The organism is Arthrobacter sp. 10T425, from assembly GCF_056393985.1.
Map to the genome: position 1 here is coordinate 1 of NZ_JBFTGZ010000015.1, position 57,671 is coordinate 57,671.

A 57,671-nucleotide genomic window follows, 5' to 3' on the forward strand; every position below is an offset into this window, starting at 1 on the left:
ACCAACCACCACCCAAAGGCGGCAGCACAATCACGGATCAGATCCAGGTTCATATTCTTGGAAATTGCTTCTTATAAAAGATGCTCGCGTCCACTATGTAGTTCTCAAACAACAACCCCGTACCACACACCCCACACACACCCCACCCCCAAGGGAGCAGAACAACCGTGTGATCGGTGCAGCCAGGAAACCAGAAACACAAGTCCCACACCACCACCACGCACCCTCCCCCAAAGGGAAGGACAACGCGGCCGCGCCATGGTCCTGTTGCCTCAGGACCCAACAGTGTGCCAAACACTACCCAACAGCTCATTCCGGCGTGCGTTCCAGGACCCCCTCAAGAGAGCATCCGTACTAACTGCCGGCCTGTGCCGCCAGGCACCTATTTGTTGATATTCCACCCGTGAGCACCCGCCGCAGAACTAGCGTCTGCGCAACGGGCGTACTCCTGACAACCCCACCACACGGACATAACGCCCGGCAGGGAAAGTTGTAGGTGCTCCTTAGAAAGGAGGTGATCCAGCCGCACCTTCCGGTACGGCTACCTTGTTACGACTTAGTCCCAATCGCCAGTCCCACCTTCGACAGCTCCCTCCCACAAGGGGGTTAGGCCACCGGCTTCGGGTGTTACCAACTTTCGTGACTTGACGGGCGGTGTGTACAAGGCCCGGGAACGTATTCACCGCAGCGTTGCTGATCTGCGATTACTAGCGACTCCGACTTCATGGGGTCGAGTTGCAGACCCCAATCCTCGTCCCCACCTTCCTCCGAGTTGACCCCGGCAGTCTCCCATGAGTCCCCGCCATTACGCGCTGGCAACATGGAACGAGGGTTGCGCTCGTTGCGGGACTTAACCCAACATCTCACGACACGAGCTGACGACAACCATGCACCACCTGTGAACCGGCCCCAAAGGGGAAGGACTGTTTCCAGCCCGGTCCGGCCCATGTCAAGCCTTGGTAAGGTTCTTCGCGTTGCATCGAATTAATCCGCATGCTCCGCCGCTTGTGCGGGCCCCCGTCAATTCCTTTGAGTTTTAGCCTTGCGGCCGTACTCCCCAGGCGGGGCACTTAATGCGTTAGCTACGGCGCGGAAAACGTGGAATGTCCCCCACACCTAGTGCCCAACGTTTACGGCATGGACTACCAGGGTATCTAATCCTGTTCGCTCCCCATGCTTTCGCTCCTCAGCGTCAGTTAATGCCCAGAGACCTGCCTTCGCCATCGGTGTTCCTCCTGATATCTGCGCATTTCACCGCTACACCAGGAATTCCAGTCTCCCCTACATCACTCTAGTCTGCCCGTACCCACCGCAGATCCGGAGTTGAGCCCCGGACTTTCACGGCAGACGCGACAAACCGCCTACGAGCTCTTTACGCCCAATAATTCCGGATAACGCTTGCGCCCTACGTATTACCGCGGCTGCTGGCACGTAGTTAGCCGGCGCTTCTTCTGCAGGTACCGTCACTTTCGCTTCTTCCCTACTGAAAGAGGTTTACAACCCGAAGGCCGTCATCCCTCACGCGGCGTCGCTGCATCAGGCTTGCGCCCATTGTGCAATATTCCCCACTGCTGCCTCCCGTAGGAGTCTGGGCCGTGTCTCAGTCCCAGTGTGGCCGGTCACCCTCTCAGGCCGGCTACCCGTCGTCGCCTTGGTGAGCCATTACCTCACCAACAAGCTGATAGGCCGCGAGTCCATCCAAAACCACAATAAAGCTTTCCACCCCCCACCATGCGATGAGGAGTCATATCCGGTATTAGACCCAGTTTCCCAGGCTTATCCCAGAGTTAAGGGCAGGTTACTCACGTGTTACTCACCCGTTCGCCACTAATCCCCGGTGCAAGCACCGGATCATCGTTCGACTTGCATGTGTTAAGCACGCCGCCAGCGTTCATCCTGAGCCAGGATCAAACTCTCCGTTGAAGTAAAACAGACACAACATGCGCCCCCGGGAAAACGGGATSCACACCACGGGGTGGCGGGCCCGGCAAATTCAACCAATTCAATACAATAAATTGGTATCAACAAACTTGGCACACTATTGAGTTCTCAAACAACAGACACACCCGGCACCACCACAACCAACAATCAGTCAAGGATCGCTCCGGAGCAACTTTTCAAACTTACCCGATCTCGGAGGTCTTTGCAAATTCGCATTTCTGCGATTTACATTCATCCAAGAAGGTCCCCGCCGTTGTTTAGCACGCAAATTCGCGAACCATTTTCAGGCTGTTTAGAAGGGGGTCGGTCGCTTTCTTTCCGCATCAGCGGCGGCGACTCGAATTACTTTACACGCCGGGAGGACCCTGCACAAATCGGCCCCCTGAAGGGGTTCCATGGCGTCACATTCCCGGAACCGCGCGGATTTCGGCACCCCTGGCCGCCCCCAAAGGCCGGCCGGCCGGCGTCGGGCTTCTATGGAGTGGGTCACACGCGCACAGCACGAGGCTCCGCTCCCGGTGCCATACTCAGAGCGTGACGACGTCGTACACGTTCCGAGCCGAGCTGTGGCACTACCCCGAGCAGGCAGGCTGGCACTTCATCACCTTGCCGCCGGACCTGGCGGAGCAGCTCAAGGACCAGGCCGCCCCATTCCGGAAGGGCTTCGGTTCGGTGAAGGTGAGGGCCTGCATCGCCGGGCAGCGGTGGTCGACGTCGCTCTTCCCGGACAGCAGGACCAACTCGTACCTCCTCCCCGTCAAGAAGGCCATCAGAACCGCAGCCGGCATCCACGCCGGCGATGAGGTGGACGTGGAAGTCGAACTGATTCTTGAGGGCTGACAACAGGGACTGGATTGCAGGGGTAGCTGCAGGGCGACCCGAGCGCTTGTGCTCTCTGTTGAGCCGCTGCTTGAAGGAACAGTTCACCCCGCCGGAGAGGCCTCCACGAACGCCACCTGCGTGGCGTATTGCTGGTACAGCTTGACGGCCTCGTCGATCTCGATGTGGCCGAAGTTCAGCGCGACCTGCAGCCCCTCCAGCTGGGCACTGGCGGTCTCGGCTGCGCTCACACGGTCCGCCACGGAACGGGACGTGGCAAAGTTCGTGGCCAGCGCCGCGGCAACGGAGCAGATCACCGCCAGCAGACACAGTCCCCGCCACACAATCGAGTCGTCCGCCAGGTTGAAGATGTTCGCCACCGCTTCGGTGAACCCCGTGCCACCGGCGGCGGGGCCGACCGTGAACGCGGCGGCCAGCGCACTGCCCACGATGCTGATGCCGGCCAGCCGGGAGCGCCGGGGTCGTTCCCTGCCGAGGTAGGACTGAAGGTCCCGTTGCTTCTGATCGATGCGGTTGGACAGCCTTTGCCGCGTATCGGATGTTTCGTCCATGATCTGGTCCCCGGTTCCCTCGCCGATCGTGTCCGCACGCCTGGAAAGTGGGACTGCCAGCGGTCCACCGGCTCCCCAGGATTCCCCGGCCGGGACGGGATCTCCCCGCCCCGTGGCCGCTCTCCTCCCGAAACGCGCACACGTTTAGGATGCTCCCGCGCCACTGCGGGTGTCTAGACACTTGACCGACGACGTCGGCGTTCCCCGCCGGTCCGGGCGGGGAACGGTGCCCCGAGGTTCTCCCGCCGCCGCTATTCGTTCGTCGGCGCCTTCACGTCAGCTCCCGCGTGCACGGCGGTCTCGGTGGGAGGCCGCCAGATGGGCGTGCCGTCGAGTGAGAGGTCAGCCGGTGGAGCAGTCACATGGGCCGTGATCCCCTGGGACCGGAGTTCGGCCTCCAGTATGAGCAGCATCCTCTCCGCCATGCCTATCGAGAGTTCGCCTTTAGTGTCAGTCCAAATCATGGGGCCAAGTTCGGTCAGATAGACATCGGAGACGTAGTTTGGCGTGTACTGGGGGTAGTCGCCAGTCATTTCGGCGGGGCTCAGTTCCTTGCCGTTCTGGTCCACCGACATAAAGCGCCCTCCCGCGGCATACAACGCCGCGGCGGCCTTGTCCTGGTCGTCGGTCTCGACAAGGAACCCGGGTGACGTTTCCCACCCGTCACCCAGTCCTTCCTCGTACCTCTCGCCCTGCTGGTCGAAGATGTCAGGTGCCACGGTTACGCTCACCGCGCTGTTTCCCTTCACGTTGCCGTCGTGGGCGATGGACGGCCTCGGCTGAGGACTCGGGGTTGAGGGTGCCGCACGCACGGTGGGCGAAGTGAAGGTTAGACCGGGCTGGGTGGATCCAGAGCATCCGGCCAAGGCCAGCCCGAAAGCCACCACTACCGCCCCACAAAGATGTCGTCTTGACACGTGCCCTCCCCCGGCGCCCACCAGAGGTCAGTGTAAGCCTCCTCCGCCGCGCAGTGCACCTAGCTGGCGGGGTCGTACTGGAAAGCGCGCACCTCCTGCGCGCAACGGCAGGCGGCCGCGATCTTCGCGGCCCACTCCAAGGCCGCATCGTAGGAGGGCAGCTCCAGCACCGAGTAGCCGCCTTCGAGCTGCGTCGTCTGCGGGTAAGTGCCCTCGCTCACGGTCCCGTCGCCATCGACCATGACGGGCGGGATGCCCTCATCAATGCCGCCGCCAAACACCCAGACGCCGGCGTCCTTCGCCTCCTGAACGACCGCGTGCGACGCATCCGAAACAGCCTGCAGCTCTTCGTCAGGAAAGACCATGGCGGCACTCGGAAACGAGATCAAATACTTGGTCATTCGCGTCGACTCCTTGTTTGCAGCACGGTTTGCCGCACGGTGAATCGCGTTCATCCTCGCCGATGCCATCGTGCCGCGCAAGGATCTCGGCGGTCCCGGTGGCCGTGACGGCGAACCTGGGACGTCATGCAGCACCCGATCCGTACGGGCGCGTGATTGCCTCAAGGAAATGCCCGTCAGGATCCGCGAAGTAGACGCCGCGTCCGCCGTCGTTGTGGTTGATCTGCTGTGGGCGGGACCGTCCCGGGTCCGCCCAATAGGGGATGCCCTCGGCCTGGATCCTTGCGAAGATACCGTCGAAGTCCTCCTCGCTGACCAGGAAGGCGTAGTGCTGCGGGGCGATGGGCCGGTCCGCCGTGGCGAAATCGAGGGCCACCCCGTGGTCAAGGGGAACGGTCATGAAGGACCACATGGCTTGGGGTTCCGGCAGTCCGAGCACGTTGGCCAGGAACTTCGCCGACCGCCGCTTATCCGTTGCGTAGACGATGGTGTGGTTGAAAGCGACCGTCATGGCGACCTCCTCCGGGGTGGTTGTCTGAGACCATCTGACATCCGGCACTCTTCAGATTCAAGAGCGCCAACTACGTCCTTGGAACCCCTGCGATGCAAGCCAACCTCAAGCCCACTAGAGCGACACCCGGCGATCACAGGACGCCACGAAGCGCTGAACTCCGCAAAGACACCGCACGACGTCGGGCCTGGCCCCCGCCTCCCATGCTTGAGGTGGGGGTCAGGCCCGTGCGGTTACTGGCGTGCGGCCGTTGAGATTCGGTCAGCCCTGGAGAGACCGCAGGGATGCGTACGGTTCGCTGGGCAGGTTGCCTGCCATCCAGGGGCGGGTGGACCGGATGGGAGGGGTGTGGCCCCGGCCGTCGCGGACGACCGCGACGATGGTGGCGACGGCTGCGAAGACCAGGAGTCCGGCGAGCAGGAAAGCGGCAAATTCCATGTGAAGAGCACCTCGGGCGAGTGATGGAGCTGGTTGTTGGGGCTGATGATGGATCAGGTTTGTTGGGCCGGAATCCCGGGCGGTCGGTGCGGGTTTAGTTTGCGGCTGGGGTTCAGGTTTCCGGTCCTTTTGTGGGGACATGTCCAGTTTCCGCACCCACCGTGTGAGCCACCGTGTGAGCATTTTCTGCTTTGGTTTCCGCCCGCTTCCGGCTCCCTTCGGCTCCGATCATGCGCCGGCCAGGCGCCGTCGCTCTCCCGCCGCACGCTCACCGTCTGCCCCTCCCGCTCCCCCACCAGCGGCGTAGCATGACTCATATGGCCGAGACTTGGATTCGGCTCCTCGGTCCGCCCAGGATCGAGTCCGTTGGCACCGCACCCCGGCAGCCCCGGGGCCGCAAGGCGTGGGCTGTGCTGGCCTACCTCGCGCTGCAACCGGGCGGCACCGGCCGGGCCCGGACGGCGGCCCTCCTGTTCCCCGACGCCGAGGACCCCCTCGGCGCCCTGCGCTGGAATCTCTCCGAGCTGCGCCGGACCCTCGGCGCGGATTCGGTCGGCGGCGACCCGCTGCGGCTCGTGTTGCCGGCCGGCTGGAACTGCGATGTGCTTGCCGCCCTGCAGCCAGCCGGCGGCGCCGACCCCCGCACCTTCGATGGCGACCTCCTGGAGGGACTCGCCTTCGAAGAATGCCCGGCGTTCGAGTCCTGGCTGGAGGACCAGCGGCACCGGCTCGAGAACGCCGTCCTGACGCTGCTCTACGAGGCATCGCTCGCCGCGCTGGCGGCCGGAAGGGCGGACGACGCCGTCGACCTCGCCACCCGCGCGCTGCACCTTGACCCCTTCAACGCCGACTGCCACGCCGTGCTGATCAAGGCCATGCTCGCCCTGGGCGACTACCGGCGGGCGCGGGAGCAGGCCGACAAGTGCCGCGAGCTCTACCGCCGGGAGCTCGGGCTCGGCGTGCCCGCGGAGGTGCGCCGGGCACTGTCCGACGCGGCGCCCCCAGCCGAGCCCGGGCTGCCGGCCAGTTCGGCCGCCGTGCGGTCCTACCTCGACGCCGCCGAGGCCTCGCTCTCGGCAGGCTCCGTGGACCGCGGGCTGGAGCAGTTACGCCTCGCAGCCGAGATCGCGCAACGGACCGGCGACCATCATCTGCTCGCCGAATCCCTGGTCACCTTGTCCGGGGCCCTGATCCATCAGGCTGGCGGCCGCGGCGCCGAGGTGGCCGACCTCCTGCACAGGGCTTTGAAGTCGGAAGGGTTGGATCCCGAGTCGCTGGCGTCGGCGGGACGGAGTTCAGGGCGGCCGGCGTCGCGGGTGGCGGCGGCCGCGTACCGGGAGCTGGGGTACCTGTCGGTGCAGCGGGGCATTCCGGACCGGGCGGCCAGCTGGCTGGAGCAGGCGGCCCGGGCTGCGGACGGGTTCGACGACGAACGCTCCAGGATCCTGGCCATCCAGGGCATGGCGGCCTCGGACACCGCGCACTACGGTGAGGCGCTGGCGGCACTGGCCGAATCGAGCCGGCTTGCAACCGCCGCGGGCGGCCGCCGCCTACTAGCGTTCAGTACGGCTCTGGCCGGCCGGGTGCATCTGCTGCGCGGGAATTTGGAGCCGGCGGCCGAATGTCTGGACCGGGCGCAGGAACTTATCGCGGCCGAGCACTGGACGGCGTTTGAGCCGTTCGTCGCCGGGCTCCGCGGCGAGACGTACCTCGCCGCAGGCCGGCTGCAGGACGCCGCTCCCCTGATCGACCGCTCGTGGGTGATGGCCGACGTCGCCGGCGACCACTGCTACCTGACCCTCGCCGCCGGGGCCAAGGCCCGGCTCAGTATGGCGCTGGACGATCAGGCCGCGGCCGAATCCTGGCTGAAGCGGGGGCTCGACACCACCCCCTGGTATCTCTGGTACCGGGCGCGGCTGCTGGACACGGCCGCCGAGGTCGCGATCGACGCCGGCTCCCCCGCCGCCCGGGACTACGCCGACCGGCTGGGCACCATGGCCAGCCGCGGCGCCTTGCGCGAACTGGTGGTCCGGGCGCACTCGCACCGGGCGGTCCTGGGCGACGCCGCCGCGGCGGAGACCATCCCGTGGCTGGCCAAGGATATCGACAACCCGGCGCTGAACACGTACCTGGCGCGCCGCGGCCAGCTCTGACGCCGGGCCGCGGCGCGTGCTGTGGCGCGTGCTGCGGCACTGGGCGGCAGGGGCGAAAGACACTGCTGACTAGGCGGGCGCCTGGTGCTACGGTAGCGAAATGTCAGCAACCTTGGTTCGCCCCAGACGCGGCAAAATCTTCGCAGGTGTGTGCGCTGCCTTGGCCGACCGCTTCGAAGTCCCCCGGGCTTTTGTCCGGCTCGGGTTCATGTTCTTCGGCTTGTTCGGTGTGGGTGAGTTCGTCTATGTCGCGTTGTGGATCCTCATCCCCCGGGACGACTAGCCGCAGACGTGGCGCGGGACCGTGCACGGGGTGCCCTGGCCCGCATGAGGACCGCGACGGCGCGGCGGGCGGACGACGGCGGTGCCGCGCCGCCGTCGTCGTCCTCGTCTTGGAGGCACAGGTGGGTTAAACAAAAGCAGGGCCCGTCCGAAGACGGGCCCTGCTCGAAACCTAACGGTCCCGGGTATCTAAAAGGAAATTAGATAGCCTGGATGTTGGTGGCCTGGGGACCCTTGGGGCCCTGCTCGGTTTCGAAGGAGACCTTCTGGTTCTCTTCGAGGGAGCGGAAGCCGGAGGAGTTGATCGCAGAGTAGTGTGCGAAAACGTCCTGTGAGGAGTCATCGGGGGAAATGAAGCCGAAGCCCTTTTCAGCGTTAAACCATTTGACGGTACCAGTAGCCATTATTTTTGTCCTTCGTGAAGGTGGAGGAACTGTCCCGACTTTCGGGTCCTCCTGTTTGGGGTGCTCAAAACCGCTGCTTCAGAAGAACATGGGCTTTCGACCATGCGTACTGCCTGAACTACGAACTGCATAAACACAACAACAGGATCAACCATACAGGAGATTCCGGACACCAATTACCACGGCCCCGGCGAGCCGACATGCGCGGGGCCCGTAGCGGCACCGCGCCAGCCCTCTGCGCGCCCGCCTGTCCCGCGCCCGGCCGCGGGCATATCCTGCAGGAAGACCAGTCCGTGACCGTCAGTTACCGGAGGTAGACCCATGGAAATGCCCAAAGCGTCCGACGCCGACAAGGAACACTTCCGCTCGGTGCTGCCTGATCATCCCGAGGTGGTCATCAAGCCGATGTTCGGAAACCTGGGGGCGTTCGTGCACGGCAACATGTTCGCCGGCCTGTTCGGCCCCACCATCGGCGTGAAGCTGGCCGATGCGGACAAGGAGATGCTGGAAGGCACCGAGCGGACCGTTCCGTTCGGGCCGCCGGAGCGCCCTATGGGCGGCTATACCGGATTACCGGAGGTCTGGAACGCCGAGGGCGACGGCGACGAAGCGCGGGCCAAAGCCTGGGTGGAGAAAGCATTCGAGCACGTGGCCGGGCTGCCGCCGAAGGAGCCGAAGGCTTCTAAGTCCCGGCCCAAAAAGTAGGACGACTAGGGCAGGACAACATTCACGAGTTCTGATCGGCTGCCGGTTTCCAGGTCCTCGGTAAGGGCCAGCGCACCGATCTGGGGGCAGTGAAACTTATACTCCCGGGAGCTCTTTTCAAGCGGTGTCCAGTCGTAGACCTTGACGCAGTCGGTGTACGTGCCTGACTTGGTGGAGACGGTCTCGCCGGTAGCTACGGTGTCCCGCATGTCTTCCGCGTGACCAACGTAAGATTCCTGCCTGTAGGAATCGCCGACGCGTTGCTCGGCCTTCATCCAGATGCCGGCTTTTGCGCCGTCTTTTCCATGGAGAAAGCTGCCGGAGTGGTTCAACAAGATGGCATTCGAGTAGTTGTCCACGTCCTCGCCGAAGTACCAGACGTCGCCGTTTTTGTGTTGCGCCAGATAATCCCGGGTTTCCTCTACGAGCTGCCCGTCCTTGTACTCCTTGTCGAGATAGACCACCGTCTCCACACCCTCTATGTTCCTCGTATCCGGCAGGATTTCGATCTCGATCCTCTCGGTGACTCTTCCTTGCTCAGTGGTCTCGTACGTCAGTTTCTTGCCGACAGGGAGGGCGAAGTATTTGTTGGTGATTTCGGTGGTGAAGTCTGCTGGGTTGATCTGCGGGTTGTACTCCGCGGCCCCGTTCCTTTTTGTGTTGTCGACGGCAAATAATGTCACCGCGCCAACAACGAGCAACAGGACGATCACACCAAAGAAGATTTTGGTTCGTCGATTCATGACCGTTCCCCCTCCTTCTGAGTAGAAATTCCTGTAGGGGGTCAGAGCACCGTTGCTGGCCCATGGCCATAGAAAAAAGCTAGCGCAGTCCGCACTGAACCAGAACACCCTCTGCGAAACGCCCCGCTTGGAGAGGCACCGCCTCCCCGTAGCGCCAGCGAAGGTACGATCTGTCACAGCGAGCGGGACGCCGCCCGTCTTCACGTTGCCGGAGTCCTTATGGGGGAGACCAAATGCTTGAATTGAAACGCATCTACTGGACGCGCCAATTACTCCGGTTGGCCATGGCCGCGTTGACGGTGTGGATCTTCGCCGAAGCCATCCTGTCGATCGTGGCGCGTTCCGGGAACGCAACTGAGGTACGACCACCCACGACCGTCACAGCCATCTTTACAGGGATGTTCGACGGCGTGCTGGCGGCCGTCGCTCTTCCTGGCGTACTCGCCGTCGTCCTGACCATTAGCGCGTCGGTCATCCGGGCGAGGGACGTGAAGCGCCGCGACCCGGTCCGGCGCTTCACCCGCCAGCAGCGCCGCGAAGGCATGTCGCGGGCAGAAGGCCAGTGCGAGATGGAGGCCGGCTTCCGCCGCCGTTGTTCCCGCCCTGCGGAACACGGTGACCATTTCTACCCGTGGTCCAAGGGCGGATCCACCAGCCTGCGGAACTTCGTCGCCGCGTGCAGCAGGTGCAACCGCGCGAAAGGCGCCCACATCCCGTCGCCAGGCCAGCGGGAAAGACTGGAACGACGACGGCGGACGTACGTAACCCTTGAGGATGCGGTCGCCGTCGGCGAACGGCAGCCGTTTGCCTAAGTTGTAGGCGATACGTCGAGCATCGGTATGTGTTGTCGCCCTGCCTGTCCCAGATGTCCCGGATCCGCTGACAACGGGGACCTCACCGAAAATTTCGCGAACCCTTCCTGAATATGAAGGGCGCCATCGCGACACGCCGATTGCAGGTCACGACGGCCCGGCATGCCTTTGTAACACTGAACTCCGAGGCTTGACCACACGAAAAGGAGCCACCCCCTTGGAAGCAGCAGCAGTGACCACGTGGATGTTCGTCGACGAATGTCCGATTCCCAACGACGTCGCGGAACTAATGGTGCCGGGCGAGCAGCCGGTGGCCGCGTACAAGACGTTCCGGGATAGCGCCATCTTTACAACCAAGCGCATGATCGTCCGCGACGCCCAGGGTCTGACTGGCAAGAAGGTGGAGGTGTACTCGCTGCCCTATTCCCACATCAACATGTGGTCATCAGAGAACGCCGGGAGATTTGATCTCGATGCAGAGCTGGAGCTTTGGACCCGCGCCGGGCATATCAAAATTAAGACGGGTAAGAAGGTTGATGTGCGCCGCCTAGACATGCTGATCGCGCATTCAGTCCTCGGCATCCAGCACTAACGCGGATCTTCTTCCACTAGAAATTCGGCACCCCCGACGCAGTCCAACCCCTGCGACCCGGCAACGGTAAGAGGACGCGCAATTCGTGTCCTCTGACCGTTTCCGCGTTCAGGCCGTACTTCTCTAGGGATTCCGGCTGCAGGTGCAGGAAAGGACTGCCCAGAATCTGCTGTAGGCGGTGGCCCTGCGGATATATCCTGCCAACAAAGCCAGCCCTGCACCTTGGCTACGGGAGAAGAACCATGGAGACCCCGACGGCGACCGACGTGCCGTTCCCCGAAGCAGCCGCCCGACCTGCGGCTCCGCAAAGCGTCAACACCCTTATCATCGAGGCCGGGCAGGCTGGCGTGGCCACGAGCTACTGGCTAAGCCGGGCCGGCGTCGAACATCAGTTGCTGGAACGGCGCGAAACGCTGGGCGGGGCGTGCAGGACCGGTGGGACGCGTTTTGCCTGAACACGCCGAACTTCTCGCTCGCGCTACCCTGCATGCCGTATGACGGCCCCCGCCCCGGAGGCATTCATGCTGCGAGATGAGCTCATCGGCCATTTCCTGCACTATGCGGCGAGCATCGGCGCTCCGGTCAGGACGGGTGCGGAGGTCACGCGGATCGCGCCCGCGGAGGGCGGCGGCTTCAACGTGGCCACAACCCAGGGAAGCTGGCGGGCCCGGAACGTCGTGCTCGCTATCGGCGGTTACCAGGAACCGAAAATCCCCGCAGTGTCGGCGCAACTGCCGAGCCACATCCTGCAACTTCACACCGACAGCTACCGCAACCCGGGCCAACTGCCCGACGGCGCCGTGCTGATCGTTGGCACCGGCCAGTCCGGCGGCCAGATCGCCGAGGAACTCCTCGCCGCCGACCGCGAAATCCACCTAGCGGTATCCACGTGCCCGGAAGCACCGCGCCGGTACCGCGGCCAGGACCTCCTCTTTTGGATGATGCAGCTTGCACAATTCGGCCCCGACTACGGACTGAACGGCCTCACCGTGGGGCATCTGTCCTCCCCCGCGGCGAGGTTCGCCTGTAACCCGCTGGTGTCCGGCGCCGACGGCGGCCACGACATCCACCTGCGGGACCTCGGCCGGCGCGGCGTCCGGCTGCACGGCCATTTGGAAGCAGCCCACGACGGCCACCTCGTCTTCAGTGATGACCTTCCGGAACGCCTGGGCCCGGTGGAGGCGGCGTTCTACCAGCGGATGAAGCCGATGTTCGACAGCTTTATTGCCGCCGCCGGCATGTCGGCACCGGAGCCGGAACCGCCGCGCAAGGACGACTGGCTTCCTTCGGAGCCGGCGCGGCTGAACCTCGAAGCCGCCCACGTCACGTCGGTCCTCTGGGCCACGGGCTACCGGCTGGACTTCAGCATCTTGGACATCCCGGTGCTGGACGAATGGAACTACCCCCGGCACCGCCGCGGCGTCACCGAACACCCGGGCTTGTACGCCGTCGGGCTGCCATGGCTGACCGGGCACGGCTCGTCCATCGTGGCGGGCGTGGGCCGCGATGCCGAATACATTGCGCAGCACATCGCCGGGAACTTCGCCGCCCGGTGAGGGCGGAGTTCCAGAGGGGTAGCTACCCTGTGCAAAGCCCGTCGAAGTCCACCGGTGCGGCGAGGCCGGCCGAGCTGAACCAGTCCCTGGCCCATGCCTGGACCGAGGGCACCGCGAGTTGCTCGGCCACAAGCTCCGGCGGCCCGTCGAACACGGACTTCCCCTCCTCCAGGAGGTCCCCGGTGCCGCTGCCGGCGAGGAGCCCGAACAGGGCAGGCTGGTCGAGGAAGGGAAGCTTCCCGCCGTCGCCGTCGGTCAGCACGCCCCAGCGCGAGGTGAACAGCGAAAACTCCTCCGGACGTTCCCCGTGGTCCGCCACGAGCGCGCAGGCTTCGGCGTCGAGCTGGATCCGCCGGTAGTTGGGCTCCGTTTCGTCGAGGGCCATCAGTTGGGCATCGTCCAGCCACGAAAGCCAGACCGCTGTGCACTCTCCCAGCATTGGATACGGGGCGGCGGCGATGTAGCCGGCCTTGCTCACATGGGCGGAGTGGCCAACGGCGATGTTGTAGAGCTGCCCCCGGACCAGCGGGAGGACCCCGCTGACAGGCTGGTGGTAGTTGGCGAATTTCCGCCGCATCACGTCGGCGCTTGAATTCGAGCCGATGGCGACCACCAGGGAACGGGCTTCCAGCGGTGCCGCGCTAGCTTGCGCGAGGGCTTCATCCAGTCCAGCTGAAGGCTCAAGGGGCCGGAATTCATTGCCGTCCATGACACCCGAGGCCACGGGCGGGTCCCACGGATACAGCAGCGGATCGAGATGGCCAGCGCCGCTCAGTTCCATGGAGTTAGCCGGCTGAAGCCGTCGGCATCCTGCTGGGGACTAATCAAGGTGGCCCGCTTTCATGGTCGGGACTTCCATTGTCCCCCACTTTGGGGGAACCGGACCTTGGGGCTTAAAGAGCCGGCCAGCCCGCGCCGCTTTCGGTGCGGGGCCATACCCGCAATCTCCGACCCAAACGCCGGAAGTCAGACTCCGCAAGGTATCAACACTCTGGTCATCGGGGCCGGCCAGGCGGGGCTGGCGACCAGTTACTGGCTCACCCGGCACGGCGTGGAGCACCCGGTGCTGGAGCGGCGGGATGCCCTGGGTGGGGCCGGCAGGACCGATGGGACTCGTTCTACCTGAACACGCCCAACTTCTCGTTCATGCTGCCCGGGTTGACCCACGACGATCCCTAGCCGGATGCCTTCCTCCCCCGCGACGCCGTCATTGACCTGTTCCGCGATTATGCGCAGCGGATCGCCGCGCCGGCGCAGCTGGACACGGAAGCCACCCGGATCGCCAGGGCGGGCGGCCATTTCAGCGTGGAGACCGCCGGCGGGCGTTTCACGGCAGAGAACTTGGTCCTGGCGAACGGTGCCTTCCAGCGCCCGAGGATCCCTGCGGCGTCCGCCGGTCTCCCGGGGCATGTGCCCCAGCTCCACAGCCACGAAATCCCGCAACCCGCAGCAGCTGCCTGACGGTGCCGTGCTGGTGGTGGGCACCGGGCAGTCCGGCGGCCAGATCACGGAGGACCTGCTGGCCGCCGGCCGCGTGGTGCATTTGTCTGTCTCCTTGGGACCCTCCCAATGGGTTCTAGACGATGACAGCATTGCCCGGACTTTCTAGCCAGTTTGCGCACCCTGGCTGCGAGGCTCACCCTAACCCTTCCCTGCTGGCTGACTACGAGAACGCAGCCTGTATTCCCCACCACAATGGCATGCGCACGCGGCTGTCAGTCCGCCGTTGTCATACCCGTATGAAAAACTGAAGCCATGAACGAAACGAGTCTGATGGGCCGCACCGAACTGAGGCGCACGGTCGCACTGTCCCCCCTTCAAGGTACAGAGCAACAAAGCCGGCTCGGCCAATTCTTTACTCCAAAGCTGGCCGCTGAACTGATTGCATCGTTTCCTCGCCTGCCCTCCCAGGGGCACGTTCGTGTTCTTGACCCAGGCGCTGGCGTCGGATCTCTTGCGGCAGCTCTAGTGCAGCGCGTTATTGACGAAGGCTCGGCAGTTAGCCTCGACATAACCTGCATAGAGCTGGATGAGACGATGGCGCCGGGGCTCCAAGAGACTCTGCGCGACTGCGTAGAAACGGCGAAAGTGGCGGGGATACACGTCGATTACACGATCGTCATCGACGACTACTTAGAGCACCCTGGAAGAGCCCTATACGACATTGTTGTGATGAATCCTCCATACCTGAAGCTGGAAGCCCGGTCGCGGTACCGAAAACTCCTCTCCGCTCAGGGTGTAGAAGCTCCAAACCTCTATGCAGCCTTTCTGGGAATGGGGGCCTTGTCCCTGGCCGCGGACGGTCAGCTAGTCGCGATCACCCCTCGGAGCTTCACCAATGGCACTTACTTTGGTCGGTTCCGGAATTTCTTCCTACAACGACTGGCGCTAGACCGAATCCACGTCTTCGACTCCCGTTCGACTGTCTTTAGCGATACCGGTGTCCTACAGGAAAACATCATCTTCGCAGCAACCCGCGGGGGCCATAACGAGACAACTGTCCTTTCCGCGTCCACTGGTCACAAGCATGAAATTCGCCAACGGATCGTGCCAACGTCCGACATCGTTCATCCCGAGGATGCCAACCAATTCATCCGCATACCAATCGAGGAAAATGATGCCGGGACAGTTGGCTCGATGCTGGGATTGCCGGCGACACTTGCCGATCTACACGTAGCGGTGAGCACAGGTAAGGTGGTGGATTTTCGCTCCCGTGACCAGCTCACGACGGGCAGAAAAGAAGCCAGCTACCCAATGGTCTACCCCGCCAATTTCCAACGCGGAGTAATCGAGCACCCGAAGGCGGCGGCGAAGGCCCAGTGGTTCACGTGTGTTGATGACAAGGACTCAAAGCTACTCCTCCCCAGCGGCACGTACGTAATTATCAAGCGATTCTCTGCCAAGGAAGAGAGACGCAGAATAGTGGCCGCCGTGTGGACACCAGGCCAGAACGGTACAAGTCCTGTCGCGATAGACAACAAAACTAACTACATCCACTCAGCGGGTGAGGGGTTGGATCCAGCTCTTGCCGTCGGCTTGTCGCTTTGGCTCAACTCGTCAGTCGTGGACAACTACTTCCGGACATTCTCGGGACACACTCAGGTCAACGCAACGGACCTACGGTCGATGCGATTCCCCTCTCGAGAGTCACTTATCATGCTCGGAGAAGGACGCTGCGCCGCACTTCCGGAGCAGGACGAAATAGACAAAATGGTCAACGACATGATGGGAATGGTGGCAGCAGCATGAACAATGGGGCGCGGATCGAAGAGGCACAAGCTATATTGGGTGCGTTGGGCTTCGATAAGCAACGAACGAACAAGAGGTCGGCCCTGACTTTGCTCGCTCTTCTCCAGCTGAAGCCGACAACGCCGTGGGCCGAGGCGCAGAATCCGATGCTGGGTACGCACGCCATCATGGGATGGATTCGAGAAAACTATGATGTCGATTACGCCCCGAATTCTCGTGAAACGTTTCGACGGTTCACCCTCCACCAGTTTATCGAGGGCGGGATGGTCGAGTACAACGCCGACGATCCAGGGCGTCCCGTCAACTCCTCTCTGAACAACTACCGTGTGGGTGCCGAGGCGTTGAAGCTTGTGCAGGCGTTCGGCTCCGAAAATTTCGATGCGCATGTTGTTGACTACGTCACAGAGTCACCTGGCCTCGTTGTTAAGTACGCCGCTGCCCGGACCATGGCCCGAATCCCCATTACCCTGCCAAGTGGGGAAGAGTTCACACTGAGCGCCGGGGGACAGAACATCCTGATCAAACAGATGATCGAGGAGTTCTGCCCGATGTTCACGCCCGGCGGCCATGTGATCTATGTGGGTGACGCAGACGCCAAAATGGCAATCTTCGACGAAGCTGCCCTTGCCCAGCTTGGCGTGACTGTGGATTATCACGGCAAGCTCCCCGATCTGGTCGTGTACATGCCGGAGAGGAACTGGCTGTTCCTCATGGAAGCAGCAAGTTCTCACGGCCCGGTTGATGCCAAACGTTATGCCGAGTTGAAATCGCTGTTCGGCGGCAGCAGCGCCGGACTCGTTTATGTCTCGTGTTTCCCCGACCGAGCCACCATGCGGAAGTTCCTCAGCGACCTGGCCTGGGAGACAGAGGCTTGGAACGCTGACGAACCCACGCATATGATCCACCTGAACGGCAGTCGTTTCCTTGGCCCCTATGACTGGTCAAATGTAGGCGGCAACACGCGCTTCTAGGGCAATCGGGCGCGTCTCTTCGCACGGCACGTGCACGGGGATGAGAACCAGGTGCTACACAGGTCGGGATTCTGGCCAAGTCGCGCACCGCCAAGTCGCTCACCGTGAATGCTGGTGAAACAGCGCTTTGCTGGTGGCATAGTTCTGCGCATGTCAGTGCGGCGAACAGAGGGTCCATGGACCCCGCAGTGCAAGTCTCCCAAAAAGCAGGAGAAACTGGACCCACTCTTCGAATGGAGACTGGGGACATTCCGAGCCAAGGGCGCCGCCTCTTGTTGCTCCCCGGCGAGGCGGGGATGCCGCGTCAGGGTCTGCGGCCGGAGGCAGCACGCCCTGGAAATGTCGAGACGCGTCCTCGGTGCGGACCCAAGCGCACGCCGGTTTGTGGGTCCCGCGGGTGTCAAGAATCGGGTCAGCGTGCTGCGAACTAGTGTTGTGACGTGCTTGCTTTCCGTGCGTTTGTTTCCGTGCGGCGATGAATCGTTACCGCAAACAGGAACATCGGTTCGTGTGATGCGCTGCAAGTCGGGTCTGTGGCTGTAAGTTCGTACGAGATCGGTTCCTTGCCCCTCCGGAATGCCAAAGTCTGGACTTCCTGGCAAGGCTTCGCTGGTCATTAGCAAAAGAAAGCCGTCACGGCGCCATAACCCCGGAGAAAATGTTGTCCCCCTACTTGCCTGTTGTTGGTCGTGAGCTTTGCCGGGAAAGACTTAAAATAATCTTTCCACCGGAGGCATTCGGCATATCTATGTCGAACGACGTCGCTGGATCCGTTGTGGCTGGACTCATCTGGGCGGGATGCGTCCTGCCTGACGACGAAGCGGCACTGGATGGCACGTTGTCCTACGCACGGCCATCCACGATTCTTTGGATGAATGAGGAACTAATCACAGTTGGCGATCCGACTCAGCGTGCCGAATGGTTCCGCGTCTCGCGAACGACGAAAGTGGCAACTCAGAAGCTGATGGCCCAATGGGGCATTTCCATCGAACAGTGGTATGGCGACCGGGAAGGCATTAGAAAGCACGGCTATCAGCAACTCCTAGATAATGGTGCCATAGCCGCACTATCGGAAATCGACACGAACTCCAGCGGAGCACGGTGGGTGCTCGTCCGTAGTTTTGCGGAGCTCTTTAATCCTCATATTGAAGGGGATGATCTCGTCGAAGCTATCGTCAGGTGGTCGGAGCGGCATCTAAGCAGGTCAGCCCGAGTGCGGGCTGCTCTGGCCCGGAAGCAGGAGAAGGCTGCTCTGAGCATCAGCGTTTCCTTGCCCGATGGAACGACGCGACACCTCGCTCCGGGCAAGTCCTCCGTGCTACTGCAGGGCGCCATAGAGGGATGGGCGGCGCTCCGCCTCCGCGAACCCGCAGTACTGACCATCAGCGAGCCGGGCGACAAGGTCTTCGTGGCTGACGGAGCTCTCTTAGAATCGGCCGGCATTAGCATCGACGTCTCGAAGCTTCTACCCGACGCGCTCTTGGTCGAGATGGCAACCGAGCCACTTCAGTTCTGGGTGGTCGAGGCAGTTGCCACTAGCGGACCAGTTAACGAACGAAGGAAGCTCAAGTTCTTGGAATGGGCAGAGACTCAAGATATCGACCGGGCGCAGCTCAATTTCCTCTCCGTCTTTTTCTCGCGCCACAATGCCATCGCCAAGAAATACCTTCCTGAGCTGGCCTCCGGTACCTATGCATGGTTCCTAAATGAACCTGACCAGGAGCTATTCTGGGGCGAAATCCCACCCGATGCCTCCTGAGAGCGGCTCCAGGAGGGACTGTAATCGGCGAATGACCAGCTGGTATTCAGCCACTTGGCCTTTCACATCCCGGATTGTTCAAGGGGTCGTGCGTCATATCTCAAGGCAGCTAACGGGCCCACAGCCGTCTCGGAGACCGCATGACCAGACCGGATGGACTGCCTCAACGACTTGGTCCCGGGCCGGCCTGGGGCCGGGCACGGCGCGTGTCTTGCATGGTCGATTCTGGTTCGAGTGCGTCAGCGCGGAAGTGAATAACTGACTGCGGCAGCCGTCCAAGAATCGCGAAGCGGCCGCGCCCATTCCGGCTCAATGGCAATAGCGTGTGAGAAAAGGCCATTGACGTGGAGCATATAGTCGGCCCCTGATTCGAAGCCTTTCGACGCTGAATACTGTTCCAAGCCAAATCGCGAGACCCCATAGTGATGCCATCGGAGGGCCTTCTTGAAGTCCCCCTGCAATCGCACTTTGTCAGAATCAACGAGAAGTCCGAGCACTACCAGCCTTGAGCCGGGCGGGCTAACTTTGATCTTCCCTTCGTTCATAAGAAAACCTGCGGCGGTAATTTTACTCCTCGCACGTCTAATGATGTCCAAGACCTCCGAGCGTGAGAATTCCCCTCGAGAGGAAAACGTCAAGTCGTCGGAGTATCTTGTGTATCTAAGCCCGTAGCGCCATGCCAAGCGAGACATTGCGCAGTCCAAGTCACCGGCGGCCAGATTGGCAAGCATCCCGCTGGTAGGCGCCCCTTGGGGCAAGTAACCCCTGGAAGTTGCGATCTGCGGCCCGCGTCCGCCAAAACTCGGCGGTCGGCGGGTACAGAGTCTTGCGAGTTGTCCGGCTACGGTCTCTTCAAGGCCGTGCCGCAGGAAGATGCGTGCCACTCGGGCTTCGTCGACTGAATGAAAGAAATCTCGAAGGTCGAGCTTGACGAGCCAGCGAGCCCCGGCGTGGACGCTTGCGCAATTCCGGACAGAAACGCCTTTTGTATAAGCAAAACTCGAGTTCTGCGCTCGAGGACCTGACAATACGTTGTCCAAGATCCATTTCTGCGCCCTCGCGAGTTCGGGGAGAGGAGCCGCAATGGTTCGATAGGATCCCCCGCGGTTTTTTGGCAATCGGAACTCGTAGTAAGGATCTTGACGGCGCTCCTCAACGACCTGCAGAAAGTCAGGATGGACACCGGCTGACCAAGCGAGGTGCTCAAGTCCTTTGAATACTGGCCTACTATTCACCGTGGCTCTCCCAGGGGCGCGATACGAAGCGCTTGGGCGCCGGCATTAATTTGAGGACCGCCAACATCTACCCAGTTTCTATTCATTCCGACAATCAACATTGAACAAAGTCGACTCAATTGAGTGACCCAGCGATTCGCGAGACGCTAATAGGGTTCACCAACCAGTAGAGACTGACCAGCTCACCCGCACTAGATGTTGACGGCCCTCAATGCGGAATATAGCCAAGAACCTGTGGTCCGGTCAAATCGACGGCCCGCTTCGAGGAAATCTCTCGCTGCGCCGGTCTCGTGTCCAGAGTTAATGCGAGGCCGACTTCAGCTAAACCGTGATCAGTACGCCCTGCGTTTCGAATGCATGAACATCCCTGAGTATCTTCCGCGCCAGAATTGCCGATTGGACCTGCAGACCCAGTTCAACATTCTTGGATGACGCTGCGTCGCTGAAGTTGGCACTTCCGACGAAGGCCCACTTGGAGTCGACTACGACGAACTTTGAATGAAGCACCTGGTAGGAACCGTCAGCGGCGTCCGCAAGGGTTAGCAGCTTGCAGCCAGGAATCTCGTGGCTGAGCTGAATACCGAGATGCATCATGCCATTGGCCGGGCCGTGCTGGCCTCCTGGGGTCGCCATCAGAGTCACTGCCACTCCGCGCACGGCAGCAGCGCGTAGCGCTCGAACCATTGCACTCGTCAGCTGAATATTGAAAGTAGACGCGACAATGGACTCCTTGGCCTTGCCGATCTCGTGGAACATCGCAGAAGTGCTGAGCCCGGCGACTTGGGCCCCGGCCGGCATCGTCCAAACGGTTTCGATCTCGGCCTGGGAGTGTTCCCGTGCAGCAAGAACGGCACTGCACATCCCGGACCGAAGCTTTGACCCGACCTCGCTCATTCCCGCTTGGCTAAGCAACGCGCTAACGGCCTGAACTTTGCTTCCCGACAGTTGCTTTGCAGCCATAGTGCAGCTTTGCCCCATGTCGAAGGCAGCAATCAGCTTCTTCAGTTCGGCTGTCGTCAGAATCTTGCCAAGCTCGGCAAATGCGCCCCCACCCGCAGCGGCCAAGTCATTCCTCCAAGAGTGCCTGGAACAGGCTCGGGATCTTTTCGCCACCGGCTTCGCTCGACGCCGGAAGGTCCACCATAAATCGTCGGTCAAGGAACCTGTTGGAGTTCTGGCAAGACGTCTCGGAGTTGAACAGGCAGCAGTGGCACGCAGCGCCATGCAGGAAGTCCTCTGGATCATGAGGCACACGCTGGGCGCAGACGGGGTCGGAAGAGCACCGTGAAGCCCGGAGGAGTGCATCCCGAATCAACCTACCCAGCTTTGTGGGATCACTAAGAGCTACCAAGCCGCCAAGGGTTCCCTCAGAGTCCGGCGCGGTAGTAGAAATCAGGACACCGGCAGCAGGCTGCAGCACCCCATCACCCTTCCATGCGTACAGCCGTTCTCCGATGCTTGCGGAGCTGTAGCCGCTCCGAAGCGTCATCTGGCGAATCAAAACATGCGAAAAGGTGTGGACCGCCCAGAAACGCGGTGGCGGAAATCTCTCATCCGCTGTCCCGGCCCCCGCCGTGTCAGAGAGCCTATTGGCCCAGTTTCGGGTGTGCGCCTGGCGGTGACGCTCCCACACGACGGACCCCTCCACCTGCTTCTCCCAGGCAGCAACAGTGTCCTCGTCGAACCGTATGAAGATACCTTCTCCGCGGTCTTCAGTCGCCGGCACCCATTCTGGTTTGGTTCGGCGCAGTGGCACGACGCGGCCCTTGTGATCCGAGATCCGATCCAAGGCATCAATCCGTGTGAAGCCGACTATGGCGTTGACCTTCTTGAGCTTGTTGACTGCTCCTACACCGGCAACCAGTCCCCCAACGCCTGCGGGTGGCAGAACATCGGAGATTTGAAAATCCGATGTAGCCGCGATCTGGGGGAATTGACTGGGATCACTGAGGACACGCCACTCCGGGTCCAAGAGTTTGACCTGATCGAATGCTGCCGAGTCCACGTCGGGGACATTGGTCAAGTCCTCTCCGCCGGCGGCTAGCCCTACGGCTTCGAGCAGAAGCTCGTCGGCCAGATCTTCAACAGGGACCTGACACTTGGCTTTAATCAGGTCCCTGAGCACCCCCATAAGGCCTGTCGGCACAATTGACTGAACCTGAGCGAGGTCACCCGCATATAGCGCTCCCTTCAACTCTCTCGCCACTTCAGTTGCGGAGCGGTCGATTTTCCGGGGCAACACTAGGGTCGATACCAGCGATGAAAACCACAGGTTTGCGGCACCGATCATGAGGGTCTTGACTTCCTCTGTACATCCCTTCGGGTCGAACCAGTCGAGGTGAGGGTGCCTGGCCCTACACCGTGGCAGCTTGTCGTGAGCGGCGGGTCCGTAGGCCTCGTTCATGAACCGGGATTCGCGGCAAGACAAGCATGTGATCTTCGTCAGGGTTGAGCTTCCCAGGTCCTGGAGCCTGAGTGAGGGGGCACCTGAGGCTTTGATGCACTTCCCGCCCCGGTGTACCCATTCTTGGTAGGGGAATTCGTCCACGTGGCCGTTGGTGCACACCAGCAGAAAGCGGGCCGGCACGGCAGGGCGCGCAGCTCCCTTCTTGTCCGGCTTCGGAGCCCCGTCAACAGCGGCAACAGCCTTCGACCGCCCCGGGCAGCCTTCATGCGTGAACCCGGCCTGATCGGGCCTAAAAGGGTTTGTGTTCTTGTAAGTAAAAACCGAGCTGGACACCCGGGCCAACCGGTCACATCCGGTGCAGCGCAACCACTGCGGGAACACCCGCGCAGGTACACCCAGGTCCTTGCCTTCATCTCTGTGGCTGTTTGCGGTGGGCTGCCAAGGGAACGGGCGAAGCTGTTCGACCTGGGGTCCCAAGTGCCCACGCACCACGTCAAGAAGCCTCGGCTCGCTGATGGTCGTCTGGTGCTCCCGACGGGCGTAGATCGTATCCCAGGCATCGAGTCCGGCCGGCATCACCGTCATGTTGGGCAGATCGACGACGGCCCCCACACCGGAGGAGTACAGCAGCGCGTTCGGTCTCTGCCCGCTGACCTTCGCGCGGTTCTTGCTGCTCGAAACCTCGGCATCGCCCAGCGGATCAAGGTTCACACCGGGATTAATGTTTACAGACGTGTCGGACACTAGTTGTTCAGTCATTTGGCACCATCCTCAACAGGGAAAACCCATTCAACCGCCCCAAGCCTGGCTTCATTCGCCACAAGGTTCTCTTTTACGGGGCTGACGAGAAGATTGATCTCGGGTTGGACTTCACGCATGGAGTTTGCCACGCGGAACAAGTCGTCCATGTTCTTGGAGTCAAGTTCCTCGGGGCTCTTCAGCAGGAACGCACTGGCGTTGGCGTTGGCGCTCGTCGGCTTAGTGAATCCCAAGTCATGGGCAGTCTGCTTCGCCCTGGAGTCCCAATGGTTGAGCCTCATTTGAATCAGATCCTTGAAGCGTTCGGATTGGTGTTCATCGGAGGCCGACTCCACACGGGAGACAAGCCTCGCGATGATGTTTTCAACCGCAGAGTATCGGCCAGCAACAAGTCCAGCTTTTTGTTCCGGGTTGAGTGAATCACCGCCCGAAGCTCCCTCGATCACCCGCACTGCCGCGACCAGTAGGCCCGCCACCCCACGATCCATCGATGTTTCGGAATAAGGGGTCACGGATAGCGGCTCCACCTGTGAGTAAAAGGTGTCGTGATAGTGCTGGAACTGTTCAAAGTGGGCCAGGTCGCGGGGCCGTGTCCAGTTTCCAAGCGACACCACGATTCCCGGTTTGCTCGCGACACGTCCCACGCGGGACGACGCCTGAATGTACTCGGCCGTGTTTTTGGGTTGTCCGACGACCAGCATCAGTCCCAGCCGGCCGACGTCGACGCCCACCTGAAGCATGGACGTCGCCAGTACCACGTCGTATGGATACGGTCCCTTCCGTGCATCAGGGCTCTTGCCCGCGTCCCTGGCCTCACGCCAAGCCTTGCGGGCTGATGTCGACTGGACAGCCGGATCGAACTCAACGGCCAGCTTGTCCAGGGTCGACTTAATATCGTCGGACGAAATGCGCGACGTCAGCTCGCCATACTGCAGCTGATAGCCCAGGATCCGCTGTGAAAAGCCTGAGTCTTCACGCGGCCGGCCGACGGCCGTTGCTACGTCGTCGGCCACGTAGCGGCTCATGCCGGCCAATTCCCGGGTTGCGCTGAAGTAGCCAACCAGCGTCATGTAGGGATCAGCGGCTTCGCCGAAATCATCCAGGACTTTCTGACCGGACAGGAGCAGCAATGATGCCAGCGTTATTTCCGCGGTGGTGAGACGCACGCCTTGTGCACAGACGCCGATGTAGCGACGGCCCGGGTTCTGTTCCGAGACGGCGAGTTCCTTCGAGAAGAAGGTGTCCTCGACATCCAGCACCTGCGGCGGAAACACGCTCGGCGTCCGCCCGTAGAGCGCCCGAACCTGCTCGTGCGCGTTTCGCACGGTCGCGGTCGACGCGATGATGAGCGGGCGCACTTCGCGCCCCTCGGCATCCGTCCAGGAACTGACAACGTCGATCACGGATTCGAAGAGTCCGACGGCGGTTCCCAATGCTCCGGCGATGAGGTGGAGTTCGTCCTGGATGATGAGGTCCGGGGGCCGCAGGCGGTCGCAGTCAACAACGTTGGCGACGGGCATCGATCCCTTGGCATTGTGCCGCTCCGCCCCGCCGCAAGATCTGGTGTCCGCGTGGACGTAGCCGTGGCGTTCACAGTATTTCCGTACGTAGCCGAAGAGGCTTGCGGCTTCGCCTTCCCGGGAGAGCCGGGCGAACTTGTCCACGGTGCCGAGCAGGAAGGTTGGCGGGTGTCGGTAGATCTCCTCGTCCACCGTCAGAATCGGCAGACCCGGGTTCTCCCATTTGCTGCTTCTTCCCTTGGTGAAGGGGCAGTCTTCCTCATCATCGCCGCAGTACACGTAGATGCGCTGACGGTCGGCATCTGCCTCGACATGGCTGCGGCCGTCGATCGCGGTTCCGCACCACGGGCAGCGGCTCACTTGGAGAACGGTGAGACCGTGCGCCTTGGCGCTGTTGTTGGCCCGGACTTTGTCGATCTGCTCTTTGGCGTCGTCGAAGCGCTTGGGGCTGACGTTCATGCCCACCCAGAGCCCGATGGTGAATGGCTTGCTGCCCCATTTTTCGGTGTCGCCCTGGCGGATCATTTCGGCAGCGCACACCAGCGCCGTTGCGCGTTGGAACTGCTGCGCAGTGAGAAGGCGGAGGGTGTAGCGCATGAGGACGGCGACGCCGGACTCGCCCTCCAACTGTGCGGATTCATCTCCGGTTTTAAGGGATCCCTGCAGTCGCCGGATGGCGAAGGTGAAGGCGGCCAGGCCCAGATACGCCTCAGTCTTGCCACCACCGGTGGGGAAGAACAGCAGCTCGACGTTCGCCGCAGCGCTTGATCGACGGGGGTGGTGCGGTTCCACCATGGAGGGGATTTGCATCAGGATGAAGGCGAGCTGGAATGCGCGCCAAGCCGGCGGTCTGTAGCCGGTCTCGGCCCGCACATGCTGCTTCGAGCTTTCGAGGGAATTGGCTTCCCCCGCGGCCCGAGCCTGTGCGACCTGGGATTGGAAGCGTTGATCGCGCATGGCAGCATTCATGAAGCGGAAACAGTCCAAGGCCACTTCGTTGTCTGCGAGGTACTGGATGCCCTCGGCTAGCCGGTTCTTGGCGTAGTCGGCGGTTTCAATGAGATCCGTAGCCGTTTCGCGCAGGTTGTCAGGAAGAGCCTTGGTCTTTGCCTCCTGGTCAGCGAGCCAGATGGCATATCCATCAACCATGGGCATGAGAGCAGCAGCAACATCGTCCGAGCTGATGTTGGCGAGGATATCCATGTCCAGCTCGACATCCTTCATGGAGGGCGCCTGGGTCTGCGGAATTTCGGCGACGGGAAGCCAGGAGGTCTCCACGGACCTCGCCTTCCGCGCACCCTCGTCCGCAGTCCACGTCACCGAGCATGTGCGGCCGACAGCGAACTCCAGACGGTTGCGGTACTGCAAGGCCAGGGCTTTTTCTTCGTCGTCCAGATGCGGCTCGATGTCATCGCTAAGGTAGTCATGGCTCGGCAAGAAGACGGGCGAGCCGTCAACGGCGGTTACTACGACGTGGGTCTGGAACAGCCAGTCGTACAGAGGGATCTTGGCCGAAGTTGGCAGGTCATTGCAGAGGGCCAGCTCGATCAGCTGGGTCCCGTCGTCCTGGAGATACCGATCCACTTGGAGGATCACTGGTTTGGACAGATCAACGCGCTGGGTCACCCCGGGCGCCATTTCATCCAGCGTAAGCGTCGCTTCTATCTTGAAAGGTTCGCGCTGATAGGCGCTCCGGGGTTTTTTGGTCTGCACGCCGACTGACGTTTCCGCGGGCGCTTCCGAAACTACCGTGCTCGTGTTGTAGCGGCCCCACGAAGCAATCACACGCACCGCTGTCACCTCGGCAGGAAGTTGGAAGCGGATGCCCATGGATGAGGGCGCCATCAAGCCCTTCTTCACGGTCTTTACCCCCGAGTCATCAGCGTCCTCGGTTTCGTCCTCGTTGTCTTCTTCCGCTTCAACCGCGACGCCGCGCTGGGCTTTTGGGTCAGCCATTGCAAGGCGCTGGGCAGCTTCGTCGCCCGCGTCTTCCGGCGAAAGGGGCACGTCGCCGTTGACCACGTCAGGTTCCAAGGAAGACGGCGCCAACGCACCCACGAGGTAGGCATCTCGCGGGCTCTGGGTCAGAGTCTCACCTTCCCCTAGGCGCGGCCCAAGAAGATTGAGTCGAAGCAGGTCCACGAAGTCCTCACGTGCTTCAAATGAAGTTGACATCAGAACATCCTCTCCTGAGCATCGACGAGCTGTGATTCTTTCCTGGGTCCCGTTATTCGCTTGGGTTTGCCGACCTCAGCCTCCGCTTCCAACGCCGAGCGGCGATGGTTCTCAGCAAGCAGTCGTTTCAAGATCTCCCCTCGCAGCTCTGCCGGAAATGACCACCTTTGGATGGCTCGGTACTCAGTGACCTCGTATTCCAAATTGAGATCGTCCCACCCGTACTGTTGGACAACTTGTGCGTCGGCAGCTTCAATCAAACGCCTGAGCCTTTCGGCATCTTCGTCATTTTGATGACGACTGCTGTGAGCCAAGTTAGCTAGCTCCGTGACGCCAATATTTCGCCTCTTAGTAGCCTCAGGAATAAATGCGGCAATCTTTTTACCGAGATTTTCCATGTCTGGCGAGCTCGTAGAAAATGGATATGTCTGTACCACATCCCCAAGAGTGTATCTGGGATCTTGGCTCATCGTTGAACCGTGGGTAACCGCCCACAGCCAATGAAAAGACGAGAAGAGTTGCGTCATGCAGGCCGCAGAATGGGCGGTATAGATGGCCAATGCAGTCGTGAATACAGTCTTTTTGTCGACTTCGACGGGAACCATCGTTCTACTCGTAATAGTGATTGCATACACAAACTCAGCAGACTCTATTCGCTTGTAGAGCGCGGACCTATCATTCCAAAACTTCCACCATTCGAACACCATTCGGGGATATTTCTGGGGGTCCTTCTTCATCCGTTCGGGGCGAACCCACTCAAGAACATGGCGCCAAGGCAGTTCGTAAGTCGAGGCCTTGCTCTCGGCCAAGTTTCCAAAATCGATGATCCATCTGGTTCCAGTCTGAGTCGGGCTGTCGTAAAGCTCAGATCCATTTAGACACGGCTTCAAGACCTCAGCATTCCTAGGATCTGCAGTGATCATGTCTTTAGCAGCTTGGGGGGAAACTAGAAATCCACGGCCCAAAAAATCTGAGCCCTTCTGAGCAAGGTCACTATTCGATTTGAGCTTCAATGGTCGCTCGAAAACCTCTTCGGCCGGTTCCAGCATGTTCGATATCTCTGGGCACGGGGTATCATCGGCAAATCTCAAGCCAGTGACTTCGTCGGCAGGCAGGCATGCCACCCACAACTGACTTATATATACACTCGCCGAAATGCTGGGCCATTTAGTGGATTTTCGGGACCGTACGATGGTTCCCTCGGCCGGAATATGCAAATCCATTGCGAGTTTTCGAGTGTCGCCTTCGGCTATAACCTTCGACGTGACCAGGCCCAAGAGGGCACCTCTCCTGACCAAATCAAAAGTTCTTCCGAAGAAGAACGCAACGAGGTCCGTCTTCCCTCGGACCCCTCTGGCGATGGATTCGATCAAATAGTTTCGACAGTTGTCTCCCATTGAGGAAGAGATTCGTTTATCAACCAAGAAGGGCGGATTCCCGATAACGGCGTCGAATCCACCATGTCCGATCATGACATCGGGAACCTCGATCACCCAGTGGAGGGGTTTCCAACGCTCGTAGTCTGTCTCAACCGTCGGAGTGAGGCCCGACTTGTTGATAGCTTCGAGCATCCCCGGTTCGGCGTCAGCAACAGAATTTGGATAGGCCTTTAACAGAGCAAGAGAGAGATTCTCGTAAGCAGCGTCATGCGCGTTTCCGGGCTTTCCTCCCACCTTCAGGCCTGCAGCAACTATCCCATCGGCGATCGTGCGGAGCTGATCGGTAACCGATTTCGACTCCGCAAGTAGCGCCTTCTTGTGTTTCGCGCTCCTCTGCGGATCAAGCTCGGGTTGGTCAGCGATAGGCGTCGCCAGTTTCGCGCGGATATCTGCGGCCTTGCGCAGGGGAGTGTCTACGTCCACGGTGAAGCCGGGGTTAGCCATTCGTCGAGCTGACGGATTGATGTGCAGCCCCCGCAGCTGTTTGACGTCGGTCAGTCCCAATAGGGAATTTCCGTGCAGGACTTTGTCATCAACGAAACTGAACGGTTTCTTGGGGTCGAGCGACACTAGCCAGAGCGAGAGTTTGCACATCTCGACGGCCATCTCGTTGATATCCGCGCCGTACAGGCATTGGGACACCACTTCGCGAATCGCTAGGTTGAGGTCGCGGCCGGTGGTGTCCCCGCTAGCTGCGGATTCCTGCTGCCATGCTTCCAGCAGCCGTTCACCCAGGTATCGTGCTGCGGCTACGAGGAAGGCTCCTGAGCCGGCTGCGATGTCCGCAATACGAAGGTTCAGGATCTCCGTCGAGCTCTTGAGTTTCCAGGCCGTCGAATCCGCAGTCTGCAAAGGTCCCGGCTCATAGCAGAGCGGCTGCAGGGCGTGAAGCACTACTTCCTCGGCCAAGGATCGAGGGGTGTAATGTGCGCCCGCGTTGGCGCGGGACTTGGTTTCCTGGACGATGAGCCCGCCTTCGGACACCACGAAAGGGATGCCGCGGAGGTCGCGCCGGATGAGGTTGCCCCAGCTGGCGATCTGGCTGCGCCGCTCGTCCTCTTCAATGAGATGCCGGATTTTGAGGTCGACTGCCTCGGTCTGAGAGTTTTCAATGGCGGCGAGGATCTTCGTCAGCTGCGCGGGCGATTTCGCTACGGCACTGGGCTGGTCAGTTTTCCAGAATTCGATGAGTTTCTTCGCCAAGGCGGCATCGTCGCCGTCGACCTCCCGGTAGAGCTCTTCCAGCTTGTCGATGGAGATTTCCGGCTCTGATCCCGGCTTACCCACAATGCCCAGGACGATCTGTCCTTCGGGCACTCGCTTACAGGTGTAGCCCAGCAAACCTTCGTAGATGTAGCCGATTTGTTCCACATCGATGTCGCGGAACGAAAGCTTCTGTCGCGTTGCTGTCCGGCCGCTTCCGCTTTCGGCGTACTGAACGGACCGCAGAACTTCCAGCATGACCCTGTCATTGACACGGATAGCCAGCCCGGTGGAGCCTGTCCCCTCCATCCAGGGAAAACGCTCGGGGTCGAAAAGCGATCCGCCGTATGCCGGCATACGGACGTCGTCGAAGGACGCTCCCTCATAAAGAGCTGCACTTGCCGCCAGCAGCCGGTGCCACACCTCGGTCCGGTCAAGTGACTCGTCGCCGTCGTGACGTCTGCGTTCATCCAGTTCGTCCAGCTGGCCGGCCATCGAGTACGCCGTGCGGTACATTTCTCCGTTCGGCATGAGGCCTCTCTCCTCGGCGAAGAGCAGAAACACGACACGCATCATGACCGTTACGGCAGCTTCATAAGCGTGGTGTGTCTCGGCCGGCAGCGGCTCGGGCAGTCCGAGCTTGCGTGCGTTCAGCGAGCTTTCGGAGAAGGCCTGGATCAGCAGTTCGACGGCGCCGCGGACCTGGGTTCCCAAAGACTCAGTGATCTGTTCGGCGTCGAGCAGGCTGTCGCCGATGAGGGCGTCGAGCCGGTGGCTTTCGTCGGCCCCGGAAAGCGATTTAAGGCTGACGAGGTTGATGTAGGCGTCCCGGGCGAGAAGGTCGCTGGCCCAGTTCAAGCCATCAGTGATACCGCTGCCGATGGTTGAGACCCTTGTTGTGTCCTTGCGGGTGTCGGCCCAGACGACTGACCACCACCGGCCGTCTGTGACGATGCCGGAGGCTACCTCGGCGGTTCGCAGCATCTCCCCCATCCGATCGATGAGATTCGCGGACCAGCCATCCTTTCCGTCCTGGCGGAGACTGTCCACGGGGTCGACGGTCAGCAGCAAAGCGTATGGCTTGCCGTCCCTCAGCAAGCGGCCGCTCGCTGACGTTGTGACGGTGCCATTGGGGCTATGGGCAGCAAATACGGGATTCGGGGTTGTGAACGTCTCGAATCGTTCTCCCCACTTCGCCAGGTCCCGCAAGACAAAGGAGACCCACTCCCCCTGAATCTCGCGGAAAAGTCCCTCTTGGGCCTCGAGCCGATCCGTGGCTGCGGACAGTCCGCTGAGCGCGTTCAGCCGGGCCGCATCCAGAGCGTCGTAAGCTTTCACAAAGTCGGCAAAACGGAGCCGAAATGCCTCGTGGGCCTCGGCAGAGAGCCGGGGAACCACGTCGCCCCAAGTCTTCTTGGCGACCGGGATCGAAATGAACGGACCCTCAGTGTCAAAGGCCTGGATCCAGGTGGCATGTGATTCCTGGGCCCTCTTCTGCAGGGCGCTGCGTGTTGCGAAGTTCATCACTACTTGGCCCACCTGTTCCGTGCTTCTTCAACCGAAAGCCGAGCGTCTTCTGGGGTCAGAGCAAATACAACGGCGGCCGCCAGCGTTTGCGGACTCACATCCTGGTAACGACGCTCCACTGTGGCAAGTTCCTTTTCTTTTTCGCTCTCCAATGCATCGAGTCTGACCCTGATACGGAGAACGTCCTGTTCCCTTTGCCTCTTCTCGGCGTCGTCCCAAAGCGGGATGTTCATGTCCTGTTCGGCTTCCTTCAGACCGGTCAGCGTCCCCTGCAGGGTGTTCTTGAAGCGGCTGAAAATTTCATCGACTCTCTTACGGTCCTCCATACGCCGGGACTCCAAAGCCCCACGGACCTTGTCGGCGCGTTTCGCCGCAGTCTCATCCACAATCTGCTGGACGCGCTGCTTCATCGAGACCGATTCCGCCTCGCTGTTCCAGATTTCTGCCAAGGCGATCCGGTGCGGTTCCGGAGCCTCCACCAAACGTCCGGCATCGAGCGCGTCGGCAAGGAGTTTCTCGACGCTGCCTTGCGCGATCGCTTGGCGGCGGTTGAGCCGTGTTGCTGCAAAGAAGACTTCCTCGTGGAGCCTGAGACCGCCTTTGCCCACCAGCACGAGGCGGCTAGCAGCCGAGACGAAGGACTCCTGAAGCCCCTCCACCACGACTGCAGTGACCCGGCTGATGCGCGCGTCGGGGTTCCACATCTCGGAGCGGAGAATCCGGGAGGACCGTTGGACCAGGGGATGCCCCAGATGGACGTGGACGAGGTCCCTGTCTCCCTTGGCTCCCTCGGCGTCGAAGGTAATCCTGCGCTGGAGACCGGGATTGAGGCGAGTGGCGAGCGCATCGACGGTTCGTGACCAGCGTGGTTCCAGGACCGGTACCTCGAAGACGGGCGCATCGGTATCTTCACTGCCAGCGTCCTTCAATGGCGGCTGGCGATCCATGTCGAGCGCGGTTGCCACAACCCGCTGGAGATTCGCCGGAGTCAGGTGCAGTTCGCTGCGGTCTTTTTCCAGCCCTTCTTCCAAGTGGGTCAGTTTGCGGTTCAGTTCCTGACCGCCGGCGAGCATCTTGTTGATGGTTTCTTCGGCCGTATTCTTCTTCGGCGTTGCTTTGGGGATGTCCCAGCCGCCGAGCTGCCGCTGGATGTCCGGGGCGACTACCTCGTTGGCGGAGCCCAAGTCGTTGCGGACCCGGGCGATCTTGTCGGCGATGCGGGCGAGGAACGCTGCATCCCCGCTCAGAAGTGCCTTTGACTCACCGACCGGCGTGAAGTGAAAGATCTGGGGATTGTGAGTCTGGCCGTACCGGTCGATTCGGCCGATCCGCTGCTCCAGCCGGGTGGGGTTGAAAGGAATGTCGAAGTTGATCAGGCGGTGGCAATGCTCCTGTAAGTCGATGCCTTCACCCGCGGCGTCGGTCGCCAGCAGAATCCGCACCGGCTGCTCTGAAGGCGGCGCATTAAACCGTGCCCGGATCAGCTCCCGCTCTTCTTTGTCCGTCGCGCCTTCGATCACCTCGAGCCTGCCATCCGTGTACCCGTGGCTCTGCAGCACGTCCCGGACCCAGTTCAGGGTGTCCACGTACTCGGTGAAAATCACCACGCGTTCATCGGTCCACAGCCTGGTGCCGTTGGGGCCGGCGGTGCGGCAGACGCCGTCGAGCCATTTCACAACGGTGTCCAGGCGGGAGTTCGCATTCCCTTCGTACTCGCGGCCCCATGCGGCGAGCTCCTGCAGGAGGTCCCGGTCCTCGGCTGACAGTTTTTGTCCGGAGCGTGCGGCTTCCAGAGCCTGCATCTCCGGGTGTTCCAGAAGGCCTTCTTCTTCGTCAGCGGCCTCTGACCCGAGGGTTTCGTCGTAGCCGGCGGACTGGTTGGCGAACTTCCAGTCGTTGGTGGAGACGAAGGCTTCCGCGGTCATGGCGAAGGCTGGAGGGGATGAGAAAAACCGCTTCTTCAGCAGCAACGTCACGAGGTCGCTTGAACCGGTCCGCTGCTTCGCAGCCTTGTCCCGCCTGGTGGTGAACTCGAGCAGCCGCTCATAAGCGTCTGCCTCGTCCTCGGTCGGCGTGTAGGGAAGAGCTTTGACTTCGCGGGGCTTGAATCCCTTTTCTGGAAGATCGTCCTTCCGTCGGCGGATCGCGACGGCCTTGAGTGCTTCCTGGTCCAGCGCCGCGCCGCGTGCAAAGCGGCGCGGGTCAATCATCTCCAGCAACGCTGTAAACGACTCTGCATAGCCATTGTGCGGAGTGGCGCTGAGGAAGAGCCGGTTCTCGCAGGCTTCAGCGAGCTCGCGCACCGCAATGGTCCGCAGGCTGTCGACGGCGTAGCCGCCGCCCCCCTTGCCGGACGGCGATGACGGTGCCACGTGATGTGCCTCATCGACCACGAGAATGTCGAAGGCGAACTGCCTGGCGTTGGTTGGGTTCTTGACCTCCGAGTAGATGTTGCGGAGCATCCGCTGCGCGCGGGGCTGGGAGAGCCAGGCCATCGACACGATCGCCCGGGGGTACAAGAGGAAAGGGTTGGCCTGGGGTCCGTACGTCTTCTGCACAGCAACGATAGATTCACTGTTGATGATTTCGAACCGGAGACCGAATTTATCTTCCATTTCGTCCTGCCATTTCAGACAGAGGCTCGGAGGGCAGACAACGAGGACAGTGCGGGCACGGTGGCGGAGGAGAAGTTCCTGAACTACGAGACCGGCTTCGATCGTCTTGCCGAGTCCGACGTCGTCGGCCAGCAGGAGATTGGCCCGTGACGCCTCGAGAGCGCGGCGCAAGGGATCCAATTGATAGGCCTCAACGTTCGCTGCGCTCCTGAAGGGAGCTTGGAACTGCTTGGCGTCCGCAGAGGTAACTGCACCCCAGCGGAGCGCATCGATGAAGGCGGCGAGCGTCTCCGGATCGTCGAAACGATCGCCATCGATCTTGTCCGGCAAGTCTTTGTTGGGGACGAGCATGCGTCCGGGCTCGAGTTCCCACACCACTTTGAGCTCATGCCCCAACCGGTCGTCTTCGACCGATTGGAGTGCCACGGCATGCTGGCTGGATTGGATACCTTCGTCTGCCGGGCTGCGAGTCAGTCCCTGACGCTGGACATCTGTGACGACCCAGCGGGATCCCCGGACCTCAACCAGCTGCCCTTCTGTAGGAACCCCAGTGGGCTGTGCCTGCCCGGTCGTGACGGCAGCAACGCTCATGCAAATCCCCCGTGTAGTTTTCTCGCTGTTCGGATGCCAGTTTTACATAGTGTTGCAGGAACGCCGGACATTGATACTTGTGCCCGCGCCCATGGACTTGGCTGCCTGCCCAATTATGTCGCAGGCTGGGGGCACAATTGCGCTGTTGCGCTATCGTGCACAGCAGTACCCGTCGGCCAGATGCAGCAGAAGCGAGCCCCTCACCCACATGACATCCCTCATCTCTTGGCTCGACGCGTCCACCGAGGAAAACTCGAAGATGCGCGAGCTCGTGAAGCTCTTCGGCACGCCGGAAACCACCGATGACCTCGGCATGGGCCAGCTCCGAGACGCCATCAGCAACAGTCTCTTCCCGGGAACGTCCGTTCTGCATCTCGGTGCCCGCTACATGCTCCATGTCCCGTGGGCCTACCTCACTGCCCACAAAAGCACTCGCAACCCCGACGACTTGCGCAATCGGGCCGAGGAATCCGAGCGACAGCTGATCGGCCGCCTCAAGGAGCTCGGCGAAGAAAGCTACATCGGCCGCGACGCTGGCCGGAACGTCCAGCAGCTGCCCTCCGCCGCCTACTGGACCGCGCTGCGCCGCTACGGGATCGTGAATCCCGAAACAGACCGCTCCGCCGTTGCCCAGCTCATGTGCGCAGACGCCCCCTCGCCTGAAGACGGCGAAAACAACTACTCCGTCTGGAACCAGACTCTCCCCAAGCCTCCTGCCGGCTTCCCGCAGGCGGAGGACCGCGGGCTGATGCTGTCCCACGACGAGGCCCGCTGGCTCCAGGAACGCATCCTGACCACCTGCCCCGGCACCATGCTGGCCCACGTCGTCGGGTCTGAAGTCAGCCCCACCCCTGGACTCTGGGCTCCCTGGCTGGACCCGTCCTGCCGCAGCGCGGAGGGTGAACCCGCCCAGTGGCTCAACGACGCAGAGTCGTTCTCCTTCATCCACAACGGCGCCACGATCCTCTACCAGCACCTGCTCGCCGAGCGCTCGGCGTCCGTTTTCAACGCCGGTGAGGACACGCTGGAGTCCACGCAGGAACTCCTTGAATCGTGGGAGGACCAGCGGGGCAGCAAGCGCGAGCTCCTCGCAGGATGGGACGTGAACGGTTACCTCGACCGTGCCAAGGCGCTGAACCCCGGTATCAACGGCAACACCGCCGATTTCGCCCGGCAGATGGCCGAGGCAGCCCTGAGCCCCAGCAAACTGATCGACAACGCAGAATTTCGGGCCACCGTCGAAATCCGAGAGAAGCTCATGAAAAAGTCCAACTCGCGGTTCCGCAACGAACGCCGGCTCCGCGCCTGGCAGCCGCCGGCGCAGGTCGCGTCTCTGTCCTTCCGCTGGGCACAAGTGCGGCGAAACGTCCTGGATATCCACGCCGGGCTCGCGCTGGAAGGGCAGTCGAATGCTTGAGGCAGCAAACAGGCAGGCACTCACCCAGCAGCTGCGCCCGCCGGCAGGATTCCGGCTCTCCCACGCCGTGGGCACCACCTTCACCCTGGACATGACCAGCGCCCTGTCGGTACCGCTGAGCTTCATCGCGGGCTCCGGGGAAGAATTCACCAATCCGGTGGCGGTGCTCAGCGCCCTGCGCAAAGTCTCCGACCGCGTAGACATCTTCTGCCAGGCGGGCCACATCAAGGCGCCCTCGGACGCCTCGGACCTGCTCGCACTGCTGGAGCCGATGGTCCATCAGGTCAGCGTCCGGCGCGGGCTGTTCCACCCCAAGATCTGGCTCCTTGAATTCGAAAACGACACCGAGCGCCGCTACCGATTCCTGTGCAGCAGCCGCAACCTCACCACCGACGCCAGCTGGGACCTCCTCGTCCGGCTGGACGGCGAACCCGTTCACGATGCCGAGGGCGCCGGCCCGGACAGTGGACCCCTGGCACGCTTCATCGCCGGACTCCCCGCCCTCTGCACCGTGACGCCCGACGCCGGGCGGCTGGCTAGGGTGCGCGGACTCGCATCGCGCCTTGCGAACGTCCGCTGGGACCTACCTGAGGACATCCATCGGCTGGCATTCCGGCCTATGGGTATGGGCGAAGACTTCGAACAGGGTTCGATCGTGGCGCACCTCCGCGATCCGGAGAACTTCATCGCTCTCAATAACAAAACCGGGAAGGCCGCATTCCTGGGCTACGACAAACTGGTCATCTCGCCCTTCGTCGATGACAAACTCATCGGCCGGCTGCAGGACACGTGGACGCGGAACCTCTATGTCTATTCGCGCGACGATCAGCTGAGCCTTCTCCAGGAACAGACGGTTGCCGATACCCGCACGTCGTTCAAGGCCTTCGATGAGCTGGGCATTCCCGAATCGTCGCAGTCAGGGCAGAGCGATGTGGACGAGTCGGGGATCCAGCGCGTCGCCGACGGTCTCACCGGCCTGCACGCGAAGGCCTACTTCTGCGACTACGACCACTTCACCTACGCGCTCCTTGGCTCGGCCAACGCCACCGAAGCGGGCTTCACCAGGAATGTGGAGTTCCTGCTGGAAATGCGGGGAGCCAAGAAACGCCTGGGGGTGCAGCGCATCAGGGAAAGCCTCAAGGACGTGCCCTTCGCCGACTACTTGGGCACTGGCGGTGAAGCCCGCTCGGAGGAGGACGTGGCCGCCTTCCGGCTGGAGAATGCGCTGCGGGACGCGGCAGCGCAGAAGTTTCTCCTCGATGCCGTCCCCGACGGCGACGCGAACACGTTCACGGTGACCGTCACGCATGACTGGTCGCCCAATCCCGAGTTCCACGCGAAGCTTCGGCTCCTTTCGCTCCCCCAGCCAAGCGCCGTCGTCGAGTCCTCCGGCGGCCAGCACGAACACGTTTTCCACGCCATACCGCTGGCTGACGTGACCCCGTATCTGGTGCTCACGCTGGAGGACCCGGCGGCCGGGTTGTCCAAGAGCACCGTGATCCAGGGCAGTCTGCGCACCGATCCTGCGGGACGGCTGGATGAGATTATCGCCCGCCAGCTGGACGACCCCCAGAAGCTCCGGCAGTTCCTGCTGTTGTTCCTTACGCCGGAGGATGCCCTTCCGGGTTCCGGGACTGGCACTGGATGGTTCGCCGGATCCGGGTTCGGAGACGGCTCCACTGCGGGACTCTTCGAGGCGATGGTGGGCGCGATGGCAGGTCCGGACGCTGGCTCGGTCTTCCCTGATTTGAAGGTAGTGATGGACCGGCTGCTCGCCCTTCGAGGCGATGACCCGGAGATCCAGCAGCTGCACGCGCTCTGGACGGCAGCCACCGAAGCATTGGACATGGGGGGACTTCATGGGGTTTGATGCAACGCCCGCGCTGGACGGCCTGAGGGGCTTTCAGCGCCGGACCGTGGAACACGTCTTCAAGCGCCTCTATCTGGATGACCAGCCGGCGGACCGCTTCCTCGTCGCGGACGAAACCGGGCTGGGCAAGAGCATGGTGGCCCGCGGCGTCGTCGCGAAGGCGATCGAGCGGCTCGACCGGCCGGATTCCGGCGTGGACCGCATCGACGTCGTCTACGTCTGTTCCAATGCTGACCTGGCCAAGCAGAACATCGGGCGGCTGAACGTCACCGGGCAGAAGGACATCATCGAGTCGGGCCGGCTGACGCTGCTGCCTGCCGAGCTGGCCAAGCTCAATGCTCCGGCGGCGCCAGGAACACGGAAGCGGGTCAACTTCATCTCGCTGACGCCGGGCACGTCGTTCAACGTCGGCGGGGCAACCGGCCAGGCGCGAGAACGGGCTGTGCTGTTTCGGATCCTCGAACAGCTCGGAGTGATCACTACCGAACGCCGGGATGACGCGGTTGAGCTGTTGAGGGCGGGCGCTGGCGTTCCCGGATTCAGCTGGGAAATCAAACGCCTCACCGAACTGCATCCCGAAGGGTTCGTCACCTCGGTGTGTGACAAATTCAGACAGCTCGCCACGAAGAGCGGAAATTTCGCCGCTTTTGAAACGGCGATGAGCGACGCCTTGACCGCCGGAACTGACAATGTCCGGCTCCGCATGAGCGCCATCATCGGAGGGCTCCGTGGAGACCTCGCCCAGGCCGGATTGGACTGTCTGGAGCCTGATTTGATCATTCTGGACGAGTTCCAGCGCTTCCGCGATCTGCTTTACTCTCCCGGCACCGCGCCCGACGACGAGGATCCTGCAGCCGAGCTTGCGCGCCAGTTCCTGAACTACAAGGGCGCCAAACTAATCTTGCTCTCCGCCACGCCATACAAGGCGCACACCGGTGCGAACGAAGCAGACGGCGACGACCACGCCGCAGACTTCCGGCAGCTGCTGCGTTTCCTGAGCAGTGAGCGGCCGGGGTACATGGAAGGCCTCGAAGCCGATCTGGATGACCGGCGGACGCAGCTGCTGAAGCAGGTCTCTGACGATGCGCTGACCTTCCGCATCGAGGACAGCCTGAAACTGTTCATGAGCCGCACGGAGCGGCCACAGCTCGGCAAAGACGACATGCTGTCCGTGATCGAGATGGCACCAACGGATGTCCGGGCCGGGGACCTCACCAGCTACAAGTCCCTCACCGCCCTGTTCCGGGCCACGCGCACCGGCAACCCGATGGAATACTGGAAATCCGTGCCGATGTTCGCGCACTTCCTCACCGACTACAAGGTTGGCAGGATGCTGGACGGCAGGATCCACTGCGACCGCAAAGCCGTTGACCCGGTGCTGCCGGCCCTCGCGACCATCGACCCCAAGGCCTACCGCCGATACGGGGCAGTGGAGACCGACAATGCCAAGTTCCGGGCCGTGCGGGAACACACCGTCGGCCGGGGCTGGTGGAAACTGCTGTGGATGCCGCCGTCTCTCCCCTACGTAGAGCCTTCCGGCGCTTTCGCTGAGGTGGGTTCGGATCTCACGAAGCAGCTGGTCTTCTCCGCGTGGAACGCCGCCCCGACGGCGATCACCACAATGCTCTCCTACGAAGCCGAACGGCAGATCCTTGAGGGGTCGCCGCTGCACGGTGAAAACTCCGCCGAGGCCCGCAAGCGCTTTCGCGGCCGACTGCGGTTCCGCGTCCGCGACGGTGAGCCTCAGGCCATGTCCACGCTGGCTCTGTTCATCCCCCATTCTGCTCTGGCCGTTGCAGGTGATCCGCTTGAGAGTGCCTCATTGAGTGGTTCCGTGGTGCCCGGCGATGTTGTTCGGGCTGCCGCCGCAGCGGCTGGCACCGCGATGGTGGGCGGCGCCGTGGTCGACCCGGCCAGCCGACTCGGTGCCTGGGCGTCCTACTTCGCGGTGCCGGGCGCCCTGCCGGCAAAGTGGAAGAACAATGCCAAACTGGCCACGCGGGAGCTGCGTCAGTTGGACGAGTACACCCAGCAGCAGGGCAAAGCCTCGGACGGCGGCGACACCGAGCAGGAAGGTGGCTCCGAGGCCGGGCTCTATCTGGCACACGTTGATCGGATGCTGGGCGCCGTGGCCGGTGAGCCGGCGGGCTGGGAGGACGGGCTTGAGGACCTGGCCGTCAACTCCCCCGCCAACTGCCTCTACCGTGCCCTGAGGCGCGTGGTGCCCGACGACTTCGACGGCCCTGAGCTGTGGAAGTCCGCCGTGTTTGCCGCAAGCGGCCTGCGCACGCTCTTTAACCGGCTCGACGCCACAGAGCTGCTTGACAAGCTCTATCCCGAAGGCGACTACTGGCAGAAGGTCTTGCGCTACTGTGAAGCCGGAAACCTCCAGGCTGTGCTGGACGAGTACGTCTTCCAGCTTCGCAGCCAGCAGGCTCCTGGAGAGATCACCACCGAACAGCTGTGGGCGCTGGCCGATGACATCCGGCGCTCCTTGTCCCTCAAGCCGGCCCAGATGCTCGCCAAGTATCCCGACAAATCACACGACGACCTCCGCATGGGCGTCCGCTTCGCCGTGCGTTACAGCAACGCAAAGACGGACGACGGCGACAGCAACCGTATGCCCGACGTCCGCCGGGCCTTCAACAGCCCCTTCTGGCCGTTCGTGCTGGCGTCCACGTCGGTGGGTCAGGAAGGCATCGACTTCCACTGGTGGGCGCACTCGGTCATCCACTGGAACGTGCCCGGCAACCCCGTTGACTTCGAACAGCGCGAGGGGCGGGTACACCGGTATCTGGGGCATGCGGTGCGCAAGAATGTTGCCGACGCCCACGGCGCAGAGGTGCTGAAGCCCGGGGTGACGGACCCGTGGGAGACTCTGTTCGCCGTTGCCGCAGCAGACGTCGCGGCACACCCAGAAGATTCCAACACGGAGTTCGCCCCGCACTGGATCCATCCTGGAATTCACAAGATCCAGCGAAGGCTCCTAGACCACCCCTTGAGTCGCGACGTGCCCAGGACCAAGCAGATGCTGGTCGGCCTCGCGAAGTATCGGCTGACGCTGGGGCAGGCCCGACAGGATGACTTGCTGGGACTAATCAAGGATCGGACCGAGATCAAGCCTCTGGATTTACGTCCGTAAGCAAACAGGCTTCGACTGTGTGGCCGCACTCGGGCGAAACCGTAGTGCTACCGCTTTGCGATTTGGATTCCTACGATCAGGCGAATGGAAACCTAAATCGAATGAATACCTTTAGGCTTCTGCTAAGTTGTTTGGACTAAGTGGGGGGAGAGCACGTGCCAGATGTGGTAGGCAAGCACTACGTGTTAATTCAGGGGGACGCGCGATCAGGCGGGCTGTCCACTGTACGACGTGCCTTCGATTCTCGGGATGGCTCGGCCGTTGCGGTCAAATTCGTGTCTGGGCCGACCGACGAGCTCTCGCGCAAGGTCTTCGATCGAGAAGTAAGAGTGCTTCGCACTCTCACTCACACGAACATCGTCGGATTCCGCGAAGCTGGAATCGACGAATCTGGTGTCTATTATGTGGTCCTCGACTGGGTGGACAGGAACCTGAAAGATGTTTTGGACCAAGGACCCTGGGAATCATGGGACGCCCTTTACAAACAACTAGCCCGGCCCCTGCTCAGCGCAATGGCACACGCTCATCTGAAGCAGATCGAGCATAGAGACATCAAACCGCAAAACATTCTCATGTCCGAAACTGGTTCCCCACTTCTGGCGGACTTTGGCATCGCCAAGATACGCGGAGAAGAGCAGAAGAGTGAACTGACGGTGGCCGGGTTTAGGTCGGGCCCGTATGCTCCCCCCGAACGGGATTCGCCAGCGCCATACGTTCGCGATGTGTACTCGCTGGGAGTCCTATTAGTCCAGTGCTTATTTGCGGAGAAGATTCGAGATTTCTCCGACGTCGCCCCGGCTCTCGAATCCATCGATTTGCCACCAGACCTGCGGAAAGTTCTCGAGGCATGCATCAACCCTGACGCTCGTGAGCGCCCCCGTAACGCCTCTGAGCTAGCAGCATCGCTGGCAAGCGTCCACCGCGCGCGAATTTCGAGGAATCACCGCGACCGCAATCCCGTATGGCTGCGCCTGACGAATGCGGCCGCAGAGCAGCTTGTCGGAAGCAGTTCTGAGCGTGCCGCCGCCGGAGCCAAGCTCCAAGCTGATCTGAGTGGCGAGGTCTTTGGCTCGTTCCTATACGACAAAGAGTCCGGCGAATACACGCGAAACGTCATAATGCTCCTGGGAAATGAGTTCCGGTACACGCTTAAAATTGATGATGACGGCAGCGGATGCGTGGTTTCGGCGGCATCCCAGCCGGAATTCGAGGCGCTAGAGGGCCTGCGCCGGCGATCGTTCTCGCTTCCTCCTGCGTTCATGTGGACAGTCCGGGAACCTACGAGTCGTCAGCTTGCCCATGCTGGCCTGGGTGCCCTCCTCGGCGTGATAGACGCCCACATAGAAGCCAAACGTGAGTCGGAAGTCGTCGGCGGGAAACACGAAGGGGACGAGCTCTTTGATGTTTGGCTGCGCATTCTGGATACACGCGAGGCCCTCGCTCGCGGAGAACTGGACCCCCTCGCATACCTCTCATGGGAGTCCAGTGGAAAGCAGGCTACTTTCAAGTTGTCAGTCCCCTGCGAACTCGACTTGATCGGTAGCGAGTGGCAGGTCCAGGAACCACGTACCGGGCGGAAGTTCGGATGGGGAGAGGTCATCGACCAGAACGGCGAGACCCTGACTCTTCTGGGAGAGCGCCTCCGCAGTCTTCCAGCCACCGCATCTCTATTCCCACATATCGGTCCATCCGAAATTTCGATTGCGCGTCAGCGTGATGCAGTGTCGGCTGTGAAGGCGGGCACCACGCCGAGAGCTGACTTACGAGACATACTTCTGGATCCGTCAAAATCCGCAGAGCCGAATCCGGCGGTAGTTACTGATTGGGGAATGGACCTCGACACCAGCAAGCGCGAGGCAGTCGAACTAGCGCTTGGCTCCACAGACGTGCTCCTCGTGCAAGGCCCTCCCGGAACTGGGAAAACAAGCTTCATCGCTGAGACTGTGGCACAACACCTACTCGCAAATCCGAAAGCTCGCATACTAATTGCATCTCAAACCCACGTAGCGGTAGACAACGCGCTAGAACGCCTAGACCGCCTAGGAATCGCCGGACTCGTCCGTTTGGCGGGGCTCGACGAAAGTCGCGTGGACCCGGCAGTCAGGCATCTTCTCCTAGATGCACAGACTAAGCGATGGGCACGCGGTGTTCGCGCAAAAGCAGAAGCCAGCGTGGAAGCGCAGGCACGGTCGCTGGGGGTGTCAGCGGATCACCTCCTAGCGGCTCTTACATTGCAGCAATTAGCGTCCGTGTGCCAAGAGCTAGAAGCCGTTCGGCTACACATAGATAGTGCCGCCAGTCAGGTCTCGACGCCCTCGGAGCTATCTACAGCGCTTGATGCCGCCACTCCGTCCGCTGGCTTGCAAGATCGGGTAGATAGTCTGACGGACTTCCGGACTGAGCTAGCGAACAAGGCTCAGTCGATGCTCGCCGGTGATCTCACCATACATACGGACATAGGAACCAATGAGGCTCTCTCGGCCATTGAGGTTCTACTTGGCGAAAGCGCCGATGCCAAGGTACTGCTAAAACGGCTCGAGGTGCAGGCAGAGTGGCTGCAGCGTATAGCGTCGGACAAGAGCTTGGCCGCCGTGTACCTAGAGACGACAAACGTTGTGGCTGGGACTTGTACAGGCTTCCTTCGCAATCCAGCCGTGAAGCTACTTGACTTTGACTTGTGCATCGTGGACGAAGCGTCTAAAGCAACTTTGACAGAGGCACTCGTGCCGATGTCGCGCGCCAAGAAGTGGATACTTGTTGGCGATACGCACCAGCTACCGCCCACGGACGAAGACCTATTGCGTTCCGGAGACCTCCTGCGGGAGCATGACGTTAGCGAAACTGACGTCGTGCAGACGCTGTTCCAACGGATGGCGGACCTCCTCCCCGAACATTCGAAGAGAATGCTCAGGGAGCAATACCGCATGGTGCGTCCCATTGGGGACTTGATATCCACCTGTTTTTATGATGGTCAGCTAAAGTCCCCGCGAACTGGAGGGCTTCCAGGCTATGAGCTAGTTTTCGGCCGTTGTGTCACGTGGCTGGACACGGGTCCCCTGGGCGAACGCCGCCGAGAATCCGCGCCGGGCGGGGCAACGACGAGCTACGCGAACCGGGCAGAAGCTGGGCTGATCGTGACTGAGCTACAGATATTGCAGCGAGCTATCGACTCCGAGCTTATTCGACCGGAAACGAAGGAAAAGCGGGTCGAAGTTCTCGTAGTCGCACCTTACAGAAGCCAGGTTGACGAAATAACGCGAAGATTGGCCAGGACAACTTTCAATAACCTTGATGTTACGGTCATGTCCGTGGACTCTGTCCAGGGACGAGAAGCAGACATCGTCTTCGTTTCACTTACTCGCAGCAACGCTGAAGGAAAGATGGGCTTTTTGGGGCCCGACTACTGGCGCAGGATCAACGTAGCCCTTTCGCGTGCCCGCTTCGGTTTGACGATCGTAGGTGATGCGGCTTTCATCCGGGGAACGAACGGGGCGCTGCGGTCGGTACTGGACTACGTCAAAGATCACGGTGACGACTGCCAAGTAAGGGGCTGCCAGCCATGACCGATGTTCGCCTTCTGCACCGCCGCTTCGGGGATGCGCGGCCCGGCTTGCAGTTGCTCGCTATTGAAGACGCTGCAATACCTGTCACGATTGTCCAAGCGGACGTACTGGCTCAAGAACGTAAACCCCTCCCGATAATGGAAGAGTTTGTGCTCAGATTTGTCGCGGCAGGCATTGACAACGGTCCAGACGTGGCGAGCATGCTAGGTATAGCTTTGGACCAGGTGTTGGAAGCCGCTGCTATCCAGGTGAGCGAAAACAACCTCAGCAGACGTGGAGGACCCGGTCATCTGTCGCTCACGGTACAGGGTGCTGAGGTGGTCCGCGATCTCGCAGCAACACAGCCCGTCCTTAAACAGCTCCCCGTAGTTTTTGACCGGCTCGTTTGGCGTCTCGTCGACTACACCAGAAACGGCCTGATGACCAAGAAGGATGCTCAGGAGCAGGGTTTGCAGATCCTACCCGCAGCCCAGAAAGCTCGCATCGGACTGTCCGACGTAACGGCAGAACAATTCAACGCCCTCCTAACTGCCAGGGATGGCCGGGAGAAATCCGTCGAGATTCTGCGAGTTCGTAAGGTCTCACCCAACACGCATAGATACCTGCCGGCCAAACTGCTCATATATGGGGATGAGGCGCGCGCAGAACTAGAATTGGCCATCTGCATCGATGGCGAGATGCGGACCGACCATGGCCTGGCGCTGGACGGCATGGACGCGGTGAAGCGACTGGGGCTCTCGTTCGGCCCCCCAGAAGCGCGACCAATTCTTGATGAGCAGTTGGAACAACAACGCGTCGACCAGTTAACGGCGGATCGTCATTCGACTGGGCATGACCTGGCCGACGTCATCGTAGATCCCACCGCTGATGAGCCGCTGGTTCGTAGTGTCGGCGTCTATGAACACGCAGCCCTCCTGGCCGAGGCCCTTGACGGCGCCAAGAATCGTCTTCTCATCATCTCCCCCTGGGTGCGTTCGGCCGTCGTTACGACGGACTTCATCGCGAAATTGGAACGCCGCCTTCGCGCCGGCACCGAGGTCACAATTGCCCATGGCTATGGAAACGACGATTCCGGGTCAGATGCGTACGCGCTGAAGCGGCTGGAGAACCTTGCCGCCCGCTATCGAAAGCACTTCACGCTGGCACGCCTGCGGAATACCCACGCCAAAATCCTAATTTCCGATGCCGTGTGGGTGAGCACCAGCTTCAACTGGTTGTCTTTCAGAGGAGATTCTGACCGGACCTACCGGATGGAGGAGGGGACGATGGTACGAATCCCGCAACAAGTGAACGAAGCCTATGCGCGCTATCGCGAGCTCGTTGCTGAACAAAAATTGTAGGATTCACGAAAAGAGCAACTTACGGCGCTGCTGTTGCCAGGGGGGGTCTAGTCGACCGTCTGGGGTGTCTAGACAAACGCCCTGGGGGCTTTTCCCCGTAGAGTGTCCCGTTTCGGAGCATCGCATGGATGAAGTCGCAACGACGGCGGGCCATCCAGATGACGGCGGCGTTGTGCTTCATATCTTTGGCGCGTTTTCGGTCGTTGTAGGTCTTGGAGACGGGTCGTGCCAGAAGGCGCACCTGACGGTTCGAAACAGGGCGTCATTGAGTTGTTCGTTGCCGGAACGGGCCGGGAACTCCCTGCGGATGGACGTTTCGCACCGCCGGGACGCGGGCGTAGTGCCGGCGTAATGTCGAGGTGGCCGGCGGTGCGGAAGCTGCGTGCATCGCGGATGGTCAGGAGTGTCGTCACGGCGGTCTTGATGCCGACTCCCGGCATAGACATCTGGACCCTGGGGAAGAGGGAAGTCGTCCAGGAGCTTGTCGACTTCGGCGGCCATGATGGCCGGCCAGTGTTTGCGTTCCTTGATTTGTCCTGCGACTCGCGGATTGACCAAATCCATGGAGTGTCCCGACTACGGTTACCGTCTGCTCGCCAAGGTCTCTGAAGGCGCCGTCGATGAGCACGCATGAGGCTTTGCGGCTGTGGCTCCTGACTCAGCCCAGCACCTTGGTGCGGCTACCGTGCCACCGCTGCAGCCATCGCAAACACATCCGCCGGCATCGGCCGGTGCAGCTTCCAGGTGATCGCAATCGGCTTCTCGCCTATGTGCTGGACGTAGTCCACCTGGCCGAGGCACGTGTAGGGAACGGTCAGGCCGGTCTCATCTTCTGAAGTATCGCGGGTGAAGATCAAGATCTTAGACCCATGCGCAATCCGGTTCAGGTACCGCTTCCCGGTCGGGCTTCCGGGTGACGTCGCGTTCTGTGATTCCCAGTGGAACAGCTCCGGGCTGATCGCGTAGTCCTTGTACATCGTGGTCGCCGAGTGTTTCTTGTCATCTTTGTTCAGCGTGACGAAGAAAGCGTCAGTGGACGTCGCCGGGCACCAGGCCACGCCCTCGCGGTGCTGCACGTTCTTGCCGAGCTCCAGCGAACCGTATTGCAGCGCGGCCAGGATCTCCTCGCGCCGGTAGGTAGCGTGCGAGAGCAGCGGAACGTGCTGCAGCCCCGCGCCGAGCCCCTTGGCGGCATGCCTGGACGCTGCCACGCCGAGCTTCACGACCTGTTGGATCTCGCTGCAGACAAACTGATAGCCGCGCAGGTAGTCCAGGCCGGCGTCGTACGACTGGAACCCGCCGCCGTCGTCCCAGAGCGTGTAGAACAGCATGCGGGCGAAAGTCTGCTCCCGCATGCCGAGCTCCTGATACCGGGGTGCGTCGGCGCCGACGAGCATCGTGTAGGCCTCGGCGCGTTCCGGGTCGTCCACGTGGATCAGCGCAGCCATGCGGCCGAGGAGCTTCTTCTCGTCAGCGTCCGACAGGTCCTGAATCCTGTCGCTGAGGACGGTCTCCAGCGGCGAGTATCCGTCGATCAGCCCGGCCTGGCGAAGGTAGCCGGTCCACGAATCCTTGGTCGAACGGTAGATCGACTTCACGTCGTTCCCGGACCGCTCCAGATAAGCCTCCAGCTCGGTCTCCGCGTACGAGGCGATGTCCCGGACGAGCTGCGCTCGGTTGAACCGCAGCTGCGCCTTGATGTTGTCCAGCACTACCTGCTGCGCCACCCGGTCAAGCACGATCTGCGAGCCCGACGGCAAGTACGGGAACTCGTCTTCGACAGCCTTCTCCAGTTCCTTGCGCCCATAGCCGGTCAGTGCCCGGTAGCGCAGATCGAAGCGGAACTCACGCCGCTGCTGGCCGATGAAGTCCATGACCGTCAGCACCGCCTTGCCGTCGGCACGGCGGAGCCCGCGCCCCAGCTGCTGGAGGAAGATCGTGGCGCTTTGCGTGGGCCGGAGCATCAGGATGGTGTCCACCTGCGGCATATCCAGACCTTCGTTGAAGAGGTCGACGGCAAAGATGCAGTTGATCTCCCGTGAGCGGAGCCGCCCCAGCGCGGCCGCGCGGTCGGCGTCGTCGGTGCTCCCGTTGACCGCAACGGAGGCGATCCCGGCGCGGTTGAAGACCTCCGCCATGTAGTGGGCGTGCTGGACCGAGACGCAGAAGCCAATGGCCCGCATCTCCTCCGTGCTGGTGACCTTGTCGCGCAGTTCGCGGATCACCTTGGCGGCGCGGGCGTCGTTGCCGGTGTAGAGGTTGTTCAGCTGCTCAGCGTCGTAGTTGCCGCGTTTCCACTCCAGCTTGCTGAGATCGACGTCGTCCGAGACGCCGAAGTAGTGGAACGGCACCAGCAGATCCGCGTCCAAGGCGTCCCAGAGGCGCAGTTCACTGGCAGTCCGCCCGTCAAAGAACTGCTTGGCGACGTCGACGCCGTCGCCGCGTTCCGGCGTCGCGGTCAGTCCCAGGAGCTGCTGCGGCTGCAGGTGGTCCAGCAGCCGGCGGTAGGTGGGCGCCATGGCGTGGTGGAATTCATCGATAACGACGACGTCGAAGAAGTCCGGTGCCAGCTGTTCAATGCCGAGGGATGACAGCGACTGGACGGAGGCGAAGATGTGCTTCCACTGCCCGGGTTTGTGTTCCCCGACATAGAGTTCGCCGAAGGCGCCGTCCTGCATGACGTCACGGTAGGTGCGCATGGCCTGTTTCAGGATTTCCTGGCGGTGGGCGACAAAGAGCAACTTCAGATCACGGCCGGCCGCCTCACACAGGCGTTTGTAGTCCAGGGCTGCGATGACGGTCTTTCCGGTACCTGTCGCTGCGACCACGAGGTTGTGGTCGAAACCCTTGAGCCGCTCTGCCTCCAGGTCTTCAAGCATCTCCTCCTGGTGGAGGAACGGCTGGACCTCGAGTCCGGTGGCTGCCCCGGGGATCGCCGTCCGCCGGCCGCCGTTGCGTTCCAGGGCGGCGTCCAGCTTTTCGCCGTCGCGTTCCGGATCGTAGCTTTGGAAGGCGCGCTGCGCCCAGTAGCTGTCGAAGGTGACCTCGAACTTCTGCAGCAGCGCGGGCGTGCCGACGGAGCTGAGCCGGACGTTCCATTCGAGGCCATCGAGGAGGGCCGCTTGGCTGAGATTTGAGCTTCCGACGTAGGCGGTGTCGAATCCTGAGTTCCGGCGGAACAGCCAGGCCTTGGCGTGCAGACGCGTGGCCTGGGTTTCGTAGCTGATCTTCACCTCGGCGCCGTAGCGGGTCACGAGTTCGTCGATGGCGCGGCGTTCTGTGGCGCCCATGTAAGTCGTGGTGATGACGCGGAGTTTGGCGCCGCGTTCCTTAAGCTCCGCAAGCGCCGGGTGGAGCAGACGGAGGCCGGTCCAGCGGACGAAGGCGCAGAGGAGATCTACGGTGTTGGCGGACTCGATCTCGGTCCGGAGCTCCGCGGCAAGGTTCGGATCGTCCTTGCTGTTGGTGAGGAGCGCGGAATCACTCAGCTTTGTGGTGGGGCGGCGGAGGTTGCGGCGCTTGAGCGTGTCCGGTCGATGGAGTGACTGGAGCTGGGTGGGACCGGCGGCGATACGGTCGCTGTGCTGCAGCTCTTGGAGGAGCTTGTTTGCGAGGGCGACGCGCTCCGTTGGCTTGGCTGCGGCGAGTGCCCGCCGCACGGCGTCAGTGACGTGGCGAGAGAGGATGTCTGGAGAGTCTTCGTCTTCGACTTCCGCGAATATGGGGCGCAACCCTGAATCAGCGTTCAGGCGATTGCCGAGCCTATCCGTGTTGAGAAGCTCGTACAAGCCCTCGTGCAGCTGCTCCGCCGCCCCTCCCCCAGTTATGTTAGTCACTGCGCCAGGCTATTCGGTGCCGGCGACAATGACGAATAACCGGGGAGGTTACGACTCAATGGAATCCAGCTTGACTGTTCTTCACGGTGCGATTGTCTAGGTCCGCCGAGTTCTAGCCGAAGAAGTGGCGCATATCTCGGATATTGGCTGATGACGCTCATTGCCGATGGCAGTCATCGCCACCAACCGAGGCCACAGCGCAACTGGCTCCTGCCCATCGCGCTCAACCGCCAGCGCGGCACCCAGGACCTCGGCGGAGCACACGACTACGCGCTCGGAGTGCTGTCACCGTCATTTTGTAAGCTCCCCAACTACCGTGTCATCTGGGACGGAAGTCCTGCCCTCGGCAACGCCAGATCCGCGGTAACTTAACGGCGGAGCCGGCCCTCATCCTGCGGTTGATCGGCATTCGCGCGCGTTCCTGCTTACTACATAAGGCTAGGCGTGGCGTCCGCCTAGACCCGAGACTGCGTCTGCGACCAGTTTCTGGTCTTTCTCGCTTAACAGACGAGTTAGGCGCTGAATGTTTGCCTCTTCTGCCCGCCGAACGGTCATTGATGGCGAATCTAGTTGCAACTTGTCGATAGTCCAACGCCCTTTGTCACTTTTACCGACGATTATGATGCCAATTCCATCTTCAAAGTCTTCAAAAACAATATGGTCTTCAATAGCATCTTCTAGATACGGGTGGACAAGCCAAAATTCGGACGCCTCATATGGGTCACGGCCAACCTGAACGGTATCCAGGTCTTTCTTCACCTCAGTATTGCAGAAATCACATACAAGGACCAGGTTAAGTGGATGATACGTCCACTGACCGTAAATTGACTTAGGGGCAATGTGATCCCGATGGACCGAACGCCGCCCCTCTTTACCAAGCAACAGGGAGCACCAAGCACATCGGCCTTCTTGGAGGAGAAGTCCCTCCTTCTTAAGCTGCTTCTTGAATTGCTTCACTTCGTTTACTTGTGACTTCCAGGACTTGGATCCGAGCTCATCCATCAGACTCTGCGTCCTCTGCAGGACCGCTGCCGAGTACTTTGGATGGCCTGTAATTTTCCGCATTTTAGCTCACCGCCTGAAGCTTCTTACGGATACCTGTGAGAATCAGGCTGAAGGCTTGGTTATCCTCTGCCTCAAGAACTTTCAATCGATTGTATATTTTCGAAAGCCTCGCTATATCTGTCTCTTTTACGCCGGATACCATTTGGAGGGCGTTGAGAAGATCAGTCTCGACATATATGTTGCCGACAGTTCCCATCCCGAACGCGCGGTAGAGAATATTTTCAGGGGACCTTCCGTAGACCTCCCCGTCAAAGTCCTCGAGCACTTTACTCCCCACATTCGAAACCATTAAGGCCATGCCGTCATCTGAAACATCTGAAACCATAAAATGAGAATGCGTTGCCAATATTATGTGGCATGGGACGTCAGTCGGAAGACTCTCCAACAGCATAGGAATAAAGCGCATTTGCCAGTTAGGGTGCAGACTGACTTCCGGTTCGTCGATCATGACTACTGAATTCGGGCGAAGTTCAGATAAAATTCGGGATACGGTTCCAAGAATCTGTTGTTCGCCTGAACTCAACTGTGCGAACGGCAGAATTTGTTCTCCCCTGGAAAGTTGGAGCGAAACTTCACTAATCAGGAGCTTTCTCTTCGCCAAATTTAGAGCAGTGAGAAACTCCTCGTTGGAGCCGCTCCAGTCTTCAAGCCCGGGCGAAAACCTAATCAGCCGCTTCTTGTCAACGGGAGTCGCGGCGGCGCGCTGCTTCAGGAACTGAAAAAATGGGTATAGAACCAAGGATTCCGACTCAAATTCTGCTTCCGTACTAGGTGGACGCACGCTGCCTCGCCGCTTCGCTTCCCGATGCCGGAGTTCGGCCATTAGATCATCGAAATTTTCGGCGTCGAGCAACGCAAAATCTGAAATTCTCAACCTCAGAGATATCCACATATTCCGATCAAGAGTCATTAGGGATAGCCAGTTCGGCATACTTGATTGGAAAAAGTCTTGTCGATATGCCCGAATTACACTGCCTATGACGTGGGTCTCGAGGGCACCTGTCGTTGTTAGGTTCGTTGCCTGCCTGAGTCCTAGATAGTGATAGAAGTTATCGCCACCATCTGCGGCCTCAAATCTAAAGCGGTCCCAGGGTAGGTGAGCTACGGCCAGCATCCGGGAAGGGAAAGGAATGTCCTCGAGGGGCCTCCTCTCGCCATCAACCCACGCCAGCACCTCCTCGTGGCGACGTTCTACCCGAACATGCAAGCCGCTTTGTGTGAACTCCACCTCGGCACTGCTCACATGGTTTGCCCACGCACGAAGATTCCTAACATGTTTTTCGGGCTCTCGCCCCTCCCGCAGCTGCCATAGAATTTCGAATTCGTTGGCTATCGATGCCAGAGCACGACTCTTACCCGACCCGTTTGGGCCGATAACTACGGTGACTTTCGCGCCTTGGTTCCCACTCCTGAGCTGAGGCATGTCGACCTCAACTTCGTCGGTGTGAAAAGACGTCAGGGCAAAACCCGCTGTTTCGGATTTATGGCTACTCGGTTGGATCATTGCACACTTCTCCTCAGACTATGGACGATAGTAATCCACGTTCTCATTCCGCGTTTGGAAGCAACGCCCACCGATGAAGCCAATGATCCAGGGAAGGGGCCCCATGGATGCGACGACGGATCTGTGACTGTTCGCACCGAGGGCGGCGCGGTCGAGCGCTGAACATTTAGACGAGATTCAACCCTGCATCGGGCGTCGAACCGAAGCTCTCGGGCCCGGCACCCGCCCCCGTTTACGAAACGCAACGCTATCCCGCCACCACCCCTTACGGTTGATCCTGCATCTAACGAAACCGTTTACGTAAACCGTTTGCGCAACTTCAGCGCGAGCCGTTCACGCAGCACCCGCAGACACCCTCAGGGAGGAAGAACAGTGGTCACCATCCGCGATGTCGCCAAGCACGCCGGCGTCTCCCCGGCCACCGTTTCCCTGGTTGTCAACGGACTCGTGGGCTACTCCGATGAAACAAGGGAGCGCGTTGAGACTGCGGTCAAGAGTCTCAGCTACGAAACGGACTACCTCGCCCGCGGCCTCAAAACACGGCAGACGTCCGTGATCGGGCTCCTCGCCCCCATGGTCTCCGACGCCCTGGCCTCCCAGGTCATGCAGGGCGTGGAGGAGGAAGCGCAGGAACGCGGCTACGCCGTGATGCTCGGCCGCACCGGCGCCAAATCCGCCTACATCGCCGGCTACCTGAGGACGCTGCGCACCTACCGGGCCGCCGGCGTCATCCTCATCTCCGCGGTGATCACGCTGGAGACCAGGCAGCTGCTGGGGCCCAACGTCCCCATCATCTCCGTCGCCATCAGTGACAAGTCGGGCTCGCCCAGCGTGGCCATCGACGACGAGCAGGCAGCCTACGACGCCACCCGTCACCTGCTCCGGCTCGGCCACCGGCGCATCGGTCTGCTGACCGGCGACCCGGCGTCGGTCTACGTCGCCCAGCCCCGGAAGCGCGGCTACCTCCGCGCCATGACCGAAGCCGGCTGCACCCCGGTCACCGCCACCGGCAGCTTCTTCTACGAAAGCGGCGCCGCCGGAACGGACGAACTGCTGCAGCAGGAACCCGGCCTCACCGCGATCTTCGCGATGAGCGATGAGATGGGCGCCGCCGTCGTCAATGAACTGCAGCGGCGCGGCCTCCGGGTGCCGGAGGACGTCTCCGTCCTGGGCTTCGACAACACTTCCACCTCCCTGCACGTGAACCCGCCGCTGAGCACCATGGCGCAGCCGCTCGAGGAGATGGGACGGATGGCCGTGAAAAAGCTGCTCCGCTCCCGCGACCTGGGGCCGAAGATCATGCCGCACCGGCTGATCGAGCGCGGCTCCACCGCGCCGCCCAAGCCGGTTCCACAGAACTCGGCCGCGCCCGGCGAACAAGCCGGCGAACAAGTCCCAGTCAGCTAGCCAACACCCTCAAACTCCACCACCCCCGGCGGCAGCCGGCACTCCCCCGTGCCACAAACCAGCCAGCCGCCGCGATTCCGCATGCACCAAACCACCCGCACCACCCGATTCGCACCACACAGAAAACAAGGAGCAACACATGAGGCAGCGCCGCCGCACCTGGCAGACTCTTCTGGCCACCACCGCATCCCTGACCGTCGCCGCCGTCGCCCTCACCGGCTGCGGCGGAACGGCCACGGACGCGAAGAGCGCCCCGAAAGCCGCCGCCGCGTCCTTCGAGGGCAAGGGCCCCATCAACTACGTCTCCAACCGCGACGCCTCCGGAGCCGCGAACAAGAGCATCGAGGAATGGAATGCCGCCCACCCGGAGGAGAAGGTCACGTTCATCGAACTGCCGGACTCCGCGGACCAGCAGCGCCAGCAGCTCATCCAGAACGCCCAGATCAAGTCGGATACCTTCAGCGTGCTGAACCTCGATGTCGTCTGGACCTCCGAGTTCGCCGCGAACAAGTGGATCATGCCGCTGCCCGCGGACGCGACCCCGACGGACAAGATGATCCCCGCCACCGTCAACGCCGCGACGTACCGGGACTCCCTGGTGGGCGCCCCGTATTACACCGACGGCGCGCTGTTCTACTTCCGCTCGGACCTGCTCAAGGCCGCCGGCATCGCCGCCCCGCCCAAGACCTGGGACGAAATGAAGACCGCCTGCAAGGCCATCCTGGCCCTCCCCCAGGCCGCGGGGATGTCCTGCTACGCCGGCCAGTTCGACAAGAACGAGGCCCTCACGGTCAACTTCTCCGAGGCCGTGGCCTCCGCCGGCGGTACCGTGGTGGACGCCGACGGCAAGCCCACCGTCAACACCCCCGAGGCCAAGAAGGGCCTGAACCTGCTGGTGGACGGCTTCAAGGAAGGCCTCTTCCCCTCCGACGCCATCACCTACCTCGAGGAGCAGGGCCGCCGCGCGTTCCAGGACGGCAAGCTCGTCTTCCTGCGCAACTGGCCCTTCCTGCACGCATCCCTGAGCGCCACGGACGGCTCCAGCAAGGTGGCCGGCAAGTTCGGCATCACCTCCATCCCCGGCACCGACGGCCCCGGCGTCTCCACCCTCGGCGGCCGCAGCCTGGCCATCTCGCCCTTCACCGCCAACAAGGCCACCGCCCTGGAGTTCATCAAGTTCTTCACCAGCGAGGAGCAGGCCAAGAAGCGCCTCGCCCTGTCCTCCCGCGCCCCGGCCTACGCCTCCCTTTACGCGGACGCCGCCGTCGTCGCCAAGCGCCCGTTCTTCCCCACCCTGCTGACCTCGCTGAACAACGCCCAGCCCCGCCCCAAGGTGGTCCAGTACGGCGCCACCACCAAGGCGATCCAGGAAGAGGCGTACGCAGCCATCACCGGCAAGAAGGACACGGACACGGCCCTGAACGACATGCAGGCCAAGCTCACCGAGCTCTCCGCCAAGTAACTCCGCCCCATAGCAACAGCCGGGTCGGCCGGTTCACCCCGGCCGACCCGGCAGCTGCAACCCCAGTGAGGTTCCCAGAATGACGACGACGACCGCCCCGCCCGCCGGCGCGCAGACCGGCACGCCCCAACCAGCCAGCCCGCGCAAACGCGGCCACCGCGGCAACCGCACCGCCGGCGAAGGCCGGATGGCCGCCCTGCTGCTCTCCCCCACCATCCTGGTCCTGGCCCTGGTAATCGTGTACCCGCTGCTCGCCGCGGTGCACCAGTCCCTCTATCGCGCCGAATCCGGCCTGGACGCGGACGGCTTCGTGGCCGACGTCGAATCCTTCGTGGGCTTGGCCAACTACGCCGACCTCTTCGTCGGTGAAACCGGGCGGCGTTTCCTCAACGCGCTCGGCAACACCACCTTCTTCACCATCACCACCGTGTTCCTCGAGACCGTCCTGGGCCTCTGCCTGGCCCTGGCCATGAACCGCGCCTTCCGCGGCCGGTCCTTCCTGCGCGCCAGCATCCTGGTCCCGTGGGCCGTCCCCACCGCCGTCTCCGGCCTGCTGTGGCGCTGGATCTTCCAGTCCGACGGCATCGCCAACAACCTGCTCGGCAGCGAAATCCTCTGGACCGCCGAGGGCAACGCCTCACGCGCGGCCATCATCATCGCCGAGGTCTGGAAGACCGCCCCATTCATCGGTCTGCTGGTCCTCGCCGGGATGCAGGTCATCCCCGGCGAAGTTTATGAGGCCGCCAAGATTGACGGCGCCGGCTGGTGGCGCCAGCTCGGCTCCATCACCCTCCCGCTGGTCAAGCCCACCCTGCTGGTGGCCGTGCTGTTCCGCATGCTCGACGCGCTGCGCATGTTCGACCTGCCCTTCGTGTTGATCGGTCCCGGCAAGGAATCCGTGGAAACCCTCTCCATGCTCGCGTGGGACGAATCCAACCAGCTGCGCTACGGCTCCGCCTCGGCGTTCGCAATCATGCTCTTCCTGTACGTCGCCGTCGTCGCGATCGTGTTCGTCAAAGTGCTCGGCGCCGACGTCACCGGCGCCAAGGAGCTGAAGCTGATCTCGAAGAAGAACCGCTCCAAGGCAACCCGCAGCCAGGCGAACACTGACCAGGCAATCTCCGAACAGAAGAAGGCCGAGGCCACCCGATGACCATCTCCGACCTCCGCAACGCCGCCACCGACTCCGGTGCACCGGGCGCGACCGGCGCCGGCACGCCCGACGCAAGCACCGCCGTCGGCCGCCCTGGCAAATCGAACTCAGGCAAACCCAAAGCGCCGCGCACATGGCGCTCCTACTCGGTCTACCTGGGCCTGGCGCTGATCTTCGCCTACTGCCTGGCGCCGTTCTACTGGATGCTGGTCTCCAGCCTCCGCCGCACCGCCGACATTTTCGACAACACCCTGCTCCCGGCGCCGTTCTCGCTGGAGAACTACGCCAAGGTGTTCGACGGCTCCACCATGTTCGGCCAGGCCCTGCTGAACTCCCTGATCGTGGCCGGCACCACCACGGTGTTCGCGCTGCTCCTCGGCGTGTTCGCCGCGTACGCCATCTCGCGGCTCAACTTCCGCTTCAAGTCGGTGATCCTGGGCGTCATCATCGCGACGTCGATGTTCCCCGGCATCTCCGTGGTGGTGCCGCTGTTGCGCCTCTTCACGGACCTCGGCTGGATCAACACCTACCAGGCGATGATCGTGCCCAGCCTGTCCTTCGCGATCCCGCTGGCCGTCTGGAACCTCACCACGTTCATGAAGGCCCTGCCGTTCGACCTCGAGGAAGCCGCCATGATCGACGGCTGCACCAAGTGGCAGGCGTTCCGCCGGGTCCTGCTGCCGCTGGCCGCGCCGGGCGTCTTCACCACCGCGATCCTGACCTTCATCCACAGCTGGAACGAATTCATCATCGCGCTGTCCATGATCAACGACCCCAAGATCCAGACCGCCACGGTGGCGATCTCCAAGTTCACCGGCGCCACCGAATTCCAGGCGCCCTTCGGCGAGCAGATGGCCGCCGGCGTGATCGTCACCGTACCGTTGGTCATTATGGTGCTGATCTTCCAGCGACGGATCGTCGAAGGCCTCACCGCGGGCGCAAGCAAATGAGCCCTGTTTCGCACGTGGGCCCTGTCGAGGAAACCACGATGGCGCCCGCCCCCGACTGGTGGCAGTCCGCCGTCATCTACGAGGTCTACCCGCGCTCCTTCGCCGACGGCGACGGCGACGGCGTGGGCGACCTCGCCGGGCTCATCGCTCGGCTGCCGTACATCGCTTCCCTCGGCGTCGACGGCATCTGGATGACCCCCTTCCAGCCCTCCCCACAGGTGGACCAGGGCTACGACGTCACTGACTACTGCGGCGTGGACCCGTTGTTCGGCACCATGGAACAGTTCGAGTGGCTCCTGGAGCAGGCCCACGCGCTAGGCCTGCGGATCCTGCTCGACGTCGTCCCCAACCACTGCTCCTCCGAGCACCCGCTGTTCCAGGCGGCCCTCGCGGCCGGCCCGGGCTCGCCGGAGCGGGACATGTTCCACTTCGTGCCGGGTCCGTTGGGCATGTCCGACGACGACGCCGCCTCGGGCATTTCAGCCGATGCCATCCCGCCGAACAACTGGCAGAGCGTGTTCGGCGGCCGGGCGTGGAGCCGCGCCAACCCCGACTCCGAGACGGACCACGACTGGTACCTGCACCTCTTCTCGGCCGGGCAGCCGGACTGGAACTGGCGCAACCCCGCCGTCGGCGACTACTTCGACGGCGTGCTGCGCTTCTGGT

41 protein-coding genes and 1 rRNA gene (1 of these 42 running past the window's edge) are annotated in these 57,671 nt (G+C 61.7%); 24 read left to right on the plus strand and 18 right to left on the minus strand.

Going from position 1 to position 57,671, the window contains the following annotated elements:
* Positions 1-507: 507 nt before the first annotated feature.
* Positions 508-1,923, minus strand: a 16S ribosomal RNA gene (locus tag AC1DDH_RS16190).
* A 552-nt stretch (positions 1,924-2,475) separates the two neighbouring features.
* Between AC1DDH_RS16190 and AC1DDH_RS16195 the strand changes: the two genes are divergently transcribed.
* Positions 2,476-2,781 (plus strand): DUF1905 domain-containing protein, encoded by a 306-nt coding sequence (locus AC1DDH_RS16195; RefSeq protein ID WP_476955820.1) that lies wholly within the window; start codon positions 2,476-2,478, stop codon positions 2,779-2,781.
* Between the two features lie 83 nt (positions 2,782-2,864).
* On the opposite strand, the gene AC1DDH_RS16200 is transcribed toward AC1DDH_RS16195, so the two are convergent.
* The 5 genes from AC1DDH_RS16200 to AC1DDH_RS16220 all read right to left on the minus strand — a co-directional run bounded on the left by AC1DDH_RS16200 (position 2,865) and on the right by AC1DDH_RS16220 (position 5,599).
* Complete coding sequence (locus AC1DDH_RS16200; protein ID WP_223915857.1) at positions 2,865-3,332, minus strand: hypothetical protein; 468 nt, start codon at positions 3,330-3,332, stop codon at positions 2,865-2,867.
* Positions 3,333-3,583: 251 nt separating this feature from the next.
* Entirely contained in the window at positions 3,584-4,063 is a 480-nt protein-coding gene (locus tag AC1DDH_RS16205) for a hypothetical protein (RefSeq protein ID WP_476955821.1), read from the minus strand.
* A gap of 245 nt (positions 4,064-4,308) precedes the next feature.
* Positions 4,309-4,650 (minus strand): YciI family protein, encoded by a 342-nt coding sequence (locus tag AC1DDH_RS16210; RefSeq protein ID WP_476859800.1) that lies wholly within the window; start codon positions 4,648-4,650, stop codon positions 4,309-4,311.
* Positions 4,651-4,774: 124 nt separating this feature from the next.
* Positions 4,775-5,161, minus strand: coding sequence for a VOC family protein (locus tag AC1DDH_RS16215; protein WP_243182015.1), 387 nt, complete (start codon positions 5,159-5,161; stop codon positions 4,775-4,777).
* A gap of 261 nt (positions 5,162-5,422) precedes the next feature.
* On the minus strand, positions 5,423-5,599 hold the full coding sequence (locus tag AC1DDH_RS16220; protein ID WP_164468546.1) for a hypothetical protein: 177 nt from the start codon (positions 5,597-5,599) through the stop codon (positions 5,423-5,425).
* Between the two features lie 317 nt (positions 5,600-5,916).
* Here AC1DDH_RS16220 and AC1DDH_RS16225 point away from each other — a divergent pair, with 317 nt between their 5' ends.
* Positions 5,917-7,752 carry an AfsR/SARP family transcriptional regulator gene (locus AC1DDH_RS16225; protein ID WP_476955822.1) on the plus strand — a complete coding sequence of 612 codons (1,836 nt, stop codon included), beginning with the start codon at positions 5,917-5,919 and terminating at the stop codon, positions 7,750-7,752.
* Positions 7,753-7,852: 100 nt separating this feature from the next.
* Positions 7,853-8,035 (plus strand): PspC domain-containing protein, encoded by a 183-nt coding sequence (locus AC1DDH_RS16230; protein WP_028275253.1) that lies wholly within the window; start codon positions 7,853-7,855, stop codon positions 8,033-8,035.
* A 199-nt stretch (positions 8,036-8,234) separates the two neighbouring features.
* Here AC1DDH_RS16230 and AC1DDH_RS16235 read toward each other — a convergent pair whose 3' ends face one another.
* Positions 8,235-8,438, minus strand: coding sequence for a cold-shock protein (locus AC1DDH_RS16235; protein WP_011690916.1), 204 nt, complete (start codon positions 8,436-8,438; stop codon positions 8,235-8,237).
* 321 nt (positions 8,439-8,759) lie between these two features.
* Here AC1DDH_RS16235 and AC1DDH_RS16240 point away from each other — a divergent pair, with 321 nt between their 5' ends.
* Entirely contained in the window at positions 8,760-9,143 is a 384-nt protein-coding gene (locus AC1DDH_RS16240; protein ID WP_476955823.1) for a TfoX/Sxy family protein, read from the plus strand.
* Between the two features lie 5 nt (positions 9,144-9,148).
* Here AC1DDH_RS16240 and AC1DDH_RS16245 read toward each other — a convergent pair whose 3' ends face one another.
* Positions 9,149-9,886: a hypothetical protein gene (locus AC1DDH_RS16245; protein WP_476955824.1), complete on the minus strand. Its 738-nt coding sequence runs from the start codon at positions 9,884-9,886 to the stop codon at positions 9,149-9,151.
* Positions 9,887-10,119: 233 nt separating this feature from the next.
* On the opposite strand from AC1DDH_RS16245, the gene AC1DDH_RS16250 reads away from it, so the two are divergent.
* The 4 genes from AC1DDH_RS16250 to AC1DDH_RS16265 all read left to right on the plus strand — a co-directional run bounded on the left by AC1DDH_RS16250 (position 10,120) and on the right by AC1DDH_RS16265 (position 12,846).
* Positions 10,120-10,698 carry an HNH endonuclease gene (locus tag AC1DDH_RS16250; protein ID WP_476955825.1) on the plus strand — a complete coding sequence of 193 codons (579 nt, stop codon included), beginning with the start codon at positions 10,120-10,122 and terminating at the stop codon, positions 10,696-10,698.
* A 217-nt stretch (positions 10,699-10,915) separates the two neighbouring features.
* A complete protein-coding gene (locus AC1DDH_RS16255; RefSeq protein ID WP_476859791.1) occupies positions 10,916-11,290 on the plus strand; it encodes a PH domain-containing protein in 375 nt (124 codons plus the stop codon).
* Positions 11,291-11,532: 242 nt separating this feature from the next.
* Positions 11,533-11,745 (plus strand): NAD(P)-binding protein, encoded by a 213-nt coding sequence (locus tag AC1DDH_RS16260; RefSeq protein WP_476955826.1) that lies wholly within the window; start codon positions 11,533-11,535, stop codon positions 11,743-11,745.
* Positions 11,746-11,784: 39 nt separating this feature from the next.
* On the plus strand, positions 11,785-12,846 hold the full coding sequence (locus AC1DDH_RS16265; RefSeq protein ID WP_476955827.1) for an NAD(P)-binding domain-containing protein: 1,062 nt from the start codon (positions 11,785-11,787) through the stop codon (positions 12,844-12,846).
* Positions 12,847-12,868: 22 nt separating this feature from the next.
* Here the strand turns inward: AC1DDH_RS16265 and AC1DDH_RS16270 are convergent, their stop codons facing one another.
* On the minus strand, positions 12,869-13,627 hold the full coding sequence (locus AC1DDH_RS16270; protein ID WP_476955828.1) for a hypothetical protein: 759 nt from the start codon (positions 13,625-13,627) through the stop codon (positions 12,869-12,871).
* Here AC1DDH_RS16270 and AC1DDH_RS16275 point away from each other — a divergent pair.
* The 6 genes from AC1DDH_RS16275 (at position 13,604) to AC1DDH_RS16300 (ending at position 18,825) form a co-directional block, all read left to right on the plus strand.
* Positions 13,604-13,972 carry an NAD(P)-binding protein gene (locus tag AC1DDH_RS16275; RefSeq protein WP_476955829.1) on the plus strand — a complete coding sequence of 123 codons (369 nt, stop codon included), beginning with the start codon at positions 13,604-13,606 and terminating at the stop codon, positions 13,970-13,972. The genes AC1DDH_RS16270 and AC1DDH_RS16275 overlap by 24 nt on opposite strands.
* 131 nt (positions 13,973-14,103) lie before the next feature.
* Complete coding sequence (locus tag AC1DDH_RS16280; protein WP_476955885.1) at positions 14,104-14,307, plus strand: hypothetical protein; 204 nt, start codon at positions 14,104-14,106, stop codon at positions 14,305-14,307.
* On the plus strand, positions 14,255-14,455 hold the full coding sequence (locus tag AC1DDH_RS16285; RefSeq protein ID WP_476955830.1) for a SidA/IucD/PvdA family monooxygenase: 201 nt from the start codon (positions 14,255-14,257) through the stop codon (positions 14,453-14,455). Before AC1DDH_RS16280 ends, AC1DDH_RS16285 begins: the two co-directional genes overlap by 53 nt.
* Before the next feature lie 146 nt (positions 14,456-14,601).
* On the plus strand, positions 14,602-16,095 hold the full coding sequence (locus AC1DDH_RS16290) for an Eco57I restriction-modification methylase domain-containing protein (protein WP_476955831.1): 1,494 nt from the start codon (positions 14,602-14,604) through the stop codon (positions 16,093-16,095).
* Positions 16,092-17,066, plus strand: coding sequence for a BsuBI/PstI family type II restriction endonuclease (locus AC1DDH_RS16295; protein WP_476955832.1), 975 nt, complete (start codon positions 16,092-16,094; stop codon positions 17,064-17,066). Before AC1DDH_RS16290 ends, AC1DDH_RS16295 begins: the two co-directional genes overlap by 4 nt.
* 871 nt (positions 17,067-17,937) lie before the next feature.
* Entirely contained in the window at positions 17,938-18,825 is an 888-nt protein-coding gene (locus AC1DDH_RS16300) for a BsuBI/PstI family type II restriction endonuclease (RefSeq protein ID WP_476955833.1), read from the plus strand.
* Positions 18,826-19,064: 239 nt separating this feature from the next.
* Here the strand turns inward: AC1DDH_RS16300 and AC1DDH_RS16305 are convergent, their stop codons facing one another.
* The 6 genes from AC1DDH_RS16305 to drmD all read right to left on the minus strand — a co-directional run bounded on the left by AC1DDH_RS16305 (position 19,065) and on the right by drmD (position 34,296).
* Positions 19,065-20,060 carry a reverse transcriptase family protein gene (locus tag AC1DDH_RS16305; protein ID WP_476955834.1) on the minus strand — a complete coding sequence of 332 codons (996 nt, stop codon included), beginning with the start codon at positions 20,058-20,060 and terminating at the stop codon, positions 19,065-19,067.
* Between the two features lie 321 nt (positions 20,061-20,381).
* The gene (locus AC1DDH_RS16310) at positions 20,382-21,125 is read right to left on the minus strand and encodes a phospholipase D-like domain-containing protein (protein ID WP_476955835.1); all 744 of its coding nucleotides are present in this window, start codon (positions 21,123-21,125) and stop codon (positions 20,382-20,384) included.
* A 1-nt stretch (position 21,126) separates the two neighbouring features.
* Entirely contained in the window at positions 21,127-23,226 is a 2,100-nt protein-coding gene (drmB, locus tag AC1DDH_RS16315; RefSeq protein ID WP_476955836.1) for a DrmB family protein, read from the minus strand.
* Positions 23,223-26,921 (minus strand): DISARM system helicase DrmA, encoded by a 3,699-nt coding sequence (drmA, locus tag AC1DDH_RS16320; RefSeq protein WP_476955837.1) that lies wholly within the window; start codon positions 26,919-26,921, stop codon positions 23,223-23,225. The genes drmB and drmA overlap by 4 nt, the downstream gene beginning before the upstream one ends.
* Positions 26,921-31,087 (minus strand): Eco57I restriction-modification methylase domain-containing protein, encoded by a 4,167-nt coding sequence (locus tag AC1DDH_RS16325; protein WP_476955838.1) that lies wholly within the window; start codon positions 31,085-31,087, stop codon positions 26,921-26,923. Before AC1DDH_RS16325 ends, drmA begins: the two co-directional genes overlap by 1 nt.
* Positions 31,088-31,089: 2 nt before the next feature.
* Complete coding sequence (gene drmD, locus AC1DDH_RS16330; RefSeq protein ID WP_476955839.1) at positions 31,090-34,296, minus strand: DISARM system SNF2-like helicase DrmD; 3,207 nt, start codon at positions 34,294-34,296, stop codon at positions 31,090-31,092.
* A 208-nt stretch (positions 34,297-34,504) separates the two neighbouring features.
* On the opposite strand from drmD, the gene AC1DDH_RS16335 reads away from it, so the two are divergent.
* The 5 genes from AC1DDH_RS16335 to AC1DDH_RS16355 all read left to right on the plus strand — a co-directional run bounded on the left by AC1DDH_RS16335 (position 34,505) and on the right by AC1DDH_RS16355 (position 45,628).
* On the plus strand, positions 34,505-35,713 hold the full coding sequence (locus AC1DDH_RS16335; RefSeq protein WP_476955840.1) for a DUF6361 family protein: 1,209 nt from the start codon (positions 34,505-34,507) through the stop codon (positions 35,711-35,713).
* Positions 35,706-37,583 carry a phospholipase D family protein gene (locus tag AC1DDH_RS16340; RefSeq protein WP_476955841.1) on the plus strand — a complete coding sequence of 626 codons (1,878 nt, stop codon included), beginning with the start codon at positions 35,706-35,708 and terminating at the stop codon, positions 37,581-37,583. Before AC1DDH_RS16335 ends, AC1DDH_RS16340 begins: the two co-directional genes overlap by 8 nt.
* A complete protein-coding gene (locus tag AC1DDH_RS16345; RefSeq protein WP_476955842.1) occupies positions 37,573-40,725 on the plus strand; it encodes a DEAD/DEAH box helicase in 3,153 nt (1,050 codons plus the stop codon). Before AC1DDH_RS16340 ends, AC1DDH_RS16345 begins: the two co-directional genes overlap by 11 nt.
* 155 nt (positions 40,726-40,880) lie before the next feature.
* Positions 40,881-44,288 (plus strand): AAA domain-containing protein, encoded by a 3,408-nt coding sequence (locus AC1DDH_RS16350; RefSeq protein WP_476955843.1) that lies wholly within the window; start codon positions 40,881-40,883, stop codon positions 44,286-44,288.
* Entirely contained in the window at positions 44,285-45,628 is a 1,344-nt protein-coding gene (locus tag AC1DDH_RS16355; protein WP_476955844.1) for a phospholipase D-like domain-containing protein, read from the plus strand. The genes AC1DDH_RS16350 and AC1DDH_RS16355 overlap by 4 nt, the downstream gene beginning before the upstream one ends.
* Before the next feature lie 680 nt (positions 45,629-46,308).
* Here AC1DDH_RS16355 and AC1DDH_RS16360 read toward each other — a convergent pair.
* From AC1DDH_RS16360 to AC1DDH_RS16370, 3 genes are all read right to left on the minus strand, one after another.
* Positions 46,309-49,464, minus strand: a complete 3,156-nt coding sequence (locus tag AC1DDH_RS16360; protein WP_476955845.1) for a DEAD/DEAH box helicase — start codon at positions 49,462-49,464, stop codon at positions 46,309-46,311.
* Between the two features lie 438 nt (positions 49,465-49,902).
* Positions 49,903-50,466: an HNH endonuclease family protein gene (locus tag AC1DDH_RS16365; RefSeq protein WP_476955846.1), complete on the minus strand. Its 564-nt coding sequence runs from the start codon at positions 50,464-50,466 to the stop codon at positions 49,903-49,905.
* A gap of 64 nt (positions 50,467-50,530) precedes the next feature.
* Positions 50,531-52,033: an AAA family ATPase gene (locus AC1DDH_RS16370; protein ID WP_476955847.1), complete on the minus strand. Its 1,503-nt coding sequence runs from the start codon at positions 52,031-52,033 to the stop codon at positions 50,531-50,533.
* A gap of 372 nt (positions 52,034-52,405) precedes the next feature.
* On the opposite strand from AC1DDH_RS16370, the gene AC1DDH_RS16375 reads away from it, so the two are divergent.
* From AC1DDH_RS16375 to AC1DDH_RS16395, 5 genes are all read left to right on the plus strand, one after another.
* Positions 52,406-53,440, plus strand: a complete 1,035-nt coding sequence (locus AC1DDH_RS16375; protein WP_476955848.1) for a LacI family DNA-binding transcriptional regulator — start codon at positions 52,406-52,408, stop codon at positions 53,438-53,440.
* Positions 53,441-53,579: 139 nt separating this feature from the next.
* Positions 53,580-54,902 carry an ABC transporter substrate-binding protein gene (locus AC1DDH_RS16380; RefSeq protein WP_476955849.1) on the plus strand — a complete coding sequence of 441 codons (1,323 nt, stop codon included), beginning with the start codon at positions 53,580-53,582 and terminating at the stop codon, positions 54,900-54,902.
* 79 nt (positions 54,903-54,981) lie between these two features.
* The gene (locus AC1DDH_RS16385; protein ID WP_476955850.1) at positions 54,982-56,055 is read left to right on the plus strand and encodes a carbohydrate ABC transporter permease; all 1,074 of its coding nucleotides are present in this window, start codon (positions 54,982-54,984) and stop codon (positions 56,053-56,055) included.
* Entirely contained in the window at positions 56,052-57,005 is a 954-nt protein-coding gene (locus AC1DDH_RS16390) for a carbohydrate ABC transporter permease (protein ID WP_476955851.1), read from the plus strand. The genes AC1DDH_RS16385 and AC1DDH_RS16390 overlap by 4 nt, the downstream gene beginning before the upstream one ends.
* A protein-coding gene (locus AC1DDH_RS16395; RefSeq protein ID WP_476955852.1) for an alpha-amylase family glycosyl hydrolase crosses the window boundary here: on the plus strand, positions 57,002-57,671 show its beginning. Its footprint extends 998 nt past the window's final position; the window shows 670 of its 1,668 coding nt (coding positions 1-670); its start codon is at positions 57,002-57,004; its stop codon lies off the right edge, out of view. The genes AC1DDH_RS16390 and AC1DDH_RS16395 overlap by 4 nt, the downstream gene beginning before the upstream one ends.

What these genes read in the sequence shown, in the direction of transcription:
- AC1DDH_RS16300 (WP_476955833.1), top strand. Translation starts at nt 17,938, where the DNA reads ATGAATGAGGAACTAATCACAGTTGGCGATCCGACTCAGCGTGCCGAA.
- AC1DDH_RS16365 (WP_476955846.1), bottom strand. Translation starts at nt 50,466, where the DNA reads ATGGATGAGCTCGGATCCAAGTCCTGGAAGTCACAAGTAAACGAAGTG.
- AC1DDH_RS16250 (WP_476955825.1), top strand. Translation starts at nt 10,120, where the DNA reads ATGCTTGAATTGAAACGCATCTACTGGACGCGCCAATTACTCCGGTTG.
- AC1DDH_RS16370 (WP_476955847.1), bottom strand. Translation starts at nt 52,033, where the DNA reads ATGATCCAACCGAGTAGCCATAAATCCGAAACAGCGGGTTTTGCCCTG.
- AC1DDH_RS16290 (WP_476955831.1), top strand. Translation starts at nt 14,602, where the DNA reads ATGAACGAAACGAGTCTGATGGGCCGCACCGAACTGAGGCGCACGGTC.
- AC1DDH_RS16220 (WP_164468546.1), bottom strand. Translation starts at nt 5,599, where the DNA reads ATGGAATTTGCCGCTTTCCTGCTCGCCGGACTCCTGGTCTTCGCAGCC.
- AC1DDH_RS16335 (WP_476955840.1), top strand. Translation starts at nt 34,505, where the DNA reads ATGACATCCCTCATCTCTTGGCTCGACGCGTCCACCGAGGAAAACTCG.
- AC1DDH_RS16345 (WP_476955842.1), top strand. Translation starts at nt 37,573, where the DNA reads ATGGGGTTTGATGCAACGCCCGCGCTGGACGGCCTGAGGGGCTTTCAG.
- AC1DDH_RS16230 (WP_028275253.1), top strand. Translation starts at nt 7,853, where the DNA reads ATGTCAGCAACCTTGGTTCGCCCCAGACGCGGCAAAATCTTCGCAGGT.
- drmA (WP_476955837.1), bottom strand. Translation starts at nt 26,921, where the DNA reads ATGTCAACTTCATTTGAAGCACGTGAGGACTTCGTGGACCTGCTTCGA.
- AC1DDH_RS16210 (WP_476859800.1), bottom strand. Translation starts at nt 4,650, where the DNA reads ATGACCAAGTATTTGATCTCGTTTCCGAGTGCCGCCATGGTCTTTCCT.
- AC1DDH_RS16200 (WP_223915857.1), bottom strand. Translation starts at nt 3,332, where the DNA reads ATGGACGAAACATCCGATACGCGGCAAAGGCTGTCCAACCGCATCGAT.
- AC1DDH_RS16380 (WP_476955849.1), top strand. Translation starts at nt 53,580, where the DNA reads ATGAGGCAGCGCCGCCGCACCTGGCAGACTCTTCTGGCCACCACCGCA.
- AC1DDH_RS16325 (WP_476955838.1), bottom strand. Translation starts at nt 31,087, where the DNA reads ATGAACTTCGCAACACGCAGCGCCCTGCAGAAGAGGGCCCAGGAATCA.
- AC1DDH_RS16340 (WP_476955841.1), top strand. Translation starts at nt 35,706, where the DNA reads ATGCTTGAGGCAGCAAACAGGCAGGCACTCACCCAGCAGCTGCGCCCG.
- AC1DDH_RS16215 (WP_243182015.1), bottom strand. Translation starts at nt 5,161, where the DNA reads ATGACGGTCGCTTTCAACCACACCATCGTCTACGCAACGGATAAGCGG.
- AC1DDH_RS16385 (WP_476955850.1), top strand. Translation starts at nt 54,982, where the DNA reads ATGACGACGACGACCGCCCCGCCCGCCGGCGCGCAGACCGGCACGCCC.
- AC1DDH_RS16240 (WP_476955823.1), top strand. Translation starts at nt 8,760, where the DNA reads ATGGAAATGCCCAAAGCGTCCGACGCCGACAAGGAACACTTCCGCTCG.
- drmD (WP_476955839.1), bottom strand. Translation starts at nt 34,296, where the DNA reads ATGAGCGTTGCTGCCGTCACGACCGGGCAGGCACAGCCCACTGGGGTT.
- AC1DDH_RS16265 (WP_476955827.1), top strand. Translation starts at nt 11,785, where the DNA reads ATGACGGCCCCCGCCCCGGAGGCATTCATGCTGCGAGATGAGCTCATC.
- AC1DDH_RS16270 (WP_476955828.1), bottom strand. Translation starts at nt 13,627, where the DNA reads ATGGAACTGAGCGGCGCTGGCCATCTCGATCCGCTGCTGTATCCGTGG.
- AC1DDH_RS16295 (WP_476955832.1), top strand. Translation starts at nt 16,092, where the DNA reads ATGAACAATGGGGCGCGGATCGAAGAGGCACAAGCTATATTGGGTGCG.
- AC1DDH_RS16285 (WP_476955830.1), top strand. Translation starts at nt 14,255, where the DNA reads ATGTGCCCCAGCTCCACAGCCACGAAATCCCGCAACCCGCAGCAGCTG.
- AC1DDH_RS16225 (WP_476955822.1), top strand. Translation starts at nt 5,917, where the DNA reads ATGGCCGAGACTTGGATTCGGCTCCTCGGTCCGCCCAGGATCGAGTCC.
- AC1DDH_RS16235 (WP_011690916.1), bottom strand. Translation starts at nt 8,438, where the DNA reads ATGGCTACTGGTACCGTCAAATGGTTTAACGCTGAAAAGGGCTTCGGC.
- AC1DDH_RS16260 (WP_476955826.1), top strand. Translation starts at nt 11,533, where the DNA reads ATGGAGACCCCGACGGCGACCGACGTGCCGTTCCCCGAAGCAGCCGCC.
- AC1DDH_RS16390 (WP_476955851.1), top strand. Translation starts at nt 56,052, where the DNA reads ATGACCATCTCCGACCTCCGCAACGCCGCCACCGACTCCGGTGCACCG.
- drmB (WP_476955836.1), bottom strand. Translation starts at nt 23,226, where the DNA reads ATGACTGAACAACTAGTGTCCGACACGTCTGTAAACATTAATCCCGGT.
- AC1DDH_RS16245 (WP_476955824.1), bottom strand. Translation starts at nt 9,886, where the DNA reads ATGAATCGACGAACCAAAATCTTCTTTGGTGTGATCGTCCTGTTGCTC.
- AC1DDH_RS16275 (WP_476955829.1), top strand. Translation starts at nt 13,604, where the DNA reads ATGGCCAGCGCCGCTCAGTTCCATGGAGTTAGCCGGCTGAAGCCGTCG.
- AC1DDH_RS16355 (WP_476955844.1), top strand. Translation starts at nt 44,285, where the DNA reads ATGACCGATGTTCGCCTTCTGCACCGCCGCTTCGGGGATGCGCGGCCC.